46 protein-coding genes and 2 tRNA genes (1 of these 48 running past the window's edge) are annotated in these 57,671 nt (G+C 43.3%); 24 read left to right on the top strand and 24 right to left on the bottom strand.

Annotation, left to right across the window (positions count from 1 at the left end; genetic code table 11):
* The 6 genes from ABD772_RS16835 to ABD772_RS16810 form a co-directional block, all read right to left on the bottom strand.
* A protein-coding gene (locus ABD772_RS16835) for an ice-binding family protein (protein WP_345107150.1) crosses the window boundary here: on the bottom strand, positions 1 to 1,449 show its 5' portion. It extends 588 nt beyond the left edge of the window; only the first 1,449 of its 2,037 coding nucleotides appear in the window; its start codon is at positions 1,447 to 1,449; its stop codon lies off the left edge, out of view.
* A gap of 114 nt (positions 1,450 to 1,563) precedes the next feature.
* Positions 1,564 to 2,088: a helix-turn-helix domain-containing protein gene (locus ABD772_RS16830; RefSeq protein WP_345107148.1), complete on the bottom strand. Its 525-nt coding sequence runs from the start codon at positions 2,086 to 2,088 to the stop codon at positions 1,564 to 1,566.
* Between the two features lie 847 nt (positions 2,089 to 2,935).
* Positions 2,936 to 3,811 carry a DUF5712 family protein gene (locus tag ABD772_RS16825; RefSeq protein ID WP_345107145.1) on the bottom strand — a complete coding sequence of 292 codons (876 nt, stop codon included), beginning with the start codon at positions 3,809 to 3,811 and terminating at the stop codon, positions 2,936 to 2,938.
* 9 nt (positions 3,812 to 3,820) lie between these two features.
* Positions 3,821 to 4,381: a BfmA/BtgA family mobilization protein gene (locus tag ABD772_RS16820; protein ID WP_345107143.1), complete on the bottom strand. Its 561-nt coding sequence runs from the start codon at positions 4,379 to 4,381 to the stop codon at positions 3,821 to 3,823.
* 371 nt (positions 4,382 to 4,752) lie between these two features.
* Positions 4,753 to 5,064 carry a hypothetical protein gene (locus ABD772_RS16815; protein WP_345107141.1) on the bottom strand — a complete coding sequence of 104 codons (312 nt, stop codon included), beginning with the start codon at positions 5,062 to 5,064 and terminating at the stop codon, positions 4,753 to 4,755.
* A complete protein-coding gene (locus ABD772_RS16810) occupies positions 5,064 to 5,327 on the bottom strand; it encodes a helix-turn-helix domain-containing protein (RefSeq protein WP_345107138.1) in 264 nt (87 codons plus the stop codon). The genes ABD772_RS16815 and ABD772_RS16810 overlap by 1 nt, the downstream gene beginning before the upstream one ends.
* Before the next feature lie 291 nt (positions 5,328 to 5,618).
* Here ABD772_RS16810 and ABD772_RS16805 point away from each other — a divergent pair, with 291 nt between their 5' ends.
* Entirely contained in the window at positions 5,619 to 6,317 is a 699-nt protein-coding gene (locus ABD772_RS16805) for a hypothetical protein (protein ID WP_345107136.1), read from the top strand.
* 23 nt (positions 6,318 to 6,340) lie between these two features.
* On the opposite strand, the gene ABD772_RS16800 is transcribed toward ABD772_RS16805, so the two are convergent.
* The 4 genes from ABD772_RS16800 to ABD772_RS16785 form a co-directional block, all read right to left on the bottom strand.
* Entirely contained in the window at positions 6,341 to 6,862 is a 522-nt protein-coding gene (locus tag ABD772_RS16800; RefSeq protein ID WP_345107133.1) for a hypothetical protein, read from the bottom strand.
* Positions 6,859 to 7,326 (bottom strand): hypothetical protein, encoded by a 468-nt coding sequence (locus ABD772_RS16795; RefSeq protein ID WP_345107130.1) that lies wholly within the window; start codon positions 7,324 to 7,326, stop codon positions 6,859 to 6,861. Before ABD772_RS16795 ends, ABD772_RS16800 begins: the two co-directional genes overlap by 4 nt.
* Before the next feature lie 110 nt (positions 7,327 to 7,436).
* The gene (locus ABD772_RS16790; protein WP_345107127.1) at positions 7,437 to 8,657 is read right to left on the bottom strand and encodes a site-specific integrase; all 1,221 of its coding nucleotides are present in this window, start codon (positions 8,655 to 8,657) and stop codon (positions 7,437 to 7,439) included.
* Positions 8,658 to 8,906: 249 nt separating this feature from the next.
* Positions 8,907 to 8,978: transfer RNA gene (locus ABD772_RS16785), tRNA-Glu, on the bottom strand.
* Positions 8,979 to 9,161: 183 nt separating this feature from the next.
* Between ABD772_RS16785 and ABD772_RS16780 the strand changes: the two genes are divergently transcribed.
* The 5 genes from ABD772_RS16780 to ABD772_RS16760 are packed head-to-tail and all read left to right on the top strand — an operon-like array spanning position 9,162 to position 15,243.
* Entirely contained in the window at positions 9,162 to 10,556 is a 1,395-nt protein-coding gene (locus ABD772_RS16780) for a mercuric reductase (protein ID WP_345107124.1), read from the top strand.
* Positions 10,553 to 11,521 (top strand): ABC transporter ATP-binding protein, encoded by a 969-nt coding sequence (locus ABD772_RS16775; protein ID WP_345107123.1) that lies wholly within the window; start codon positions 10,553 to 10,555, stop codon positions 11,519 to 11,521. The genes ABD772_RS16780 and ABD772_RS16775 overlap by 4 nt, the downstream gene beginning before the upstream one ends.
* Positions 11,514 to 13,085, top strand: coding sequence for an ABC transporter permease/substrate-binding protein (locus ABD772_RS16770; RefSeq protein WP_345107120.1), 1,572 nt, complete (start codon positions 11,514 to 11,516; stop codon positions 13,083 to 13,085). The genes ABD772_RS16775 and ABD772_RS16770 overlap by 8 nt, the downstream gene beginning before the upstream one ends.
* Before the next feature lie 3 nt (positions 13,086 to 13,088).
* A complete protein-coding gene (gene egtB / locus ABD772_RS16765; RefSeq protein WP_345107117.1) occupies positions 13,089 to 14,237 on the top strand; it encodes an ergothioneine biosynthesis protein EgtB in 1,149 nt (382 codons plus the stop codon).
* 19 nt (positions 14,238 to 14,256) lie between these two features.
* Positions 14,257 to 15,243, top strand: a complete 987-nt coding sequence (locus tag ABD772_RS16760; RefSeq protein WP_345107114.1) for an L-histidine N(alpha)-methyltransferase — start codon at positions 14,257 to 14,259, stop codon at positions 15,241 to 15,243.
* A gap of 320 nt (positions 15,244 to 15,563) precedes the next feature.
* On the opposite strand, the gene gcvH is transcribed toward ABD772_RS16760, so the two are convergent.
* The gene (gcvH, locus tag ABD772_RS16755) at positions 15,564 to 15,944 is read right to left on the bottom strand and encodes a glycine cleavage system protein GcvH (RefSeq protein ID WP_345107112.1); all 381 of its coding nucleotides are present in this window, start codon (positions 15,942 to 15,944) and stop codon (positions 15,564 to 15,566) included.
* 131 nt (positions 15,945 to 16,075) lie between these two features.
* On the opposite strand from gcvH, the gene ABD772_RS16750 reads away from it, so the two are divergent.
* The 3 genes from ABD772_RS16750 to ABD772_RS16740 all read left to right on the top strand — a co-directional run bounded on the left by ABD772_RS16750 (position 16,076) and on the right by ABD772_RS16740 (position 18,244).
* Positions 16,076 to 16,639 carry a DUF4142 domain-containing protein gene (locus ABD772_RS16750; protein ID WP_345107110.1) on the top strand — a complete coding sequence of 188 codons (564 nt, stop codon included), beginning with the start codon at positions 16,076 to 16,078 and terminating at the stop codon, positions 16,637 to 16,639.
* Between the two features lie 73 nt (positions 16,640 to 16,712).
* Complete coding sequence (locus ABD772_RS16745; protein WP_345107108.1) at positions 16,713 to 17,729, top strand: Gfo/Idh/MocA family oxidoreductase; 1,017 nt, start codon at positions 16,713 to 16,715, stop codon at positions 17,727 to 17,729.
* Positions 17,730 to 17,743: 14 nt separating this feature from the next.
* The gene (locus ABD772_RS16740; RefSeq protein WP_345107105.1) at positions 17,744 to 18,244 is read left to right on the top strand and encodes a TlpA family protein disulfide reductase; all 501 of its coding nucleotides are present in this window, start codon (positions 17,744 to 17,746) and stop codon (positions 18,242 to 18,244) included.
* A 5-nt stretch (positions 18,245 to 18,249) separates the two neighbouring features.
* On the opposite strand, the gene ABD772_RS16735 is transcribed toward ABD772_RS16740, so the two are convergent.
* Positions 18,250 to 19,764 carry a twin-arginine translocation signal domain-containing protein gene (locus ABD772_RS16735; protein WP_345107102.1) on the bottom strand — a complete coding sequence of 505 codons (1,515 nt, stop codon included), beginning with the start codon at positions 19,762 to 19,764 and terminating at the stop codon, positions 18,250 to 18,252.
* A 31-nt stretch (positions 19,765 to 19,795) separates the two neighbouring features.
* Complete coding sequence (locus ABD772_RS16730; RefSeq protein ID WP_345107099.1) at positions 19,796 to 21,541, bottom strand: PQQ-dependent sugar dehydrogenase; 1,746 nt, start codon at positions 21,539 to 21,541, stop codon at positions 19,796 to 19,798.
* A gap of 347 nt (positions 21,542 to 21,888) precedes the next feature.
* Here ABD772_RS16730 and ABD772_RS16725 point away from each other — a divergent pair, with 347 nt between their 5' ends.
* The 4 genes from ABD772_RS16725 (at position 21,889) to ABD772_RS16710 (ending at position 28,744) form a co-directional block, all read left to right on the top strand.
* On the top strand, positions 21,889 to 24,825 hold the full coding sequence (locus ABD772_RS16725) for a CheR family methyltransferase (protein ID WP_345107096.1): 2,937 nt from the start codon (positions 21,889 to 21,891) through the stop codon (positions 24,823 to 24,825).
* 128 nt (positions 24,826 to 24,953) lie between these two features.
* A complete protein-coding gene (locus tag ABD772_RS16720) occupies positions 24,954 to 25,616 on the top strand; it encodes a response regulator (protein WP_345107093.1) in 663 nt (220 codons plus the stop codon).
* 530 nt (positions 25,617 to 26,146) lie between these two features.
* A complete protein-coding gene (locus ABD772_RS16715; RefSeq protein ID WP_345107091.1) occupies positions 26,147 to 27,715 on the top strand; it encodes a PAS domain-containing sensor histidine kinase in 1,569 nt (522 codons plus the stop codon).
* Positions 27,716 to 27,730: 15 nt separating this feature from the next.
* The gene (locus tag ABD772_RS16710; RefSeq protein ID WP_345107089.1) at positions 27,731 to 28,744 is read left to right on the top strand and encodes a chemotaxis protein CheB; all 1,014 of its coding nucleotides are present in this window, start codon (positions 27,731 to 27,733) and stop codon (positions 28,742 to 28,744) included.
* 137 nt (positions 28,745 to 28,881) lie between these two features.
* Here the strand turns inward: ABD772_RS16710 and ABD772_RS16705 are convergent.
* Positions 28,882 to 28,955 (bottom strand) — tRNA-Asp (locus ABD772_RS16705).
* A gap of 826 nt (positions 28,956 to 29,781) precedes the next feature.
* On the opposite strand from ABD772_RS16705, the gene ABD772_RS16700 reads away from it, so the two are divergent.
* The 3 genes from ABD772_RS16700 to ABD772_RS16690 all read left to right on the top strand — a co-directional run bounded on the left by ABD772_RS16700 (position 29,782) and on the right by ABD772_RS16690 (position 33,304).
* Positions 29,782 to 30,921, top strand: coding sequence for an acyl-CoA dehydrogenase (locus ABD772_RS16700; protein WP_345107086.1), 1,140 nt, complete (start codon positions 29,782 to 29,784; stop codon positions 30,919 to 30,921).
* A gap of 44 nt (positions 30,922 to 30,965) precedes the next feature.
* Complete coding sequence (locus tag ABD772_RS16695) at positions 30,966 to 32,195, top strand: peroxiredoxin family protein (protein ID WP_345107083.1); 1,230 nt, start codon at positions 30,966 to 30,968, stop codon at positions 32,193 to 32,195.
* Between the two features lie 272 nt (positions 32,196 to 32,467).
* On the top strand, positions 32,468 to 33,304 hold the full coding sequence (locus tag ABD772_RS16690) for a hypothetical protein (protein ID WP_345107080.1): 837 nt from the start codon (positions 32,468 to 32,470) through the stop codon (positions 33,302 to 33,304).
* An 11-nt stretch (positions 33,305 to 33,315) separates the two neighbouring features.
* On the opposite strand, the gene ABD772_RS16685 is transcribed toward ABD772_RS16690, so the two are convergent.
* Positions 33,316 to 33,639 (bottom strand): ArsR/SmtB family transcription factor, encoded by a 324-nt coding sequence (locus ABD772_RS16685; protein ID WP_345107077.1) that lies wholly within the window; start codon positions 33,637 to 33,639, stop codon positions 33,316 to 33,318.
* Positions 33,640 to 33,821: 182 nt separating this feature from the next.
* On the opposite strand from ABD772_RS16685, the gene ABD772_RS16680 reads away from it, so the two are divergent.
* The 3 genes from ABD772_RS16680 (at position 33,822) to ABD772_RS16670 (ending at position 38,957) form a co-directional block, all read left to right on the top strand.
* The gene (locus ABD772_RS16680) at positions 33,822 to 36,602 is read left to right on the top strand and encodes a TonB-dependent receptor (protein WP_345107074.1); all 2,781 of its coding nucleotides are present in this window, start codon (positions 33,822 to 33,824) and stop codon (positions 36,600 to 36,602) included.
* Positions 36,603 to 36,653: 51 nt separating this feature from the next.
* The gene (locus tag ABD772_RS16675; RefSeq protein WP_345107072.1) at positions 36,654 to 38,003 is read left to right on the top strand and encodes a hypothetical protein; all 1,350 of its coding nucleotides are present in this window, start codon (positions 36,654 to 36,656) and stop codon (positions 38,001 to 38,003) included.
* A gap of 321 nt (positions 38,004 to 38,324) precedes the next feature.
* On the top strand, positions 38,325 to 38,957 hold the full coding sequence (locus ABD772_RS16670; RefSeq protein WP_345107070.1) for a helix-turn-helix domain-containing protein: 633 nt from the start codon (positions 38,325 to 38,327) through the stop codon (positions 38,955 to 38,957).
* Here ABD772_RS16670 and ABD772_RS16665 read toward each other — a convergent pair whose 3' ends face one another.
* From ABD772_RS16665 to ABD772_RS16650, 4 genes are all read right to left on the bottom strand, one after another.
* Positions 38,958 to 40,007: a glycoside hydrolase family 43 protein gene (locus ABD772_RS16665; RefSeq protein WP_345107068.1), complete on the bottom strand. Its 1,050-nt coding sequence runs from the start codon at positions 40,005 to 40,007 to the stop codon at positions 38,958 to 38,960.
* Between the two features lie 116 nt (positions 40,008 to 40,123).
* Positions 40,124 to 41,134, bottom strand: coding sequence for a glycoside hydrolase family 43 protein (locus ABD772_RS16660; RefSeq protein WP_345107066.1), 1,011 nt, complete (start codon positions 41,132 to 41,134; stop codon positions 40,124 to 40,126).
* 87 nt (positions 41,135 to 41,221) lie between these two features.
* On the bottom strand, positions 41,222 to 41,416 hold the full coding sequence (locus ABD772_RS16655) for a hypothetical protein (RefSeq protein ID WP_345107064.1): 195 nt from the start codon (positions 41,414 to 41,416) through the stop codon (positions 41,222 to 41,224).
* Between the two features lie 119 nt (positions 41,417 to 41,535).
* On the bottom strand, positions 41,536 to 43,047 hold the full coding sequence (locus ABD772_RS16650; protein ID WP_345107062.1) for an alpha-L-fucosidase: 1,512 nt from the start codon (positions 43,045 to 43,047) through the stop codon (positions 41,536 to 41,538).
* A 96-nt stretch (positions 43,048 to 43,143) separates the two neighbouring features.
* Here ABD772_RS16650 and rlmF point away from each other — a divergent pair, with 96 nt between their 5' ends.
* On the top strand, positions 43,144 to 44,109 hold the full coding sequence (gene rlmF / locus ABD772_RS16645; protein WP_345107059.1) for a 23S rRNA (adenine(1618)-N(6))-methyltransferase RlmF: 966 nt from the start codon (positions 43,144 to 43,146) through the stop codon (positions 44,107 to 44,109).
* 286 nt (positions 44,110 to 44,395) lie between these two features.
* Here rlmF and ABD772_RS16640 read toward each other — a convergent pair whose 3' ends face one another.
* From ABD772_RS16640 to ABD772_RS16630, 3 genes are all read right to left on the bottom strand, one after another.
* Entirely contained in the window at positions 44,396 to 45,817 is a 1,422-nt protein-coding gene (locus tag ABD772_RS16640) for a rubredoxin (RefSeq protein WP_345107056.1), read from the bottom strand.
* Positions 45,814 to 49,335 carry a molybdopterin-dependent oxidoreductase gene (locus ABD772_RS16635; RefSeq protein ID WP_345107054.1) on the bottom strand — a complete coding sequence of 1,174 codons (3,522 nt, stop codon included), beginning with the start codon at positions 49,333 to 49,335 and terminating at the stop codon, positions 45,814 to 45,816. Before ABD772_RS16635 ends, ABD772_RS16640 begins: the two co-directional genes overlap by 4 nt.
* Before the next feature lie 128 nt (positions 49,336 to 49,463).
* Positions 49,464 to 50,756, bottom strand: coding sequence for an MFS transporter (locus ABD772_RS16630; protein ID WP_345107052.1), 1,293 nt, complete (start codon positions 50,754 to 50,756; stop codon positions 49,464 to 49,466).
* 635 nt (positions 50,757 to 51,391) lie between these two features.
* Here ABD772_RS16630 and ABD772_RS16625 point away from each other — a divergent pair.
* Positions 51,392 to 52,084, top strand: a complete 693-nt coding sequence (locus ABD772_RS16625) for a Crp/Fnr family transcriptional regulator (protein ID WP_345107049.1) — start codon at positions 51,392 to 51,394, stop codon at positions 52,082 to 52,084.
* Here ABD772_RS16625 and nirD read toward each other — a convergent pair.
* Together nirD and nirB are read right to left on the bottom strand one after the other, a co-directional pair.
* The gene (nirD, locus tag ABD772_RS16620; RefSeq protein WP_345107046.1) at positions 52,081 to 52,425 is read right to left on the bottom strand and encodes a nitrite reductase small subunit NirD; all 345 of its coding nucleotides are present in this window, start codon (positions 52,423 to 52,425) and stop codon (positions 52,081 to 52,083) included. The two genes, ABD772_RS16625 and nirD, sit on opposite strands and share 4 nt — an antisense overlap.
* A 20-nt stretch (positions 52,426 to 52,445) precedes the next feature.
* Complete coding sequence (nirB, locus tag ABD772_RS16615) at positions 52,446 to 54,938, bottom strand: nitrite reductase large subunit NirB (RefSeq protein WP_345107043.1); 2,493 nt, start codon at positions 54,936 to 54,938, stop codon at positions 52,446 to 52,448.
* 280 nt (positions 54,939 to 55,218) lie between these two features.
* Here nirB and cobA point away from each other — a divergent pair, with 280 nt between their 5' ends.
* The 3 genes from cobA to ABD772_RS16600 are packed head-to-tail and all read left to right on the top strand — an operon-like array spanning position 55,219 to position 57,473.
* The gene (gene cobA, locus ABD772_RS16610; protein ID WP_345107041.1) at positions 55,219 to 55,947 is read left to right on the top strand and encodes a uroporphyrinogen-III C-methyltransferase; all 729 of its coding nucleotides are present in this window, start codon (positions 55,219 to 55,221) and stop codon (positions 55,945 to 55,947) included.
* A gap of 10 nt (positions 55,948 to 55,957) precedes the next feature.
* On the top strand, positions 55,958 to 56,308 hold the full coding sequence (locus ABD772_RS16605; RefSeq protein ID WP_345107038.1) for a DUF7009 family protein: 351 nt from the start codon (positions 55,958 to 55,960) through the stop codon (positions 56,306 to 56,308).
* 19 nt (positions 56,309 to 56,327) lie between these two features.
* Positions 56,328 to 57,473 (top strand): sialidase family protein, encoded by a 1,146-nt coding sequence (locus tag ABD772_RS16600; protein WP_345107036.1) that lies wholly within the window; start codon positions 56,328 to 56,330, stop codon positions 57,471 to 57,473.
* The last annotated feature ends 198 nt before the right edge of the window (positions 57,474 to 57,671 follow it).

Raw genomic sequence — 57,671 nt, 5'->3', positions numbered from 1 at the left:
TATTGAAGTAATACCGGTAGTTGATATTCCGGATTCGGTTAATATGCTAAAGTTAGCAGCAGCACCAAGTCCTGGTAATACCGGGCCAAGCGCTACCACCGCTGTAAAGTTTGCGGTAATGTTTTTATTGCTGTTCATGTTCACCGTTAACGGGTTTACAGATCCGGTTGCATCGCCGCTCCATGACGAGAATCTAAATCCGGGATTTGCTGTAGCTGTAAGCTGCACGTTAGCTCCGCTATTATAAACAGCCAGGTTTGGATTTTTTGCAACCGAACCCATCAGCGCATTTGCATTTACCGTTAACGTGTAAGTGTTCAATAAGAAATTGGCAACCAATGTCCGGTTAGCGCTTAACGGGAAAGTATAAGCCGGGCTGGTCGATGCTACTGTCGCGCCATCTGTCCAGTTAACAAAGGTATAGCCTGCATTAGCTGTTGCAGTTACAGTTACCGAAGTTCCTGCCGCAAATGATCCTGCGCCGGTTGTTGAACCACCAGCTACCGGGTTTGATGATAATACAACTGCAAATTGAGATGCCGGTATTGCGCTAAAATTAGCCGTTAATGTTTTGTTGACAGCTAGCACAAATTGATAACTTGAGCTGGTGGAAACCACGATGCCATTATCAGTCCAGTTAACAAATGTATAACCTGCTCTTGGTGTCGCCGATGCGGTAACCGTTGAGCCAATACTAAATTGTCCTTGCCCGGCAACTGTGCCACCAGCTATAGGGTTTGCCGCTAAGTTTAAAGCCACTTTGCCAACTGCTATAGCAGCAAAATTGGCTATTAACGCCCTGTTGCCTGCCACAGTAAACTGGTAACTTGAACTTGTTGAGGCAACGGTCGCACCGTCTGTCCAATTAACAAATACAAATCCGGTTACAGCTGTCGCTGTTACCGATGCAGTAGACCCTTGTGCAAACGTACCAGTGCCCGTAGTTGTGCCGCTGGCAGCCGGCAATACGGATAACGATACTTGTGGGATAGTAGTAAATGTCCAAACATTATCATTTACCAGTGCGGTATGGAATTTATCCGCGGCGCCGGTAGTAATGGTACCTGTATAGACCGCAAATGGCAGCAGTGGTACATCTGGTGTAAAAGTGTAAACACGGGCACTTGCTGTAGGCGCAACGGTTCCGCTAACCGCGTTAGCGCCCTGTTTAATTATAAAAGTTGTTTTGGTAATGGTTGCCGGATCCATATCAGTATTAAAAGTCGCGGTAATAACTTTAGGTAATACGACATCAACCGCTTTATCCATCGGGTCGGTTGTTACTAAAGGGCATACGCCTTGTGCGGCTACAAATTCATCCTTTTTACAGCCAGCGGTAAATACAATGAGCAGTAAAACCAGCGACCAAATGGCTGAGAAGATTTTTGAGTAGCATTTGCTTTTATACGCAGGTATTCTATCAATAGTCGGGGTAGTTCTTTTTTTCATAAAAGTTATTTAAATATTAAATGTTAGCGTCGCCAACCTAAACGGCAGAATTGGGGACACTACAAACCTACCCGGATAATGGCCGGAAATGTTATACAATTATTTGAATAAGTTCTATAATTCACACATTGCAGGAAGCAATGTACCGGCACATTCAATGTACTTAAAGTGGGAAGGGGTCACGCCGGTAACTTTTTTAAACTGGGTTGACAGATGGGCAACACTACTGTAATTAAGTTTCCAGGAAATTTCGGTAAGATTCAGTTCCTTAGCACAGATCAATTCTTTTACCCGGCGTATTTTATTGGCTATAATAAAATGTTCAACGGTAATACCTTGCATTGCTGAAAAAACGTTGGCCAGGTAGGTGTAATCCAGGTTCAGCATTTCACTTAAATAAAGCGAAAAGTTGGTCTTTAAGGGATAATCGGAGTTGTCTATCATATCAAGGACAATAGCTTTGATCCTTTCAATTAATATCTTTTTTCGATCTTCAATCAATTCCAATCCGGCATTTAATAAAGCGGCTTTAAAATAGCGCAACTGATGGTCAGAAAGATTGCCTAATACTTCTACCTGCCCGGTTTCCACAGTAATACAATACATGCCGAGTTTTTCTAACTCACTCTTCACAACCATGCGGCATCGAAGACAAGTCATATTTTTAATAAAAAGTACCATAGTTATAAACTCATCTGCAAAGCAAGTGCCCCGTATTGGTTACCGCTAACTAGCTTGTCGGCGATTTTTAGTAACTTATTGATAATAATGCCCTGGGCCTGCTGAATGGCACATTTACGCGAATCGATGCTGTTTGATGATAAAAAAATTAATTATTTTAATTTGACGCGATACGCCGTCAAACAATCTTAATGAGCAATTATATATTGACAGTAATAATATTAATGCCTTAAACGAAATAATTATGTAGATAAGCCTAAAGATTGACCTTTATTTACTGAAAGTTAAATAAAAAATAAGAAGGCGCCAAACTGGCCGATAGTTTTTCTTTTTACTTTAAAACTGTAGCGTTACAACTAAGTTTTGTATGGCATACAACACACAGCTCTAACTTATGTACAGGAAATAATTAATCCTAAAGCTAACGACTCATATAGGATACTATATTTATTTCGCCTGATTGCTTAATAATAGCTTTGTCAATATCAAAATAATTCGGTGTACCTTCTTTAATAAATTAGCGAGTTCAATCATTATAGAAAGTTGTTAATAAATTATTTAGATTTTACTTTATAATCCAATGAACAGCTACCCCTTATTCAGACGTTAAGCAACCAAAAGCGCGTAACCGGGTAAAATGTCAAGGGCGGGCAAGCAAAAAAACCAACACACCCTGCCCGTTTATGTACCCTTGACGTTTTATCCCGGTGTGGGCTATCTTCGCTGTAGCGGTGAATAAGGAGTGTATCTTTTGAATAAACCCCATACGCCGCAGGGTTATGGGTAAAAGCACATATATTCCGCGCTACCTCATACTCCAACCGCCGCCAATCCCTAAGCTCCGGTCTTGCTTCCTGCTTAATTCCATTTCCTGCTGTTGCTTTATCTGCCGTTCCAATTCCATTTTCTGCTGTTGCTTAACTTGCTGCTCCTTGCGCTCTTCCTCCTTTAATTCCAATCTTTGTTCATAATCGCCATGTTTTAAGGTATTGGCGTATTTAAAAGTTTCTTTGAGTTCCCGGTCATAATCAAAGGTCTGGTCGAAAGTTCTTTCCGCGGCGTGCTTGAATGCTACCCGATCAAATTGCCCGACTTTAAGGCTATGCGCCGCATTCCTACCTCGCGAATTGTTTAAAGGGCTTAAACGGATACTGTCGGTAATATCCTTACGGCTGACAATGATTTGTACGTGCATTTGTTCTCCCGCCTTTGGCTCGCCCCGTTTGGCCAAGCCATTTTTCACTTCCTCATCCTTATGGGTGTAATAGCGGTGGTTCTCTACTTTACCAAAATATAGAATATCTTTATTACCGATTACTTTTTCTTTTTTAAAGTTCTTGGCATATTCATCCATAACCTGATTGGCGTATTGTTTCAACTGTTGTTTAACACCATCTTCGCCAAATTCTTCTTTAAGAAATAATAATTCATTTTCGCTGGGACTGATATTAACCAAAAAGAATTTGGCCTCGTCTTTAGATAGCCTGTCGGTGTTGTGGTCAATCTCATATCTTACCTCATACGGCTGTATCGTCTGCTGTTCCTGATTAAACCAATATTCCGGTTCCAATTGCGGGTTTGGTTCATAAAGCAGTCGGTTCTCTTTTTCCAGATAGTTGACTAATTGGCCGCTGCTGCCTTTATTGTTGCCGGTTTCGCTTTTACTGATATTGATGTGCATATCCTTTGCCTATAGGTTCTTCATCTGTTGTCTGACATTTTGGATCAGGCTGTCTTTATCTGTTTGCTTCGTCATCATATTCATATTTTCCCGGTGCTGTATATAATAGTCCAGTATTTCTAAGCATTTCCGCTTAGTCAGGTCTTTGGTGTATTGTGCTGTTTCGATACTTTTGATTGAACCCTGTACGCTATTAAGCGCGGATTGTTGCTTGGCATAAGCTTCCTTTTGTTCCTTATTATGGGCAATGATATGTTTGTTAAAATAGTTAACGATCTGCTCCTGTGAGTTGCTAATCCTTCCGGTAGAAGTAATCAACGGCATTAATAAATCATCTTCCATCACCTTAATAAATGCAATGACCCTATCTGTTCTTTTGACAAGTTCTTTCTTCAAGAGTTCATCGTTCAAGTCGCGCGGGTCTTTCTTGCTTTTATAGAAATAATCCACCATCGCGATAAAAAATTCGATCTTAGTTAAGCCGGTTTTTTCGGCCAGCTTTTGCAGCTTGCTATCGGCTGTGATCGGAAACCTGATGGTTTTTATATTGGGATCTGTCTGTTTGTACATGAGATTCTAAAATTTCTTAATTGTCTATTAAACAATAGCTTGTAAATACGGTATACTACTAAGTATACTGAAAACAGCCTTTAAAGCTATTTGCAGGGGTAAAGTATACTAACGGTATACTGGAAACAGCCCTGGCCCCGCAGGGCGAGCGGAAGAGTCAGGTGTAACCTGACTCCCGCTCGCTCCAAACGCTTTCGCGTTCGGACGGTGGCTGTTTTCATAAATGAGCCCTTGAGTGCCTTTAAGGATATTTTCAGTGGTTTTCGCATGGTATTTGGGTTACAAAAACATCGTTTTGCACATGCGTTTAAATATTTTTTATACTCGGAAATCATTTTATAGATATACTGATAGGTAGATATTCAGATAGATTATATCAGGGCATCCGGCCAATACACCTGGCTGCCTAATTTGGGATGATAACTCGGCTGATAATGTATATAGCCAAACTCATCCAGTTCCTTTATGCACTTATGATAAGTCGCTACCGATGCGATCTTGCTAAAGCCCATAAGCTCACTCCGATTCACTGCAAAGGGCTGGGCGAAGCCTTGCCGTTGCCAGCAAACGAACAATGCGGTATATAGACTTATATGGGTGGCCAACAGGCGCTGGTCTTTCGACATGCGCCTGAGCCATTTGGTATAGTCCGCTGTCGCGGTTTGATTGGCTGCTATTTTCATTACAAACCTCCTTCCAGTAATTTATGGATGTCTTTCAGTTTGTAATATAGCATTCCACCGATCTTAGTAAACCGCAGTGTTCCGTTAATACGCAGATTTTGCAGGGTGCCGGGCGAAATGTTTAATAGCTTCCGCACTTCAACACTCTTGAGCCATTGTTTGGACTGGCCCTGCCCTGGTTTTATGATCTGCCTGATCTCGTTAAGCAATTCGCTTTTGAATTGCTTTAAATCTTCCCTCGTAATCATTTCAATTGTAGTCATAGATTATAGTATTAAATGTTAATTATCCGTTGATCTTTTGCCTTGTGCAAAAGATCCTTACCCTAAAAATTAAATTGGATTTGAATAGGTTTAATCAAAAAGTTAAACAAAATTAAATAATTGTTTTGATATTTTAAAATACATCAAAACAATTTATATATTTGTATAGTTAATACATCATACAGATTGATCGCATTTGATAGGTTTTGAGGTATTTCGCTTTGAAGGATTAAATAGTTTTCATTAAAATGCGTTTAAAAAGCACCAAATAAAATTTTAAAGTTTTTTTCAATGAATAAAATAAGTTACAAGACCTATTATAATGACCGGTTGAAAGAAGTTGACTTTCATGGACAGCAAACCCATCCTTTATATGTGCAGGTAACTTATGAAAGAAAAACCATTTTTTTCAAAAGCTATTATTTCGAGTTGTTTTCTAAACCGCGTTTCTTCCTGGATGTGCCGGGTGCCGGTGCCAAAGGCCCGGAATTGGAACTGGCTATCCGCAAGGAGCATGAAGTGATTGATTTTATTATCGAAAAGCACCGTGATGATTTCTCACTGGAAATTTTCAAAGATGCTTATGCCTACTACAGTAAAGATGTTTGTGACCTTGCGGAAGCAGGGTATCGTGATTACCTGTTCACTTTCTTTTGGGATGAGGGGTCGCCCTATTTGGGCGACTTGGTAAAACACGGCGGCAAGCATGTGGTGGCTTATGACTTAACACGGGACTTTAAAAGGAATTTTCAGAAAGAGCGATACGATAAACTCGTAAAGAACAGTTTTGAGCATTCACCACCTTATTTGCCCTTATACGGTTTTATGTCGGAACGGAAACGCTGGCCGGAGCTTTGCCTGACAATGATGGAATGGAGGAGTATAGAAGTTACTGTTGCGTTTAAGGCTTATCTTGACCGGGTGTATCCGGATATAAATGGATTGGAACTGGTTAAAGAAGTAAACAAGCTGCCCTACACAAGTAAGTAAACTAAAAGGATAGCTATGCCCATTTAAGCAGTCATTTGCAGAATATGGGTAACATAAGGCCTTTCTTTATCCCTTAAAGAATTGTCCGTCCTGATCTGATGTTCTTTTGCCTTCTCCGCAAGTTTATACCAATAAATAGCAGGTATGATCTTATTAGAGTGTATTTCCAAACGAATGATAATGCTGTCGTTTGGCTCCCGGCGGTTATTTACCAGGTGACTAAGTAGCGTTTCATGGATTTGGATTTCCTGTGCGAACTCCTTTTTCTTTTTATGGATTATTGTTAAGTAGCGTTCCAAAAAATGTCCGAAGTTTAAAGCCGGATTGTAGCTATCCTTTAGATAATCCTCTAACTGGAAACGTAATTGTAACACGTCTAATTCAATCTTTTGCTCTTCGGTCAATGCTGCCTGACTTTTTTTTCTGGCGGTAGCTAAATCCCTGTTAGCTTGTTCTTGTTGCTTAACAGTAAGCTTTGCGGGTATCATTAACGATTCCGCAATTTCTTCCAAAGTATATTCCTTCAATAATTTTTTTAAGCTCATATATCGTATGTTTTAATCAATTCCCTTAAAACTTCATATTCAGCATAAACCTGTTGTCCTGCTGTTGTCATTCCATACTTTTTAATATAATGTGACCGCAATTCTGTCTTTGGTGTCAGCGATACGCAAGCCAAACCGTAATATTTTCTTAACGCTATCTTGGCGGCGTGAGCAATAAGGCACCCTGCTATACCTTCATGCTTTTTTAACCTTCCGCTGTTTTCCTTTGATACCGATATTAATTTAATTTCGATACGGTATTCGGCAGGAACATCAACTAATGCGATCAGTCCCAAAATTACCGGCCTGTCTTCAAGGGTCAATTTATAAATGTCTGCATCTGCTTTAAGCTGATCCCACCTAAAAAAGAATTGCTTTTTAGTAATGCTTTTAAAGTCAGTTGGCTCAACTCGCTGAACAATTACCGGGATGGCTTTTTGGCCTGATACCTCCGTTATATTCATTATTCAAATATAATAAAATTTACAATTTTTGTCAACTTTAATTAAAGATATTATCTTACGATATTAGAGTTGAGGCTACAAGTCGCGCCGCAATTCTATTGATTTCTCTATTAAACCGTAGCATATTTCAGTTTAAGCAAGGCCATATCATGACTTACTTTCATGTCCAGTATCTTAGCGTAATGCTGTGTGGTTTTAATATTGGTATGGCCTAACATTTTACTGACTGTTTCAATTGGTACATTATTGGATAATGTTACTGTGGTTGCGAAAGTGTGTCTTGCCAAATGAAATGTTAAATGCTTCACTACATCGGATAAGTCCGCTATTTCTTTTAAGTAGGCATTCATTTTTTGATTGCTTAAGACTGGCAGTAATAGACCCTTATTTTCACATTGCGGGTGCTCCCGATAACGGTTCAATATTTCTAAGGCTACTGGTAAAAGCGGTATTCTTGATGATGTGTCCGTTTTCTGCCTGCTGGTAAATATCCATTGTTCCCCATCCATACCTATACCAATCTCGCTTCGCTTCAGTTTTTTAACATCTGCATAGGACAGCCCGGTGTAACAGCAAAAAACAAAAACATCTCTTACCTGCTGTAAACGTTCAACACTTAATTTTTTATTGTTTGTTATCGCATCTAACTCCTGTTGTGTCAAATAAGTGCGCTCTTTAGCTTTTGCACTTGACTTGTAATTGAGAAAAGGATTTTGCTTTAGCCATCCATTAGCAAGGCAATGGTTGACAATTTTTTTCAGGTGCTTGATATATTTGGCTGCCGATACCCCGCTGATCTTACATTCAGCTTTCAAGTAAAACTCAAAGCCTGTAATAAAGGCATGGTTTAACTGGCTGATTTCAATATCGGTTTTGCCAAACTGATTTAATAAGTAACCTGTAAGATGTTTTTCAGAGGTATTATATCCTTTCAGGGTATTTGCCTCAAAACCGTTCCCGATCAATGCCTTTATTTTGGCATTATGCTCGGTAAACAATTGCATCAGGTAGTGGCTCTTTAGAGTTTTACCTGTAAATTGGTTCAGCAAGCTTTCGGTTGTTATGGTTTGGTTTGCATCAATCAACGCCTGGTGCGCATCTCTTACTTTGCTTTGCAGGCTGTCCAGGTAATTGTTAAGGGACTTGATTTCTTCTTTTGTACCGATGGCGCGCCCTGCATGGCTGTTCCATTTGGTTGGTTCGCATTCACGTCCGGCAGATATATCTGCACGTTTACCGTTAACCGTAATACGCATGTAGATAGGCATGGCACCACCTTTGTAGTTTTTTTGCTTTCTGATGTAAAAAAGCAGATGGAAATTAGTTTTCATAATACAAGCTTAAAAGTGAAACAAAAGTAAGTTTGTAGTCTGCCTTTATCAAGATGTTTATTAATTGAACAGGTTGATATTCAATTAATTATAAGCAATTCGGTGCGTAGTGTCTGACCATTGGGTTACGCACCGAATTACGCTCATTTTTGTTGCGATTTGGTGCATATTATGGTATTTTGATGCCAACAAAAAACCCTGCAAACTTTTGATTTGCAGGGTTTTAGCATCTTTTGGTATTGTTTTTTGTAGCCCGTAGGGGAATCGAACCCCTGTTTGAAGAATGAAAATCTCCTGTCCTAACCCCTAGACGAACGGGCCATTTTTAATGGTTTCCCTTATTTTGGGACTGCAAAGATATGCGTTTAGAAATAAAATTAAAAGAATCTTTTAAAAAAATATTTCTACCGGTTTTTTACAGCCCGGCCCGCCTACAAAAAGCAAACAAATGGCGTTTCTGATAGTATAAACTCATATCTTTATATAAACAGCTAAGCCGCTACCATGAAGCCAAAACAATACGATGCAATAATTATAGGTGCCGGGCAGGCGGGTTTACCCTTAGCTAAGAAGTTGGCAAACGCCGGTAAAAAGACTGCCCTAATAGAGCGTCGGTGGGTTGGAGGCACCTGCGTTAACGATGGCTGTACACCCACTAAAACCTGGGTGGCATCGGCCAAAGCAGCGTATATAGCAGCCAATAGTGGTCCGCTGGGCGTTCATATCAAAAGCTATAAGGTAGATATGACTGTTATCAAAAAGCGTAAAGACCATATAGTCATCCACGCTCGCAATGGCAGCACGGAGAATGCCGAAAAAACACCTAATCTGGATCTGATATTTGGAGAAGCGGCTTTTACCGGCGTTAAAACTGTAGCTGTAAAGCTTAAAGACGGAAGCGCTAAATTATTAAAGGCCGATTGGGTCTTTCTTAACGTGGGCGCCCGCACTTTCATTCCTGATATCCAGGGGCTGGATGAAATAGATTACCTGACGTCGACCACTATTTTAGAGCTGGACAAAGTGCCGGACAACTTGTTAGTTATCGGCGGTAATTATATAGGATTAGAGTTTGGACAGATGTTTAGGCGGTTTGGCAGTAAAGTGACGATCTTAGAAAGGTCGGCGCGGCTAATGCCACGCGAGGACGAGGATATATCAAACGAGGTGCGCAAAATTCTGGAACTTGAGAATATAGACGTGCAAACTGGCTCGCAAGCTGTTAAATTTAAGCAGGGCAAAAAAGGCAAAATCGCGGCGACCATCCAAAATGCGGGGCATAAAAAGAAAGTGAAATATACTCACGTGCTATTGGCCGTTGGCCGCGTGCCCAATACAGATAATCTTGGTCTGGACAAAACCGGTGTTAAGATTGACGATAAAGGCTACATCAAAGTAAATAATAAACTCGAAACCAACGTTAAAGGCATTTATGCTTTAGGCGATGTTAAAGGCGGGCCAGCGTTTACCCATATCTCTTATAATGATTACACCATCGTCTATCGCAATCTTATTGAAAAACAGAATCTCAATACTAATGACCGCCCAGTACCTTACTGTATGTTTACCGACCCGCAATTGGGCCGCATAGGTATCAGCGAGCAGGAAGCTGAAGAACAAAAACTCGACTATATTGTAGCTAAACTGCCAATGGCGCACGTAGCCCGAGCGGTTGAGACCGGCGATACCCGGGGGGTCATGAAGGCCATCATCGACAGAAAAACTAAAAAGATACTGGGCGCGGCCATATTAGGGCAGGAAGGCGGCGAGATCATGTCGGTGCTGCAGATGGCTGTTGAAGGCGGTATTACTTACGACAGGATACGCTATTGCGTTTTCGCTCATCCGCTGTATTCAGAGTCGCTCAATAACTTATTTATGCGCATCGAGGATCAATGATCAAGGTTGAACATTTAAGCAAGTCGTTTAATAAGACAAAGGCTGTCGACAACATTTCGTTCGAGGTAGCTGAGGGAGAGAATCTGGTCCTGCTGGGCACCAGCGGCTGCGGCAAGACGACGACACTTAAAATGATCAACCGTCTTATCGAGCCTGATCAGGGCAAAGTATTCATCCATGGACAAAATATTATGGATCAGCAGCCTGAAACCCTGCGGCGTGGTATTGGATATGTACTGCAAAACAACGGACTCTTTCCCCATTATACCGTAGCCGAGAATATTGCAGTAGTGCCCCAACTATTAAAATGGAACAAAAAGCAAACTCAACATCGCGTTAGCGAACTACTGGAAAAACTGCACTTGGATAAAAAGTACCTAAGTGTTTATCCTAATGAGCTAAGCGGCGGGCAGCAGCAGCGCGTAGGCCTGGCAAGGGCATTGGTAACCGACCCTGCGGTGTTATTGATGGATGAACCCTTCGGGGCACTTGATACCGTTACGCGTTCAAAAATTCAGGCAGAGTTTAAGGCGTTGGATGAGCTCAAACGCAAAACCATTATTATGGTGACGCACGATGTACAGGAGGCCTTTGAGCTGGGCGATCGCATTTGTTTAATGGACAAAGGAAAGATTGTTCAGAACGGTCTGCCCGGTGATCTGCTTTTTAAACCGGTTAATGCTTTTGTGCGCGACTTTTTGAAGGATCAGCGCCTGCAATTAGAGTTTAAGGCAATTAAACTGCGCGATATAATTGATTTGCGACCTAAAGGAGGCGTTTTTGAATTGCATGGGGAGGTGTTGTCCCAGAATATTTCTTTGTGGCATGTGTTAGAGGGGTTTAAATTTTCGAAGGCCGAGAATCTGCATATTATTGATCATTATAGTAAGAAAAAAACAGTACTTGGCTTTGAGGGCTTGATGACAGCATTTTATCAGTACAAAAAACGGCAGGCGCATGAATGAACAGCAACAAACACTATGGCAGTTCATGGCCCAGCAAAGCGATAAGCTGCTCATGCAAACGCTGCAGCACATTAGCTTGACGTTTATTTCGCTCATTATAGCGGTGCTGATTGGTTTACCCCTTGGTATATTCATTGCCCGCCGCAAAGCTTTTTCAGGCCCTGTGTTGGGCATTGCGGGCATTTTACAGACCATTCCAAGTATAGCGTTATTGGGCTTTATGATTCCGTTGTTAGGCATAGGCCCTAAGCCAGCTATCGTGGCCTTGCTGCTGTATGCTTTGCTACCTATTATTCGCAATACCTATACAGGCATAAGCTGTGTAGACGGCAGTGTTAAAGAGGCTGCTATAGCCATGGGAATGAGCGGGTGGCAATTGCTGTTTAAAGTAGAGCTGCCTTTGGCTATGCCGGTGATCTTGGCGGGTATCCGCACCGCTACGGTTATTAATGTGGGTGTGGCTACACTGGCTTCTTATATAGCCGCAGGTGGTTTGGGCGAGTTTATTTTTGGTGGAATATCGCTTAACAATACTAACATGATCCTGGCGGGGGCAATCCCGGCAGCTTTGCTAGCCATATTGTTTGATTTCCTGCTTTCGCTGCTTCAAAAGCTCAACCGAAAAAAATTAAAAATGGCGACCAGGGTATTACCGGCGGTGTTGGTGGTAATGGCTTGTTTTTATTTTGTCCCGTCGGCCTATGGCAGCAAACTGACCGCGGGTTTTACCCCTGAGTTTATGGGCCGCCAGGATGGCAATCTGGGCCTGCAAAGTAAATACGGATTGAAGATACACACGATTGTGATCAGCGATGCAGTAATGTATAAAGCCGCATTTGAGAAAGAGCTGGATGTCATCAGCGGCTACTCGACAGACGGACGGTTGAAAGCATACGACCTGGTGGTTTTGGACGATGATAAAAAGATCTTCCCTCCCTACTATGCCGCACCTATCGTGCGTGATGACGCCTTGAAGAAGTTTCCGGAACTGGAGCCTACACTTAATTTATTAGCCGGCAAAATAAATGATAGTATAATGACCGACTTAAACTATCGCACCGATTATCTTCACCAAAGCCCTGATCGGGTAGCCAAAGATTTTTTAGTGGCGCATCATTTATTAAAACCGGCAGGACGCGGCAGTGCGGGCATAGTACGCATTGGCTCTAAAATATTTGGAGAGCAGTATATCCTGGCTAGTATGTATAGTATGCTTATTAAGGGCTATACCAATTATGATGTGGCTACCAAAACCGGGCTGGGAGGCACTAAGATATGTTTTGATGCGCTTACTAATAACCAGATCGACCTGTATCCTGAATATACAGGTACCGGCTTGCTGGCAATTTTAAAGCCATCGCCACAGCAAATCAATGCAGTTACCGGTAACAAGGAAAAGACTTATAATTACGTAAAGTCGCAATTTGAAAAGCGTTACCAGATAAAATGGCTATACCCCATAGGTTTTAACAACGCTTATGCCTTGATGATGCGCAGAAAACAAGCGACTCAACTTGGTGTTAAAAGTATATCAGACTTGAAACAATACCTGGAAACCAAATAACTAATGGATTTATTAGATCGTTATTTTAGGGTCAGAAAGCATACGGAGGCTATTTGCAGTCGCCTGCAAACCGAGGACTATGTGGTGCAGCCTATAGTTGACGTCAGTCCGCCGAAATGGCATATTGGGCATACCACCTGGTTTTTCGAGACTTTTATTCTGAAGCCATACTTTATGGGCTACGAGGAATACGACCCTAATTTTAACTATGTATTTAACAGCTATTATGAAGCCGTAGGCAACCGGGTGATCCGCACCGACCGTGGCAACCTGAGCCGGCCGACAGTGATCGAAATCTACCGTTATCGTGAATACGTAGATGACGCCATGGCCGGTTTTTTATGCAAGGAGCCATCGGCCGATATACGCGAATTAATCGTCCTGGGGCTTAATCACGAAGAGCAGCACCAGGAGCTGTTATATACCGACATCAAATACATACTGGGGCATAATCCTTTATTTCCGGCTTATGATAGAAACTATGTATCGCCCAAAGTAAACCGAAGCGATGCCAGTTTTATAAAAATGGACGAGGGCGTTTATGAGATCGGTTTTAGCGGCGATGGCTTTTGTTTTGATAATGAGTTAAATCGTCATAAGGTATATTTAAGCAGCTATAAGATCAGCCCGAATCTGGTTACTAATGTCGAATATCTTGAGTTTATCAATGCCGACGGTTACCGCGATTTCCGCCACTGGCACGCCGACGGCTGGGATTGGGTAAGGAATAATAAAGTGGGGTCGCCGATGTACTGGCACATGATTGATGGCCAATGGCATGCCTATACTTTTCACGGCCTTGAGCCGCTTAAACTAAACGATCCGGTTTGCCATATCAGCTATTTTGAAGCCTATGCTTACGCCACCTGGAGAGGCCTGCGTCTGCCAACCGAGTTTGAATGGGAAGCTGCTGCAGCAAAATTTGAATGGGGCAAAGCCTGGGAGTGGACTGAAAGTGCCTATTTGCCATATCCGGGGTTTGTCAAGGCGCCGGGCGCCATAGGCGAATATAATGGTAAGTTTATGGTAAACCAGAAGGTTTTAAGGGGCGCTTCCGAGGTAACATCGTCAGGGCATAGTCGCAATACTTACCGTAATTTTTTCCAAACCAACTTACGCTGGCAGTTTACTGGCATAAGGCTTGCTAAATAGATACAAACCATTTACCTATATGAATCAACCTGCCGTGCAAACCAAAATAAGGCAAGCATCAAAAAAAACCGATACGTTTTATGCCGATGTAGTGAAGGGATTAAACGCTACGCCAAAACGTTTACAGTCTAAATATTTTTATGATGCCGCAGGCGACAAGATATTTCAGGAACTTATGGAGTGCCCTGAATATTATCCAACTAAATGCGAGCTGGATATATTCGCTAACAAAACGCCCGAACTGGCTAAAACCATTATTGGCGATGGCGGTGCCTTTGATTTGATTGAATTGGGCGCGGGCGATGCCACCAAGTCATCATACCTGTTAAGATATCTGCAAAAGGAAGAAGTTAATTTTACCTATCTGCCTATCGATATATCTGCCAACACCATCAACTACCTCACAGTGAAACTCCCGCTGGCTATTCCCGGCCTTAAAATGCAAGGACTGAATGGTGAGTATTTTGAGATGTTGAATAAGGCAGCATCGATATCTAAACGCCGTAAGGTGGTTTTATTTATGGGTTCAAACATTGGCAATATGCCGGTTAATGAAGCTACCGCATTTTGTGCCGAATTACGTAAACATTTATCGCCGGGCGATATGGCACTGATTGGGTTTGATCTTAAAAAATCGCCAAAAACCATACTCAATGCTTATAACGATTCAAAGGGTATTACCAAAAGGTTTAATTTGAACTTGCTGGAACGGATCAATAGCGAATTGGGAGCTGACTTTAACACCAACCAGTTTGATCATTATGCTACCTATGATCCCGAAACGGGTGCCTGCAAAAGTTACCTCATAAGCTTACAAGATCAATTGGTGCATATTGGTAAAGAAACCATCCGTTTTATAAGGGATGAATATATTTACATGGAGATATCGCAAAAGTTCACTGTAATGCAAACCGACCAAATGGCGGCTAATGCCGGATTTAAACCGCTCAGCAGATTATTTGACAACAAGAAATGGTTTTTAGATGCAATATGGGTAGCTGAATAAATTATTGAGCCGCATAAACCACAGGAGCTCCAACATGTTTAGGCTGCGCTTTTATTTTGCCGAAATGCGGACAACCGCAATCTTTTTTAAAGATACCGCATGATGTAGCGCTTAACAGCGCGGCAAGGCCTAACAGAATAAATCGACTTTTGAACATATTTACAAATCCAATATACTAAGATACAATAATCGCGATAGTTTGCGGGGAGTTTCGCATTCAAACGCAGGTTTGTTAGTTAACGTATCTGCTTTACAAAATGTTACAAACAAATAAGGCTCACCATTTGGCAAGCCTTTATGTTTTAGAATTAATACTAGAGTTATGCACCAACCAAGGCCTTATAATCATCTGCAGATAACAGGCCATCTACATCGGCAGGATTGGCTACAATAACTTTTACCATCCAGCCTTCGCCAAATGGGTCTGAGTTTACCAGCTCAGGCTGGTTATCTAAAGCTTGGTTAATTTCGGTAACGGTACCGGTAACAGGCATAAACAAATCGGACACAGTTTTAACTGCTTCAACCGTACCAAAAACCGCTTCTTTGCCCACTTCTTTACCTACCGAGTTAATATCCACATAAACAATATCACCTAATTCGCCCTGGGCAAATTCGGTGATGCCAATGGTAGCAACGTTACCATCTAATTTAACCCATTCGTGGTCTTTCGTATATTTCAGTTCAGCAGGAAAATTCATGTTGTTAATTTTTATATCCAAAAATAATAAAAGTTTACGCACCGCGGCATATTTCGTCCAAGAATTGTATTTTTAGTAAAATTCCATTTCAGCATTCGGAATGAGATTGCTGCCAATTAGTAAATCTGGTTATGAATAAAAAACTATTGCTTGCTCTATTTACAGCCTGGGCGCTACAGGCTTGCCATGGCAAGGATGAGCAGGCCGACAATGACGCCATAGTGGCTAACGCCGATACTTCTAAAAATTCAAGCATCGTCGTTGGTAAAGGCGACAACCAGTTTGTAACCGATATGGCCGAGGCCTGTCTGATTGGGATCAAAATAGGCAATATGGCCAGGCAAAAAGGGTCGGACAAGCGGGTAAGAAATTTTGGGGCGATGATGGTGAAGGACCTGACTAAAGGCCACCGCCGTTTAGATTCGCTTGCAAGGATAAAAAAAATCCGGCTTCCTGATTCTGTTAGTTGGAATAATGAAGTGTCAATCGCGCAATTAGCAAAAAAAACAGGTAGGGATTTTGACCGCGCTTATCTTGAAAAAATGAGCCATGACTATAAAAATGCGCTTTTGCAATTTCAGCAAACCGCTAAATCTGCTTATGATCCACAGATTAAGGAATTCGCAAATCATAACCTGATGACCGTTCAGCGACATCTGGATTTGATTGATGCGATAAACTCTACACTGAAATAATCAGCTATTTCAACGTATTTTTTGCATAAGCTTGGTTAAAACCATAATTTGGCACAGCATTACAGCAAGCTACATGGCATCACCTATAGTTACCGGTTTATTGGCTTACGGCATGTCGGGCCGGATATTTCACGCGCCGTTCCTGAGCACCAATCCGCAGTTTAAATTAAAAGCGGTGGTTGAGCGGCATCAGAAAAAAATGACCGCGCATTACCCGGATATTGTGAGTTATAATTCGGTTGAAGAGATTTTAAAAGATGACGAGATCGAGCTGATCATTGTCAATACACCAAACTTCACTCATTTCGATTTTGCAAAACAGGCGCTGCATTCAGGTAAGCACGTACTGATTGAAAAACCGGCAGCAGGTAACGTCGCCGAGCTACAGGGGTTATTTGATGTGGCGCGCAGCGTTGGTAAACAGGTGTTTTGCTATCAAAACCGCCGTTGGGACAGCGATTTTATGTCGCTTAAAGAGGTGATCGATAGTGGTCGTCTGGGTAAGCTTACCGAGGTAACTTTACGGTATGATCGTTACAAACCTGCATTAAACCCCAAACCTTTTAAAGAAACCAAAGAAACACCAATAAACGGCATAGTATACGAACTTGGCCCCCACTTGATAGACCAGGCTATATACTTGTTTGGTAAACCGCTTAAGTTTGAAAAACTAATTACCATACAACGTGAGCTTTCTGTTGTGCCCGATTATCTGAACTTCCGCCTTACTTACCCCGGCGGGTTGGTGGTATATTTAACCTCGGGACTTTTAATAGCCGATCCGCTGCCGGCGTTTGTAGCGCATGGTAGTATTGGTAGTTATAGCAAATATCGCTGCGATGTACAAGAAACCCAATTAGATAAAGGTATATTACCCACAGATGAAGCTTATGGTGTTGAACCAGCCGGTATGGAGGGTAAGCTGGTAACTGTTGGCCCTGATGGCGAGAAGAATATCGAGTTTATGCAATCATTAAAAGGGGATTATTCAAAATTATTTTACGCGGTATATCATTCTATCCGTGAAAACGCGTTATATCCGATAACAGAAGAACATATGGCCTGGCAAATGGAAATGCTGGAAGCCTGATAGATTATAGACACATGAAAAAACTGATCTTATTTTTTAGCCTGATTATAGCTGTATTAAGCTGCAATGCACAGAACGAAAGTCCCGGCTCGGCCTTACCGCCATACCGGATCTTAAAAACCGACAGCACCTGGGCTACTCCGGCAAATTTGAAACACCGCCGCACAGTCTTGATCTATTTCTCGCCCGATTGCCCGCATTGCCAGCACCTGACTATGGAAATGCGCGAAAAAATGAAACAATTCGGTGATACCCAGATTGTCATGATCACCTGGTCTAACAACTACGACATCAGGGCGATTAAAAGCTTTGTGAAAGAATTTAATTTGACAAAATATCGCAATATCATTGTAGGCACGGAAGGGTATACCTATCTGGTTCAAAGATATTATAAGATAGAAACTACGCCTTATATCGCCGTTTTCAATGCCAATGGTAAACTGTCAAAGGCTTTCCGTAAAGCGCCCGAGAAAGTCGACACACTAATTAGAGCTGTAAAAGCTGCGAAGAGTTAGGGCACTCATCCTTTACCTTCATAAAAATCTTTAACCGCACGGGCTCCGCCGGCAATGTTTGGGAGTTTCATCTCTGAATATTTACGGGCGAAGATAATGCCCTGCGCACCTGATTTTAAGGCTGTCATAGTGGATCGGTAGGCATCTTCGGGCGTGGTTTGTTTATTTTTGGCGGTATTAGGGATATCGATATCCAAACCCGCGTAGATCTTACACTTACCTTGTACGCTGTCCAGTGCGCGTTTGGTTTCTTTAGCTATATAGTCCTGTGGCATGCCGTCGCGGCCCAGGGTGGCCAGATCCATATCCTCATAGTTCATGAAGCGGTTATTCAGTTTCAAATACTCCTCTTTTGAAAGATCGCCAAAAACCGTTGAAGCATTTGAGTTGATATAACCGGCATAGCGCGAGCCGCCTACGATGTTATAAATAACCGGTTTGATAAAATCGGCATAAGCCAAACGCTCATAAGGCATCTCGGCCTTGGTAAATGGGCTTAAACTATTAGAGTGCCAGATATGGAAGCCCGCCTGAATATTCGGCTTAACAGCTTTGGCCGAATCATATACATTACGATAAGTAGCATGATTAGCAGCCGTCCACAATCTCTCATAAGCCAGTATTTCGGGGTAATCGGTCATAATGCGCCAAAATGCTGCAAAGTAACCATCGACAGGGCGCTCACGCATGGTAGACTTCTTTGTAAAATCCACAAGTTTATGATAGCCCTCTAAAGCACGTTCAACATCTATCCCCTGCTCTTTCGCAGCTTTGCGGTGATATTTGCAAAAGCAGGTAATCCTTGCCGAGGGCCGCTCGCCTCTAAATGGCGCTATAGCGTTATTGAACGGCCCTTGCCGCTCCGAGCTCCACATCACCCCATCTATATCATAGCTTGAGCAAATGTCCATGGTCATACCGCTGACAAAATTGATATAATCGGGATTAAGGTCGCAGCAGCTTTCTACATGCTGGCCGTATATGCCTGTCTCCTGTACTTCTGCAATATGGGGCGTGCTTTTATGCCAGGTGAAACTATCCTGGTTAAAAACGTAGGTTTTTAGTCCGCGCTTTTTAGCTTCAGGTAATACGGCAGCCAGCATATCCCAGTCGCCATGATCGGGTGCTTTGGTGTCTTTGAGAATAGTGTTTTTATAAAACTGCGGGTGCGGTGTCGCAAAGTTGCCACCTATAAGGTTCAGGTATTCCTGCTTACCGTGATCAGGAAATGGATAGCCTGCTATTTGTCTGCCGGCGATGCCACTGTCATAAGTAAAGGTCGCCAAAAATAAGGTATTGATTGGGCCGGCGGCCTGTATATTATCAAGCACCTGGTTGACGCCTTCGTCAATAAACGATATGGCCCCTACCTGTATGCCGATAACGTTGTCTATTTTAGCTTCCGGCGCCGCGTAGGCCGGTTTAGCCAGTACAGAGGGTATCATTGCAGCCGCGCCCAGCGCCAGTCCTCCCTGTACAAAATCGCGGCGCGACATTTCGCCTTTAATCTCTTTTTCCATAATCGATCTTATGTTTGATGGTTTTAAAAAATCAATTGGCGACACAGTCTTGCACCTGCCAGATCTTACCGTCGGTCTTAGCCCAGATGTACAGCACATTGTCCTCACCCTGCCCAAACCGGATATCGGCTTTCTTATTTTTCACCATATCTATAAAGGTCGACTTCTGATCGCCGAACTGCAGATCAAATTCTCTGATCACTGATTGTTTGCCCAATTTCAGGTCGGCATAATCCACATAAAAAATGCGGACCTTAACAATATCGCCGAAAATATATTTACCCTTTAACAGTGGTATATTGCCTGTATAAACAAACCCGCCCGATATGGAGTTCCCCTCATCATGATCATACTCTGCCACCGGGTAAGTATACTTGGGGTCATCGTGTGCAGGCAGATTGTACACACCACTTTTCTTGCCGCTAAATACCATTCTGAAAGTACCCTCTCGATATGGCCACCCATAATCAAATCCCGGCTTCAGGATATTGATCTCTTCCTGGTTATTAAACCCAATCTCTGATACTAAGATCTTGCCATCTGGTGCCCAGCTTATGCGGTTAGGATTGCGGAAACCGCGGGCATAAACTTCGCCCAATGTATTGGGGTCGCTGTCATGTGCCCATGGATTAGTTGGTACAATACCGTATTTTCCATTCTTGCTATTATGGCCCATCGGGTTTATTCGTAATACAGAGGCACGTATTTGCGTTGTGTTATCGCATAATTGCGGAAAGCGATATTCTGCCGAGCCGCCATCGCCAATATCAATATACAACAAGCCATAGTCGGGCGAGCCGGGCTTAGCTTGCGGATTAAAGATAATCTGTTGCATACCATGCATAGGCGAGGGCATGTTTACCCTGAAAAGCTCCCGTGGCGTAGCTTCAAACGTGGAGGCGGTTGGGTCCTTTACCTTCCACTCGGTTACTATCCATTGCAACGCGACAGGTATCGAGTCGGCATACGCAAAGTCAGCAGGAGCCGAATTTTTCTTTTCGGTATGTGTAGTGTATAGCAAGCCATTCTTATAAAATTCCGGATGGAAGGCATAACTACCCCAGCCGCTACCCAGGCCAGGTTCACTGATAAAGTTTGGCTTTTCTTTGGCCATATCCATTACGGTTATAAATTGACGATTCATAATCTCATATAACTTTCCGCGTAAGTCGAGCATGAATAAGCGGTTGCCTTTAGGGCCTTTTAATACCAGTGTTTGGTTAATGCGAGTAACCGGGTTTTTGGCCGACGTTGCCGGCGCGGTGGTAAACTCTTGCAGTTTTAAAGTCATGCCGGCTTTGGCAATCTTTTGAGGCTGAGGGTTAGTTACAGGCGTACCCAGATCGCCGAGATCTTTTTCAATTTCAATTACCTTTTTATGGGTATTAATAAACGACAGAATTGCATTCAGATCAGCGGCTTTGAGCTCGGGATGCGCGGGCATAGGCACTTTATTAAATTCATTGAAACGAGCCACTGCGCGTTTGTTGCCGCTTTTAACCAAAGCCTGTGAGTTAACTATAAACTTGCCCAGATAAGCATATGAAGCCTCGGCAGTAACCCCACTCAGATCGGGGCCGATACCCCGTTGACGAAAATTATGGCACTCTGAACAATTTTTCTGGAACAGTTCATCTCCTTTTTCAACAACTTGTTTATTGGTTGAATATGTTGTTGATCTGTTTTGTGCTTGGAGGTTACTGCTTGCCAGTAAAGCTATGCCGGCGAGCGCATAACCTACTACCGGCCGCAATAAGCCGTTTATCTTGTAAATCATAAAAAGGTTGTTGTTAATTGGAGTTGATCTTTACAACTAATATAGATAACTGTATGCAGTTTCGGGAAATAAGTATCAAATTAGATACAAAAACAATCTTCAGAACATGTGGCTCAGGTTAAGTACAACATATTCGGTCAGCGGTTACTATGCTTGACGGGCTCTTATTTAAACGTTATCAATAACTCGCATTTCCAGCAACTTGATCAGATTTTTTTGGTTAATTTACAAATATTAACGTACTCCGATTTCTATTTGCCTTAAGTTACAACTTAACAATACTGATATTTTAGTTTAAAAAGACGAATTGCAGTTGTTTAACTTTGCAATATATCCTCGATATACATATGGCAACACCACGGCAACAAACATCAAAAACCAAAATCCGTAACGGCGGCAAGGCCAGGGCCATAAAACCAAAACCGTTTCCGATAGTAGCAATAGGTGGCTCTGCGGGCTCTTTTCAGTCGCTTGAAAAGTTTTTTACCCACATGCCTTCCGATAGCGGAATGGCCTTTATTGTTGTCATGCATCTGGACAACAACCATCAGGGAATTGCTGAGCTTATTCAAAATTATACACCAATGGAGGTGATTCAGGCAGAAGACGGCATGCCGGTAGAGCCCAATACCGTGTATACAATACCCCCTAATAAGGATATGGGCGTTCATAATCGCAAGTTGCTTTTGCTGCCGCCTGCGCATCCTAAGGGGTATCGTTTACCTATTGATTATTTTTTGCAAAGTCTCGCGGAAGATCAATGGAATAAGGCCGTTGCTGTTATCTTTTCAGGCATGGGTTCTGATGGTGAGACCGGCATTCGGATGATCAAAGAAAAGCTTGGTATGGCTATGGTGCAAGACCCGGAAACCGCTCTATACGATAGTATGCCAAGGGCAAGCATAGAAACAAATCTTGTAGATTATGTGCTGTCGCCAGAGGAAATGCCGATCAAGCTAATCCAATATTTAAATCATCCGGCTATATCTGAGGTGACTAACGAACAACTAAAGTCGGATACAAAGGAAGCTAATGCTATTCAAAAAATCCTGATGCTTTTGCGATCTCATACAGGCCATGATTTTGCTCATTATAAAAAGAATACGATCACCAGAAGAATTGATCGCCGTTTAGCTTTTCATCAGCTGCCTGATTATGGTCATTACATCAATTTTTTACGAGAGAACCCTCAGGAAATTGATGTACTGTTTAACGAACTGCTTATCGGAGTAACTAAATTTTTCAGGGATGCACACGCCTTCGACTCGTTAAAAGAAAAATTATTTAAGCTGTTGAGCCACAAAACAGACGGCGATCCGATACGAGTTTGGGTAGCAGGATGCTCTACCGGCGAAGAAGCATACTCAGTAGCAATCCTGATCATGGAATATTTTGAGCATACCAGGCTAAAAAAGCTGCCAAAGGTGCAAATATTTTCAACAGACCTGGATATGGAAGCCATTGAACACGCGCGGGTGGGCATCTATTATGAAAATATTATTGCGGATGTTTCGCCCGAAAGACTTAATTCTTTTTTTATTAAAAAAGATGATACCTATTCGGTTAGGAAAGAACTGCGCGAAATGATTGTATTTGCACAACATAATCTAATCAAAGACGCTCCGTTTACCCGTCTTGACCTGCTTTGTTGTCGTAACGTTATGATTTACCTGACAGCGGAGTTGCAGAAAAAGATCATTCCGATTTTTCATTACTCATTAAACAACCGTGGCATCTTATTCATGGGGCCGGCAGAAACTATCGGCGGGTTTAGCGAGATGTTTAATCCAATTGATCCTAAATGGAAATTATTTGAGCGTAAGGAAGGTTCGGCGGCTATCAATAAAATGATCGATTTTCCTTTTAACGTAACCAAGCAGTCGTTAACTATAAGTAAAGTAGAGGAGGGCGCAAAGAATATTAAAAAGAAAACCCTGGCCGAAAGCTTTAACAAAATCTTACTGGAAACCTATACGCCAGCTTCTATATTGATTAATGACAAAGGTGACATCCTTTACATTAACGGCCGAACCGGAAAGTTCCTTGAACTCAATTCGGGCGAGGCTGTTATGAACATTTACCAAATGGCAAAGGAAGAATTGAGATATGCTATGAGTAATGCCATTCATCAGGCACGTACACAGAAAGCAATTATTCAAATCAATGATATCAAAGTTAAAGAAGAAGATCATGTAAGATTAGTTGATATTAAGGTAAACCCTTTGCAGGAGACAGCCCTTCAGGGCTTGATTCTGATTATTTTTGAGGATAAAGGCATTCTGAAAAAGCAAAAACGTAATATTAAAAAGCTGAAAGACCCCGAGCAAAAAGCAGCTATGGAGGAACTTGAAAAAGAGTTACTATATACCAAGCAACAATTGCATACGACGATCGAGCAAATGGAAACTTCGTTAGAAGAACTTAAATCAACTAACGAAGAACTGCAAAGCACTAACGAAGAGTTACAAAGCACCAACGAAGAATCGCTGACGACAAAAGAAGAAATGCAGTCGTTAAACGAAGAATTGATGACCATCAACGTACAGTTTCAGGCAAAGGCAGATGAATTGACTCAGCTAAATAATGACATGAAGAATTTGCTTGATAATACGGAAATAGGGACTATATTCTTAGATAATGAACTTGTTATATTGCGTTTTACACCACAGGTAAAAAAGCTATTCAACGTTATCGCTACAGATGTCGGGCGTTCAATTACTGACATCGCATTTAATTTTGATTATCCGAATCTCGAAGAAACCATCAGACAGGTAACTGAGACATTAGTTGCAAAAGAAGCCGAAATTAAAACCAAGAAAAATGAATGGTATAATTTGCGCATAATGCCTTACCGCACACTTGATAATTTCATTAACGGTGCTGTGCTGACGTTTACCAAGATCACTCTGCTTAAATCAATGGAACATAAACTCAACACCTTAAACGAATATGCCGAAAGCATTGTAAATGCTTTTCCGCAGCCTGCACTGATGTTGGATAAAAACTTAAATGTATCAACGGTAAACAAAATGTTTTATGATTACTTTAAAATCAAACAAAACCAATTTACCGGTATGGCCTTTTCTGCCATATTGCACGAAATCTGGAAAACTGCGGAATTAGATAAAATGATCAAGAAGTTGGATCAGGACATCAGCATGACCATTGAGCAAGAGTTTCCGCGCATTGGGCGAAAAAAGCTTGAAGTAACTGCACGACCCTCCATTGATAAGGAGACAAATAAACCTTTACAAGTATTGATTATTCTTACGGAGCTAAAATAGAACTGTTTTGTTATTTATAGCTGTATTTATCATATTTATAAGTATTTACCGCAAATAAGTTAAGTATTAGTTCAGTAAACCAAGTTCATAATTGTTGGTTTTAAATTAAAGTTAATTACATACCGACAATGACAAATGTTCTTATTGCCGAAGATCACGGCGTCGTTCGCGCCGGATTATTTCAAGTATTGACAGCAGATTGCGATATCTGTGTTATCGGAATGGCAGAAAATGGTCAGCGTGCACTGGAGTTACTGGCATCGGGCATTCAGACAGATATTTTATTAACAGATTTGCATCTTGGCGATATGAGCGGCATTGAACTTGCTCAGAAGGTTCACCTAACTAATCCGGAGATAAAGAGCATGATACTGACGATGGAAACTGACGAGCGATATCTTTCAGAAGCCTTTCGTGCCGGAATAAAAGGTTTCTTACTTAAAGGAACCAGTGTGGATGAATTACTTTATGGAATAAAAAAGGTCAATCAAAACCGTTTTTTTATCTGTACAGAACTTACCGAACGGCTGAGTAAACGATTAACACGCGATAACACCCGCCGGCAGCAGGCTTATACTGCCATTGAGCTTTCGGGCCGAGAGACAGAAATTTTAGAATTGTTGTCCGATGGCTATACCAACGCCGAGATAGCGGATAAACTGTTTACCAGCCGACGAACCGTTGAAGGTCATCGCCAATCTTTACTTAATAAAACGGGTGTTCGTAATACTCCTGAATTAATTAAGTTTGCCATGATGCAGGGATTGCTTGAAATGCCCGCTGCCAATTAAATTATTACCATCTATTAATGCCCATCTACTTCACATTGAAACGGATTGATTGCAATTGTTCTGAGTTGGGGCCAATCATCAGGTTAAAGTCACCCGGCTCATAGGCGTATTTGTTTTGCAGGGTATAAAACTTCAGACCATTAGTGTAATCGTAAACGAAACCGTTTGCGAAGCGCCCGCTTTGAGGGGTATCTGGCAGAAGTTTTTTTAACTCTTTTAACGGACGGATTACTGAGGCTACCGGGTCTCTGATATAAAGTTGTACCGTTTCGATACTATCAGTAGATTACATGGCATATTGCCTAATATACTGCGATTAAAAACGAAGTAGTGGTTCTTCATAATCAGGTAGTTATCGCAAATAGCTTTCTGTCATGGAGAAGCTCAACAGCATTGAAGGGATATTATAAGCAATTGGTTAACTTTAGATTATTGCTTCATGATGAAGCAACTGCAAATGTATTGAAGTAAACAAATTAGTTTTCTGAACTGTTAGTCACTATTGGTGATTGTAGCTATAATATAAGCAAATGAGAAATAACACGCTTACACTTTTACGGCAAAAGGCTGAAAACATTTTGGCTGAACACAAGCCGGCCGATACGCGGGCTACGCAGCTGGAAGTTAATAAGTTATTTCACGAGTTGCAGGTTTATCAGCTTGAGTTGGAAATGCAAGTAGAGGAATTAAGAAATATCACCATTGAGCTTGAAACCCAAAAAAAGAAATTTCAACACCTTTTTAATGCGGCGCCTGTTGGTTATCTGATTGTCAATAAACATGGTATCATCAGAGATACCAATAAAATGGTTGTTAAATTGTTAAAACAGGATAAGCAAATGCTGCTATCCAAACCTTTAAGCACGTTTATTCATTTTGACGACATCGAATTGTTTTACATGTTTTTGCGTCATCTGATGAAAGTACGGATACCGCAACAATGTACTGTGAGGATCAGGGTCGACAATGCTAATTGCCTGACAGTAAGGCTTTCGGCAATTTCTTTAGATCTGGATGAATCTGATTCGTATTGTTATATCACGTTAACTGATATTACTGAAAGTGAACAAGCGCAGGAAAAATTACAGGAGGCAAACCGCCGGCTGGAATTGGCGCTTGATGCCTCGGGAACAGGTATTTGGGAGGTCGATATTCGTACCGGGGGCATTGTTCTTGATCAAGATTCACAGCGTTTACTGGATGTGCGCCCGTTTGGTTTTAAAGGTAACCTTGACGGTTTACTGGAACTAATTCATCCTGCGGATCGCGACAAATTTCAGGAAGAACTGCGCTACTCAATTACGGCGGGATGTAATTTTAACCAGGTTTTCCGCAATTTTTCGACCGCCGAAAATTTATGCTATTTCCAGGCACGTGCAAAACGAATAGATACTGACTACCATAAGTTTATAGGCACGATTACTAATGTCACAGAAAAAATGAAATTAGAAGAAGAAGCGCGTGCCCTTAAAGAAAAGCAACAACAGGCAGTTATTGCAGCTACAATTGATGCTGAGGAAAAAGAAAGAAAGCGGGTAAGTGAAGCGTTGCATAACGGTATCGGTCAGTTACTTTACGGGCTGAAGTTAAGCCTTGGCCCCATACAAAACACCCAACCTGAAATATTCAAACAAATTAATCAATTATTAACGCAGGCTATTCACGATACACGAAATATCTCACATGAACTGGCCCCCGGCACATTGGTAGATTTTGGGTTGAAAGCTGCCCTTGAAGAAATGGCAGGGCGGTTTGCTGGACAGGTGCACTTTAATTTACAAGTACTTGGTATCTCTGCAAAAAGCGACCGGAATTTGCTGTTGAGTATTTATAGAATAGTACAAGAATTAGTTAACAATAGCCTTCGGCATGGCAAAGCAGATGCCCTGAAAATAGGTATTGAAAGAACAAAAAAAGCCATTACCATTGAGGTAACCGACAACGGGTGCGGATTTGGAGCAAATGCAGGAGAACGATTCGGAAATGGACTGGCAGGTATAAAAAACCGGCTTTTGGTTTACAACGGCAGCTTGGATATAAAGTCAACAGCCGGAGCAGGAGCCTCTGTTAAAATTGTACTCAAACAGTTTCCTGTATAGTTTGGTTATAAACTAATGAAAGAACCAGCGCATATCATCGTAGTCGGTGCTTCTGCCGGCGGATTAAAAGCTATTGCAGCGCTGCTAACCGCTATTCAGGATGTAGAAGATGCGGCAATTTTTATTGTTTTACACGTAGCCAAAAGTTCGTCAGGGAGCATTCTTACAAATTTGCTACAAAAAAAGACTAAGCTCAACTGTAATTTGGCGATGGACGGACAAAGGATAGAACCAGGGTCTGTCTACGTAGCACGACCCGATTATCATTTAATTATTAAGCCGGGCTATATACAACTGATTAATGGACCCCGGGAAAATAGATGGAGGCCGTCTATTGACGTTCTTTTTCGCTCTGCAGCGGTTGCCTATAATTCGAGAGTAACCGGAATAATTTTGACTGGTTTGCTGGATGATGGCACTGCCGGCATGGTAGCAATTAAACGATGTGGCGGGACCTGCATTGTACAAGAGCCAGACGAGGCAGAGTTTCAAGATATGCCGTCAAACGTATTGCAGCGGGTGGATGTCGATTATCGCGTTCCGATAACAGACATTGGTTATATCTTGAATGATATGTTTTCTAAGTCTGAAAAGCCTTCGGTAAAAGTGCCCCAGGATCTTTTGTTAGAAGCAGGAATGACTGAAAACATGAAAAGCCAAATAAACGACCTTGAAAAAATAGGGACGCATAGCAATTACACTTGTCCTGAATGCGGAGGCGGTTTATGGTCAATAGATAATGACCCGATAAAGCGCTATCGCTGTTTTACCGGGCACGTATTTACCCAGGGGTTACTTCTAGAACAGCAATCAGAACATGTAGAAGAGTCGTTATGGGCCTCGATTCGTATGATGGAAGAAAAGCGGGACCTTTTACTTACAACCGCGCACAATTACCAGCTAATAGGGAATGAGGCAATGTCGAACAATAAGCGAACAGAGGCCGACATTATAGAAAGTCATATAAGTCAAATAAAGGGATTAATTCAATCTTTAAAGGAGAACTATAATGAAAAGGAGCTGAACTGAAAGCGCAACCAAAATTGAATGCCCTGCTTATTTAAAGTACTATGGCAAAGCGCTAACAGCAAGATAATCTTAAGATGTTACTAAAAAAATAAGCCCTGTAAATATTTCGTTTACAGGGCTTTTAACTTTTGATTTAGCGGAATGGACGGGACTCGAACCCGCGACCCCATGCGTGACAGGCATGTATTCTAACCAGCTGAACTACCACTCCGTTTGGGAATGCAAATATACGCTTCGTTTTTTATTGCACAAGCTATTTTTTTAAAAAGTTTTTAAATCGCAAATAATCACCGCCTTACGTTTTTAATTAAACTTTATACAGTTTGCGGCTGTGAACCGGTTTTTTTGGAATGTTGTATGCCTAACCGCACACCTTGTGTATGTAAAAGCAGAATAGTGTACTGTTTTTACATCAAACATTAGGCAGATTGTTAGTAAATCCCCCGAAAAAAGCCAGATAAGGAGACATCAAAGTAGTAGCAAACCTTGCGCAAAGTTTCGATCCGAATATCAATTTTGCCCGACTCAAGACGAGCAATATTAATATTGGTGTCAGAATAAAATTTTTCCTGTGTAACCTGATTTTGCCTGCGAAGACGCTTAATTTGAAGCGAAATTTTACGTTTAAAGGCGTTGTCAGAGTTGTCAAGGTATTCAAAATCAGTTAACAGCATAGCATTTTGGCAATTGTAAGGTTACTAATAAAATTATGCTTTTAGTTTCTATAACGCTAAAATAAAAGTAAATTAAATAATTTTTATTTTCAAATTCTGACGAATAAGTCATTGCCAGTTCGGTTCAATGGCAATACATTTGTTCAGTACTAATCGCCCTGCATAATTACCTATGAAAAACAGGCGTGTATATTAAAGTGAATTCTCAGACACCCAAGCTGAGGTTTTTTGTTCTTTGTTTTGGGTTTAATCAATAGTTTAAATTAATTAGGGGAAAGGGAGCTTCAAAAGGGCTCTCTTTTTTTGCTCCAATTTTTTGCTATGCATGCATAATAAATTATATTTATATTTTAATCTTAAGTTATGTACTTCCAACCATCCGAAGAACATTTAATGGTACGTCGGGCAGCCCGCGACTTTGCGCTGAATGAACTGAAGCCCGGCGTAATTGAGCGCGATGAGCTTCAAATGTTTCCGATTGAACAAATTAAAATGATGGGTGAGCTGGGTTTTATGGGGATGATGGTTTCACCGCAATATGGGGGCAGCGGTATGGATGCTATTTCGTATATATTGGTCATAGAAGAGCTTTCAAAAATTGATGCCTCTGCAGCTGTGGTAATGTCTGTGAACAATTCTTTGGTATGTTATGGATTGGAAAAATATGCGGCTGAATCTCAAAAGCAAAAGTATTTGCGCCGATTAGCTAAGGGGGAAGTAATAGGTGCGTTTTGCCTGTCTGAACCAGAGGCAGGATCGGATGCCACAGCACTATCGACTATGGCTATCGACATGGGAGATCATTACCTTTTAAATGGCACTAAAAATTGGATAACCAATGGCAATTCGGCATCAATTTATTTGGTCATTGCACAAAGCAATCCCAATAAACGGCATAAAGGTATCAATGCGTTTATAGTTGAAAAAGGCATGCCGGGCTTTGTTGTTGGCTCAAAAGAAAATAAGATGGGTATCCGTGGCTCAGATACACATTCACTTCATTTCAACGATGTGAAAGTTCCGAAAGAAAACCGGATAGGCGAGGATGGCTCTGGCTTCAGATTTGCGATGCGTGTTTTAGAAGCAGGTCGCATCGGTATAGCAGCACAGGCTTTAGGTATTGCGTCGGGGGCGTATGAGCTGGCTTTAAATTATACCAAAGAACGTAAGGCTTTCGGCAAATCTTTGGCCGATGTGCAGGCCATTCAATTTAAACTGGCCGATATGGCAACCAATATAGAAGCTGCGCGATTACTGTGTTTAAAAGCGGCGTGGCTGAAAGATAACAGCCTGCCTTATGCACAGGCCAGTTCAATAGCTAAGCTTTTCGCATCGGAAACAGCGATGAAAACTACAACCGAAGCCGTACAGATACATGGCGGTTATGGGTATGTGAAAGAATACCATGTTGAGCGGCTAATGCGCGATGCAAAAGTAACCCAGATTTATGAAGGCACATCAGAAATTCAACGCATTGTCATATCACGCTCCGTGCTCAGGTAAGCTGCCTGTTTTTATTTAATTTTGATCAGCATCAAATTATCACCATGAAAATCAGATTATTCTTAGGCCTTGCAATATGGGCTTTGACATATTTTGTATCCAGCGCTCAGTCGTTATTAAAAACCGGCGTTTGGCGCGGCGTCACTAAAACGGCAACCGGCGTAGAAATTCCGTTTAATTTTGAAGTAGCAAATAGCGGCAGGCAAACGCAGCTGGCTATAATTAATGGTTCTGAACGGTTCAGGATAACCGATGTAAAATATCAAGCCGACTCTATATTTATACACATGCCCCTTTTTGACTCACAGTTCAGGTTAAAACACACACATGGTAAACTGACCGGCCGTTGGATAAAGAATCTGGGTGCCAAACTGGTAGCCATGGGTTTTGAGGCTACACCAAATACCAGCTGGAGATTTAAAACTCCCGAAAAACCTGCCGTAAATATTACCGGACGCTGGTCGGTCCCTTTTGTGAGCGATGGAAAGACCGATTTAACTGTGGGTGAATTTAAACAGGTCGGCGCCAAAGTTACCGGAACGTTTCTGTCAACCACCGGCGACTATCGTTTTTTGGAGGGCGTGGTTACCGGGAATAATTTATACTTATCGGCTTTTGATGGTGGGCATGATTACTTGTTTACTGCTAAAGTAAACGGCAGTAAAATAACCGGCGGCAAGTTTTACGCCGGCCTTACCAGCGTGGATCACTGGAGCGGCGTAAAAAATGCAAACGCCAAACTCCCGGACGCTTACACGCTTACCGCCCTTAAACCCGGTTATAAAAAACTGGCTTTTACTTTTAAAGACCTGAACGGCCAAAAGGTATCGTTAACCGATAGCCGCTTTAGAAATAAAGTAGTCATTGTGCAGATATTAGGATCGTGGTGCCCTAATTGTATGGATGAAACAGCGTACCTGGTTGATTATTATAAAAGATTTCATGCTAAAGGTGTTGAAGTAGTGGGCCTGGCTTATGAACGCACTGCTGATTTTGCTAACTCTCAGCGTACAGTTAAACAGCTAAAAGGGCGGTTCAATATTCAGTATCCGTTACTGATCACCGGCTATACGCCGTCAGCGGGCGACCCGGCTAAGAGCCTGCCAATGCTGGCTAAAGTGGTAGGCTTTCCTACAACCATTATTATCGACAAAAAAGGCGACGTACGCAAAATACACACTGGCTTTAGTGGCCCGGGCACCGGCGAGCACTACAAAGAATTCATTGCTGAATTTGAGCAGTTGACAAATGATCTGCTGGCAGAACGGCGATAAACCGAGTATAAATGAAGGCCCGGAATTTTCTGGGCTTCTTTATAAATTAATTATGGATGTGACTTTCGAAAGTCTCAGCACGATATCTTCAATTTGATCTTACCATAATACAGTTGTTATGGATCGTTTTTTCTTTGTATCGATACTGATACATCCGGTTAAAACAGATTTAACATTGACTTGGTAGCTTTATGCTGAGTGATATTGGTTATTTGTTTATTATCTTTAAAGAGGAATACGATCAACCAATGTTGCATTACCATATTTAAGTCATGAAGAAAAACCTTTTTATTGTGCTGATTACTTTGATGACCGGCACATCAACCTTTGCACAAACCCAAACAATTAATAAATTAATGGCGCCTATAGGTTCAGCCACGCAGCCTTTCCTGTTTTCCGTAAATACTTTCACTGCCGAAGCGCCTTTCTTAAGTGTCAGCTCATCAGGTAACCTGGCCGAACGTACCAGTGGTGCTTTTGGTTATGACGGTGTCGACCAGCAATTGGCATTAAAAGGTTATTTGGGTAATCGTTTTACACTATACGCCAATGCCGACTTAGGTTTTTCACGCACAGGCAGTGTAAACAGCGCCCAACAGGCCGAAGTAATTCGCGATGTAGTGGGTGGAAAAAATTTTTATGGCGCCCGCTTTGGTGTCGGCCTCGGTGCTAACCGCGATTTTTCAAATACAGCCGCCATGTTTAGCCGTGTTACTGCCGCCTTCGAAGCCCCGAAGTGGCGCATCGGAGGTAACTTGAAATTTGAAAAAGCTTTTGGCAAGTACCGCGATGGTATTGACCTGATCACAAGCGCTGGCTATCAGCATAAAATAGCCGGAGCGTTCTTTGCTGGTATTGAAGCAGTAGGCGAAGACCTTGAAGGTTTCTGGGAAGCTGATGAGGCAGAAGGCGGTGCCAAACTTTTGGTTGGCCCATCATTAAACTATGCCCCTTTATATTCCAAATTTTCATTCTCGCTATGCGGTGGGCCGGTATTTTATGCTACCCATAGCACAGCCTTCAGCTCAGAAGCTATAAGAGATGTTGGTACAACCGGAACTCAAAATGGTTATTCCATAAGAGCTATGGTTGCTTTTAATCTGCATTAATAGATAGTTTCTTATTTGTCGCCTGTATTTAAAAGGCTTAGCATAAAACTAAACTCGCTGGTGAATGACTCCCAAGTTTGCCAGTTAAGCTCATATAAGGATTTTTTGCCTTCATGGATAAGGCTGATCAGCGATACCGCTACCAGATCTTTTAAATGATGTGATACGGTTGCCTGAGCTAAAGGTAATAGGTCCACTATTTCGCCGCAGGTTAGGCGCTCATGTTGAGCCAGGATACGTAATATAGCAATACGGGCAGGATGCGACATAGCCTTAGCCAAGGCTGACATTTGCTGGTCTTTAAGGTCGAATTGAGCTGTTTTGTGTACTGCCATCTTGTTTTACGCCGCTAATATAGAGCTTGTTATTTATGGTCAGATTAGAATTTTCTAATCTTTGATAAGATACTTTATTATCCAGCCATGTAATTAATATCTAATATATTCGATTTGATAATATCTGCTTAACACATCCTTAATGCAGCGGGGGTACTTTTGGCGACAGGTAAAATAGCCATATGATTAAAAGATTTCCGCTCCTCTTCTTTCTTATTGTCTTAAATATTTCAGTATCGTTTGCCCAAAGCCAAAGCGTTGTTACAGGAACGGTAACAGACCAAAGCTCAAACAGTTTTTTGCCGTTAGTGAGCGTAACAATAAAAGGTACAGCAGTCGCGACTGCTTCAGACGAAAAAGGGAAATATGCCATCAGTGTAGAACCGGGAACTTATACTATTTTGTTTAGCCTGGTAGGATATGAGGCGATTGAGGAGAAAGTTGTTATAAAAGCTGGTGAAACGCTTGCCATTGATAAAGCATTACATTCAGGAAGCAAGCAGTTGAACGAAGTGGTGATAGTGCAACAAAAGACTAGTCGTGAAAAAGAAACTGCATTACTTGCAGAGCAGAAAAAGTCTGTAGAAATGAAACAGGCCATAGGTTCGCAGGAAATGGCTAAAAAAGGTGCTTCTAACGCCGCCACAGCAGTTACCAAAACTGCCGGGATTGTTAAATTGGAAAGCGCCAAAAACGTGTTCGTCCGTGGTCTTGGCGACAGGTACAATTCTACTTCTCTCAACGGATTGCCGCTTCCTTCAGAGGATCCTTTGTATAAAAACATTTCGTTGGATTTTTTCCAATCCAATATTATCAAAAACATCAACGTCAACAAAACGTTCAGCGCGACCATATACGGCGATAATGCCGGAGCGAATATTGATATTTCTTCAAAAGAACTGGATGATCGCAGTTTCTTAAGTATTTATGTTGAGGGTGGCGCTAATACCAATGCCGTTTCGGTAAGCAGGTTTGCAGTTGCAGAGGGCGCTTTCAGTTATTTCGGTTTTCTGAAAAATGGCAGAAATTCGCCGATTACAGATTTGAACCGGTATACCTTTAAATCGAGCTTTCAAACCGAGAAGGCTTTAACCCCGATAAATACAAACTTCAATATCACCGGTGGCCGCAAATTTAATGTAGGGAAAGGTAGAAACACGCTTTCATTGTTTGGTGTCGCCAGTAACATGAGCGATTATTCCTACAGAACTGGCTTTATAGGACAGGCGACAAACACGGGCGATTACCAGCAGGCTATGGACGTGAAGCGCTACGATTACAGAACTACCCAGTCTTTGCTCGGAAATGTAAAATTCAGGCACACTAAAGGCAGTGTTTCGTTGAACTCACTTTTTATTCATAGCGATGCCCAGTTTGTAGGAAATTATTTGGGATATAATAAAGATATTAATGACAACCTGGGTTCAGCTGATGCACAAAATTCGCTCATCGTTCGTCAGCAAAATAATAGTAACAATTTGTTCTCCAACCAGTTACTGGCAAATTATAAATTCAGCCGCAAAATCAACGCAAACATTGGTGCAGTATACAGCACTTTGCGCGGAACGGAGCCGGACAGAAAAACCAATGCTTATGCCATGACGACTTCCGGAAGCTACATTTTAAGCGCTAATTCTCCCGGAGACAACAATCGCTTTTTTTCTGTACTCAACGAAAATGATTTGGGCGCCAAAGCAGAAGTAAATTATAAGTTTAATCCGGAAGCAAATTTGCCGGTGGTTTTGACTTTGGGGGGTAACTACAGAAAAACAGACAGGACTTTCAATTTCACGGAGTTTGATTATCAGCAAAGCGGATTAAGCGTCGACCCGAACCACCCCGACGCTTCACTAAATCAGCAAAACCTTAATGTAGGGGCGTTCAAACTGATCACTTTGTGGAACAATACCAACTTAGACCCTATGTTTTATATCGGACATCGCAAAATTGGGGCTGGCTACGCACAGTTATTTTATCCTGTAAACGAAAACCTGATGGTACAAGTTGGTTTGCGAAACGAAAATGTAGAACAAACTATTACCTGGAATACCAACATTACAAGTACAGTTACAGATCTTACTACACCGCCATCGCTTATTGACAAAAATTATTTGTTGCCAAGCTTAAATATTAAATACAGCATCAACGACAAAAACGCGTTGCGTTTTGCCGCAAGCGAAACCTACACCATGCCACAGTTTAAGGAAATGGCAAACTTTCTGTACAACGACATTAACTTCAATGAACGCGGGAACCCGTATCTGGTACCTTCAATAGATTATAATGCCGATTTAAAATATGATTATTATTTATCAAGAAAAGAGATTATTTCGGTAGGTGCTTTTTACAAAAAAATCCAAAACCCTGTTGTGCGAATGATCATGAATACGCCTGGGCTTGATTACTCTTATGTCAATACCAAAAACGCTAATGTTGCAGGTGCTGAAGTGGAAGTAAGAAAAACCTTGTACACTTTTAAAGGCGAAAGAAATAACAGTGACCTTTCTTTCGGATTCAACGCTTCTTATCTGTATAGCCAGGAAGACCAAACAGATGTAACAACGGGTCTTGTATCGGCGACATTTACTCATCAAAAAGGGAAAATGCAAGGCGCTTCTCCCTTGCTTATCAACTCTGATTTGAGCTATAGTATGGACAACGATAAGGCTTCGTTTTTATCGACCCTGGTATTTAACTATGCTTATGACAAAGTATTTTCTGTAGGAACAACAGGACGTGAAAACGTACTGGAAAAAGCAGTTCCTACACTTGATTTTATTAACAGCTTTGGATTGAAAAAGTCCAGGTTAACCATAAGCCTTGGCGGAAGAAACATCCTGGATCCCAAGTTTGAACTAACGCAAAAATCAACATCGAACGTTACCGGCAAAACAACAGACGTACTGATAAGTAGCTATAAAAGAGGTATAACCTTGTTTTTAGGGCTTGGCTGGCATCTATAATTATTAAAATATACTAAGGTATTCAACATCAATTTAAAACAAAAAAAAATCATGAAAAAAGTGTTCATATTAGCTGCATTTGCAGTAGCACTCGCGTCTTGTAGTAAAAAAGATAACAACAACAACGGTGGTACTACTCCTACTGGTACAAAAGACGGGTACATCTCATCACTGACAGACCCTGACTACGATGCAAATAACCTGAAAGGAAAAGTAAACGGAAACGTTACTTTGCCTGCCGGTAACTATACGCTCACCGGTCGTTTAATTGTAGTTGACGGTGCTACATTAAAGCTAAGCCCGGGTACTACCATTACTGCGAATGCTACGGGCGGCACTGCTGCTACCAGCGTATCTGTAGAAGTAATGCAAGGTGGTAAACTGAATGCCGTAGGTACTGCTACCGCACCAATCCGCTTCACTTCCGCTAACAAAAAACCTGGAGATTGGATGGGTGTTTTCTTGTGTGGTAAAGCTACGCTTGTCAACGCGGCTACCGGGACTAGAGATGGCTCTTACACCCAAACTACCGAGCTTGGTGATGCACTTTATGGTGGTAGCAGCGATGCGGACGGTTCGGGAGATCTGGAATATGTAGAAATTGCTTATGCAGGTGCGCGTGTTAACGCTACCAAAGAAGGTAACAACCTTTCTTTATATGCACAAGGTACAGGTACAACGCTTAAAAACCTTTGGTTGCACGATGGCTCTGATGACAACATCGAATTCTTTGGCGGAACCGTAAATGTTACTAACGTTTTAGTAGTAAACTCTGCTGACGATACTTTTGACTGGTGTTTAGGTTGGAATGGTACCGCTACCAATGTTATCGAAGTTCGTGAAGCCGGATTTATAGACATTACCAACGGTTCTGGTATGATGGAAGGCGATGGCGGTTTCTCTGACCTTGCATCTACTCCTGCAATTACAACTAATTTGTCAAATCCTACTTTCACCAACCTTTCGGTAGGCGTTTATAATGCAAGCGGTAATGATTCTGGCACAGCTGGCAATCCGGCTTATTCACTTCGTGCAGGTTTTACTTACCGTACAGGTTGTAAATTGACCATTAACAACGCAAAAGTTCTTTGGGCTACTACCGCTGCCAATCCAACAAACGGTTTGATCAAATTCAACGACGGTACAGGCCCTGCTCTTGCTGCCGACGTTAAAATCGACATGAACTACACAGGTCCGAGCTTTATTGGTGCAACCGGCGTAACGACATCTGCCAGCAGCCCTATTCCTGGTGCAAACTTCGGTGCTACAGGTTCTTACCCTGCGTATGTATATACCGACTTCGCCAAACTGGTGTTCAACAATACAGCTAACACCGGTGCTGACAAATCAGCTTTCGCCTGGACAAGTTACGACTTTGCTACTAAAGCTCCTGGCTTGTAATACTCCTGGTGCTGTAAATAGTACGTTGTTTATAATACGAATTGGGTCGTCACAATCATAGCTGTGACGGCCCTTTCTTTTTTACCATTTTGAAATCCGGATTCGGCATTTCCGCAGGGTAAATAGAGGGTGTAGCGGCACTGTTGTTTAACAATTAATTAACTGGTTTGCAATACCTTCATAACATTGTCGACCTATTTTTGAGAGAGCGAAATCACACATAGCCTCATTTATGGCCACCGCAAATCTATATACGGTAAGTTGTTTAAACAGCGCTCTAGCTCCTATATATTACGCGATAGTTAATGTGCTTTAAATCTGATGAATATAAGTAACTCCTATATGTCGCCTGCAGATGTGGCGCTCTCTAATTTTGTAAAAGCGCTGGCACTGCCGGTACGTATTTGTATTGTACGGTTTATCCTTGAAAACGGTAACGCTGTTAAACGCGGAATGCTGTCAGAAATACCGTATAACCGACAGACCGTTAATCAGCATATTAATGAGCTGAAACATCTTGATATCATTAAAAGCCAAATAAAAGATAAAGAGACAATTTATTCGGTTAACGAGTCGGTCTTTGTTAAAATGTCTAATCAGTTTCTGGAGATGTTTGAGCCCGTTAGAAAATTAAATGAGGAGGCAGAAACCGTATTTTCAAAGCCGAAGATTAAAAGCAAGCCGGGTAAAAAGGAAACTGCTCCAACTCAAACCATTGGCGGATACATCCGTGAAAAGCGTAAAGCGGCAGGTTTGTCACAAGCCTGCCTGGCCCGGCTGATGACCGTAGACAGGGCCTGGGTAAGTAAAATAGAGACTGATAAACAGCAGATGCGGCCCGGGAAGCTCCGCACCCTGGCAAATGCACTAAGCGTTTCAGCCGACGAATTACGCGAGGTTTACTACCAAAACAAAATAAATGACCTGGCCAAAGAAGGCTCAACCGGGGCCTGATTATTTACTGTTCGGAAAAGCTGCCAATAGAGCCTTTGCTTCCTCTTTTGTAAGTTTCGATAAACTACCGTGACGGGCATCGGGCGGCAGGGTCACGTCCTTCTCAATGGTCCAATGATACAGATCGGGCGACGAAGATATGCCGTAATCGTCGGCCATGGGGAAATCATAGTACAGCAGCCAGCCTTTCGGATGCATTGGGTCGGCCATAACACTTGGGCCCTCTGTAATAGTTGGCGCTATCTGCCCCTTGTTTAATGGCCCTTGATAAACCGTATAAGGCCCTTCAATATTTTTTGAAGTAGCCAGGCGTATAGCGCGGCGTTCGCCGGTGCGCGGGCTAAATTCTTCTTCTTTGTGGATCAAATAATAAGTGTCTTCATGCTTGATCATCGTACCGTCGATAACTGAATAACCCGGTGCATACAGTACTTTAGCCGGGGTGAAAGTTTTCCAGTCTTTGGTGCGGCAATACCACAGCCGGCTTTCCTGCCAGCCCTCGGGTTTAAAGGTTGACGACCAGAACAGTACATAATCTTTTTGAGCCTCGTCATAATAAAACTCAGGCGCCCAGATGTTTTTTACAAATTGGCCATTTTCGTCTTTAACATCTTTCATCAGTGGTAAGGCGCCTTCAACCTGCCAGTGTATCAGGTCTTTTGAGCTGGCATATAAACAACTCGGCCCAACTTGCCGGCGGTCGCCGGCACCGCGGCCACCACCGGTGGCAACCAATCGCCATAAACCATCAGGGCAGCGGTGCACAAACTGGTCGCGCATATGTTGGTCCCAGATGGGCTTATTATCATTTATAGGTGTCCAGTGCCGGCCGTCGTTTGATAGGGCAACGTGCATCTGTGCAACCAGCATAGGGTTAGGCAGTGGTACCTCAACCGTCTGGCCTTGATCGTTGATCTCAATTTTAGTAGGGTACCGCTGGCGGAAATAGGTCAGCATCCATACACCCTTATCTGCATTTACCTGCGCTTGTACATCGGCCAACATAAAAATGCCGAAAGCGATTAGCAGTGCCACTTTCTTTAATTTCATAAGGTTATTATTTTTTGTCATTCTGAGCGTACCGAAGAATCTGTCGAGCGCGGATTGCAACGTTTATAGATTTTTCGCTATGCCAGGATGACAAAGTGTTATTTTAATAGATCATATCATTTAGTCCCCGATGGTTTCTGCATCTCAACGCCGTCTTTTAAAGGCACGCCGAAATTGGGCGTCCCATCCTTCTTCCAGGTGAATTTCTGTATGCGTGGTGCACGCTTGCCCCCACAACCGTCGCCTGGGTTGGCGTTGGCATGGTACAGGATCCAATCTTCTTTGCCATCGGGCGACTTGAAGAACGAATTATGGCCTGGCGCATAGATCTTATTCTCCGGATTTTGCGAAAACACAGGTGTCGGTGATTTTTTCCATGACAGCGAATCCATCAAATTGGCATTAGCAGAAGTACTAAGCATCCCCAAAGCATAAAAATCTGTCCAGCAACCACTGGCCGAATAGATCAGAAAGATCTTGCCTTTGTGTGTTAAAATCTCTGGCCCCTCGTTTACCAAAACACCAATGCCGCTGTTGTTCTCCCAGGCATACTGCGGGCTTGACAGGCGCACACGCTTACTGCTTACAGTCCAGGGGTTACTCATTTTAGCTATGTAAATACTTTGCATACCATTCTTGTCGCCTTCCCAGCCCGACCAAAGCATGTATAGTTGGCCCTTGTTTTCGAATACTGTACCGTCAATAGCCCATTTGTTGGTTTCGTCGCCTATCTGGCCTTTAAAGGTCCATTCACCCTCCGTTGGGTCGGCCGATGCATTTTCAACCACATACATGCGGTGATGGTTGTTTTTGCCGTCATCGGCAGCAAAATACATGTACCATTTGCCCTGTAAAAAATGCAGTTCAGGCGCCCATATTTCTTTAGAGTGCATGGTGCCCGGCGGCGGCGTCCAAACTACCTTCCGCTCGGCCGAGCGCAGTTCGGTCAGATCTTTAGTTTTCCAGATTACCAGGTTGCGGCCGCTTGAATTGGTATAGTAGTAATAGCCGTCTTTATAAATATTCCAGGGGTCGGCACCGCTTGGTAGTATGGGGTTGGTAAACGTTTGTGCAAATGCGCTGCCTAAAATCAGGCTAAAGGCTGCAAGTAGGATTGCTTTTTTCATGACCGGTAATTAGTTGCCCAAATAAACGCAAAAAATGCAGTTAGCCTTAAAGGCTTAGGTATTATTATCGATACAAAATTGGTTGGCTTACTGAAATAACGAAGTGTCGTGAGGGTTATTAATCTCTTCCAGTTTGCCGTCTTCGTTAATAACAAAATTGGATAAATCGGGAGGGGCAGGTCGCTGCGATTTAATCTTAGCATTACTTTTGGATTTGCGCGGAACAAGCGGCACAACCACAGCGCCAAAAAGCAGTAATATTTCTAAAGCGGTGACTAACATTTCTAAATATTTATCAGTGCAGGGCAGATTATATTTATCTGCCCTGCACTAAAGGTTTAACCAATAAATGTTTAATTAGTTGTTATCCGGGACGCATTTTTTAAAAATTATTTGCCGTCTTAATCCAGTTCTATTTCGAAACCCTGTACGGCCCAATCAGGCAAGGTGGCGGGTTTTGTAATTACCAATGCATCATCTTGTTGGCTCCATTTTAATTTTTGGTTGCTGCCCAACAGCGATACTTTGGCAATCTTTTTATCATTCAGTTTTGAGTTTTTACCTAATGACGCGATGCGGACATCGCCATCGGGTTTTTCCATGCAAAACGCATAAAGCTTGTTGCCTTTAGTCGTAAACCGGATGTCTGATGACTGATATGGACGGGTATCGCTCAACCCGCTAAACTGCCCCTTTTTCATATTCGATTTAATGGTGGACGGCCCCTCGCCGTAAACTTTCCATGGGCGGGTGCCATAAATGCCCGCGCCGTTTTGGGGCATCCAGTTGGCAATATCGTTAACAATTTTAAGCACATCGGGTTCCAGGTCGCCCTCTGGTGTCTGGACAATGTTGATGAGCAGGTTGCCGTTTTTGCTTACAATGTCTACGAGCATCTGGATAACCTCTGTGCCTGTTTTGTATTGCTGGCCGGTTTGGTAAAACCAGTCGCCTATAGAGGTGTCGGTTTGCCATGGGTATGGGTTGATGGCATCCTGTACGCCTCGTTCCAGGTCCTGAACCCAGGTTCCGTTTGAGGTTTGCTTGCAATTATATATGGCAGTCATGTTTCCGTTGTTGTAAGCAATGTTGCCATTATAAAAATTAGCCACCATACTGCGGCCCACATCGCCAAACGGGAAACCGCTGTCTGAATAAAGCAGGTCGGGGTGATAATTATCTACCAGCTCTTTGATATAGCCATACCATTCTTTGGCCCACTCGGGGTTTTTGCTTAACCAATCATGGTCATCTGCTGCGGCTTTTGGATGATACAGGTCGGCATATTGCGGGTCATTCCCATCATAAGGAACATCTTTATACTCGCCGGTTTTGTCGGCACGATGTGCCGTTTGGAACCAGGTGTAGCTGGCACCTAAATGCTCTGAAACGCCAAACTTAAGGCCCTGTTTTTTTGCAGCTTTTTGCCAAAGGCCCACCACATCTTTATGTGGCCCCATGTTGTAAGCGTTCCATTTATGCAGGGCCGATTTCCACAGGAAGAAATTGTCGTGATGCGTACCCATGCTTACAAAGTACCGGGCTCCGGCTTTTTTGTAAAGCGCCATTAGCTTATCCGGATCCCATTTTTCGGCCTTCCAAAGTGGAATGATATCCTTATACCCAAATTTTGATGGCGGGCCGTAATGAGCTACGTGCCATTTGTTTTGACGACTGCCCTGCTCATACATATTACGGGCATACCAGTCGCCCTGACGCGGTACGGCCTGTGGCCCCCAATGCGCCCAGATACCAAACTTGGCATCCCTGAACCATTCGGGGTATTGGTATTGCTTCATGGACTCCTCGGTAGGTTTGTACGGACCGGGGTTAATTGGCAGGTCTTGAGCGTGGGCGACATGCACGCCAACCGCCAGTATGCCCGACAGCAGGTATTTAAAGTTGGGTTTCATAAGATGGTTAATTGGTATTTAAAGGTATATACAAATCCATTTAAAAACCAGGGCTGCTGCGGATAAATTCTTATTATTAATCCCGACCTTAGCGCGATGAAAGCAGACCAGCCGCAAAAACCAGCCGAAAAAGAAAATATGCATCCGCGGAATATTCATCGCGCAGGGTATGATTTTAAACAGCTATGCCGTATTAACGGCGAACTGAAAGCTTTTGTGGGGCTGAATAAATTCGGCAGTGAATCTGTTGATTTTAGTGATCCGCTGGCGGTAAAGGCGCTTAATAAAGCTTTGCTCAGGCAATACTACGGCGTTAAAGACTGGGATATCCCGGAGGGGTACCTGTGTCCGCCTATCCCCGGCAGGGCAGATTATGTGCATTATGTTGCCGATTTGCTGCGCGATACCAACCACGGCGTGATCCCGCAAGGAAATAGCATCCATGTGCTGGATATTGGCGTTGGTGCTAACTGTGTATACCCGCTTATAGGAAACAGTGTTTATAATTGGAAATTTACCGGTACGGATATCGACCCGGCTGCTTTACGCAGTGCCGGTGAGATATTGTCAGCCAATAAAGAATTTCAGAGCCGGATTGACTTAAGGCTGCAAACCGATAAAGAAAAAATATTTGCCGGTATGATTAAACCCGGCGAGCGTTATGAATTGACCATGTGTAACCCGCCGTTCCATGCCTCATTTAAAGATGCGCAGGACGCCACCACCACCAAATGGAAAAAGCTGGGCGTAATGAAAAAGCCGACGCTGCTCAATTTCGGAGGCCAGAAGAATGAGCTTTGGACAAAAGGCGGCGAAGCCGGTTTTCTTCGTCGCACGATTGAAGAAAGCGCCGAATTTGGCAAACAGGTGTTGTGGTTTACATCGCTGGTATCTAAGAAGGATACGCTGCCTACCGCTTACAGTACCCTGCGTTTTGTAAAAGCTGCCGATGTGCGCACCATCAACATGGCGCATGGGCAAAAGAACTCGCGCATTATTGCCTGGACATTTTTGTCGCCACAGGAGCAGGCAGATTGGATGGATCAGCATACTGTGGTCTGAAAGTTTCGGATAGCAGTTGTTCTATAATGCCTTGTCATTGATCCACGCGAGTGTGTATCACTTTGGATCATTTGGATCAGCAAATATCTACAATCACCAGATAGTCAGATAGATGAAAAAATGAGTCTGCTCAAGTTGGATCACTTTGGATCGCCTTTAATGACTTATAAGTCATTTTTTGATCGGGCATAATTTGCTTCGATTGTCATTATTCTGCATCCTGGTATCCGATATTGTCCTTAACTTAAGAGAGTGCCCCCGGCGAGCCAGCTGATCGTGGGGATAATCACGCGGATACCAGACTAAAATCAGACATCGGGGCCTCGCAAACCGGACAGGCATAATGGAGTAGTGATGTAAATTCTGTGCCTTTTTCGATGTTATTGGCCGGGTCGCCATAAGCTTTGTCGTAACGTGTCAGGCAGCAGTTGCACTGGTATAGCATGGGGCGTTCGTGTTCGGCAGGCGCTTCGGGCACGGCAATTGCCGGCAGCGTGTTGCTTTGCGCATCATAAAACGAATGGCATAAGGCAATCAGATGCTTACTCAAGTCGCGGGGATTTACCTGACCGCGATAAATAAGTTCATCTTTCAGGTTAGGATTAAAATCGCGGGTGTGTAAGATGTCGTATGTTCCCGCAGCGTGTTTACGCAGGACGATAGAACCTTGCAGCCCTGTTTTGGGCTGCGTTTTTATTGCGAAGCAAAGCTGATAGGTACGCAGGTCGGCCTCTTCAAACTCGCGTACCAGTTGCTGCTTGAGCGCCAGGCCTTCGGGGCAGATATCTTCGATCTGCCAGTTCAGCTCGTTTGCCGCATGGCGGATGTTTAGATGATACTTGCTCAAGATCAATCCCCATTGCCCACGGTCGGCTTGCTCAATACCTTTGATTATGATGGATTTCCAGGGCGTGGTATAGATTTGGCCGATACGCGATTTCAGGCACAGCAAGCAGGTATCTTTTAAAAAATCCAACGGAAACAACTCATTACGCCGGTAAATACCCAGCCAGTATTTATTGCCGTACTTGTTAAACCCTTCATAAAAAGGCAGGTAAAAGTCAGGCAATTTGAGCGGCTCTGTAACTGGTCTGAAAGCGAGATTGAGGGTGGATTTAAGGATGTCATGAAACAGCTTTTCATCAATTTGGGCACAGCCGTAAAACAATTCTTTTTGCTTTAAAATGGTCTTTTCTATCGCCCGCGCCAACACGGGGATATCCTCAGAATAAACCAGTGATGGCAGGCAATATAATTGATCTGTTTTAGGGAAACGGATGTAGGCGAACCAATAATTATTGGTGCCCGACGCTATAAAATTGATGTTGCCGCTAAAAAAAGATACAAAGGTTTGATTGTTGTCCACCAGGTTGACTTTAAGCATTGGTTGGTAGTCAAAAGCATCGAAAATGTCTTTATAAACCCCTTCGCGCAGCCAGCCCTCCTGGTGATTAAAAATACTGTCCGTAACATACGAGCTGATAACGTTGGGATGCTGATCTGTATTCACTTCATAGGCTATCTCAGATTTTAGCATATCCAGCTCCAGATCTTCCAGGCTATCCAAGTCAATCTCAAAATACAACTGCTGCCGGTTGCCAAAGCGTATGGTCGAAGCTCCTGCGCTCCCGGCTATGAGTAGTATCTCGTAAAGATCGCCCGCAGATATGAAACCACCGGGCAGGTTAATCTTGATCAGGTGTTTCATGCGCTTTTTACCTCCGGTAAATTGGCTAGTGTTTCTTCTAAAATACGTTTCACCTCTGGGCGGCACGATCCGCAGCCCATGCCCGCGCCGCTGGCTGCGCATAGGTCTTGCAGGTTGTCGCAGCGCTCTGTAATTTTTTGGCGGATGTTTTCGCTGCCTACGTTATTGCAGCTGCACACCAGTTTGCCCAGAACCGGGTCGGCCTTGTTGCCGCTGCGCAGTAGCTGCAGGCGCTTCTCGCTCAACTCGGTCTGGTTGGCTATCAGGTCGCGAAATTCCAGGAATTCGCTCTTGTCACCGATCAATATGGCGCCCACCAGTCTGTCCTGGGTGATGATGCATTTCTTATAATAGCGCTTGGCTTTGTCTGTAAAAACAACCTCCTCGTAATTGTCATCGTCCGGGCATTCAGAGAGGCCGATACTGCATAAGTCAAACCCATGAATCTTGATGATATTCATAAACAGGCTGCCCTTATAGTAGCTGGCAATGTCGCCGTTCATATAGGTGGCTACCACATGAGCCTGCTGCTCGGCAGCGGCGGTGATGCCGTAAAGGGTGCCGTTAAATTCGGCTATCTCGCCAATGGCGTAAATGCCAGGGTCGCTGGTTTGCAGGCGCTCGTTAACAATAACGCCGCGACGGCATTCCAGCCCGCAATCTTTGGCCAGCTCATAATTTGGCGTGGTGCCAATAGCCAGGATCATGGCATCGCAATTAATTTTTCGCCCGCTTTTAAGGCCGATACCGGATAGTTTTGATCTGCCATAAAACAGCTGGATCTCGTCATCATAATAAATATCGCAACCCTGATCAACCATTTCCTCATGCAGCAGCTGGCTGCCTAAGGCGTCTAATTGCCGGTTTAAAAACCTTGAGGTTCGTTGGATAATGGTAATCCGCTTGCCAATCTCGCGAAGCGAGGCTGCCATTTCCAGGCCCAACAAACCACCGCCTACTATCACTACATGGCCGTCTGCCGGTATGTGTTTTTTAAAACTGTCGGCATCATTGCGGTTGCGCATGGTAAAAATGCCCGGAAGCGCGGGTACGTTTTTGGGAACCGCCGCCCTGCTGCCCGTAGCAATTAACAAAACATCGTAAGGCGTTTTAATGCCACGCGAATCTGTTACCGTTTTGTTAGCCCGATCAATCTTTTCAACACTTACGCCGCGCAGCATTTTAATCTTGTATCGGGGTTCTTCCTCGTCTTTCATTTTCACCAGCTGCTCCCATTGCTGCTCGCCGCTGATGTAGTCGGGCAGCATAACACGGTTATAAAAAGGATAGTTTTCTTTGCTGAAAATGGTGATCTCGTCGTCCCGGTTCAACTCGCGATACGACTTGACAAAACCATAAGCCCCGGCCCCCGCGCCAATCACTACAATGCGCTGAAACGGCTTTTTAAATTTGGCGACGTTTACGGCACAGTATTTAAAATCAGGTTCTTTAGAGATTGGATCGACGAGGTCGCTGGTTACATTGTTGGCGCGGTTCAAATCACTACCCAAAATCTTACCCCAATGCATCGGCAAAAAGATCATGCCCCTTTTTATTTGTGTCGATATTTTGGCCTTTACCTGTACTGAACCCCGACGCGAAGTAATAACGGTAACATCGCCCTCGTTAATTTTTAGTTGTTCCGCATCTGCGGGATGTATTTCGACAAATGCCTGCGCATAATGCTGATTAAGCTTATTCACTTTGCCGGTTTTGCTCATGGTATGCCATTGGTCGCGGATGCGGCCGGTAGTGAGGATGAACGGAAAGTCGATGTCTGGCTGCTCGCTGGCCAACGTATCAGGTACCGGGTGAATGATGGCTTTTTGAGATGGTGTATAAAATTTCCGGTCGGTGAACAAACGCGGCGTACCCTGTGGGGGGCTTTTCTTTTTGTATGGCCATTGCACCGTTTTGCGCTCTTTCAAAATGTCATAACTCAGTCCGCTGATATCAATATTAGTTTTGGCGGTAAGTTTGGCGTGTTCAGCATAAATGGCGGCGTTATCTTTAAAATCAAAGCCCATATAACCCATTTTACGCGCAAAGCGGCAAATGATCTCTGCATCAGGTAAGGCTTCGCCGGGTGCATCCAACACTTTATTCAGGTAGCTGATGCGACGCTCAGAATTGGTCATGGTACCTTCCTTCTCGGCCCAGGCTGCGGCGGGTAAGATCACATCAGCATATTCTAAACATTGCGATTTATTAGTAATTTCCTGCACCACCACAAATTTAGCTTTCTTCAAAGCCTCCTCCACCAAACGCACATTGGGCATGCTGGTAAGCGGATTGGTGCACATGATCCAGATGGCTTTCAAGCCGCCATCATCTAATGCCTTAAACATTTCGGTAGCCGACAATCCCGGCCTGGGGTTGATGCTTGTGCCGCCCCAGAACTTTTGCACTTCTTCACGATGTGCAGGGTTGCTCAAATCACGATGAGCAGGCAGCAGGTTAGCCAATCCGCCCACCTCGCGTCCGCCCATGGCATTTGGCTGGCCAGTAAGCGACAGCGGCCCTGAACCGGGCTTGCCGATATGCCCGGTTATTAAATTCAGATTAATGAGGCTCAGATTTTTATTCACACCTACGGCGCTTTGGTTAAGGCCCATGGTCCACATGGTAATAAAGCCTTCGGCCTCACCGATATATTGTGCCGCCAGGCGGATATCAGTTTCGCTGACGCCGCAAATACGGGCGGCTTCAGCGGCTGTTTTTTCAAAAACCAGTTTGCTATAAGCCTCAAAGCCCTCGGCATAATTGGTCACAAAATCCAGGTCAATATCGCCGTTTTCAATCAGTACACGCCCGATAGCATGATTCAAAGTGATATCGGTGCCGGGGTTTATTTGCAGATGCAAGTCGGCTACGCTCACCGTGTCGGTCGCACGCGGGTCCACCACAATAATTTTAACATTGGGGTTGGCGGCTTTGTGCGCTTCTACACGTCGCCATAAAATGGGGTGACACCAGGCCGGGTTGGCTCCGGTTACATAAAACAGATCTGCCAGCTCTATATCGTCATAGCATAGCGGAACAGCATCTTCGCCCAAAGCCAACTTATAGGCCGCTACCGCGCTGCTCATACACAGGCGTGAGTTGGTATCGATATTATTGCTGCCAATAAAACCTTTGATGAGCTTATTGACTACATAGTACTCCTCGGTAAGGCATTGCCCCGAAGCATAAAAGGCTACCGAATCGGGGCCATATTTACTAATGAAGGTTTTAAAAACCGCGGCAGTTCTATCTAATGCCTCATCCCAGCTCGCGCGCTGCATTGGCATGTTTTTATTGTACCGCATTTGCGGATAGAGCAGGCGGTCGGTCTTGTCGTTTACGGTATGATGCAGGTTAAGGCCTTTGCTGCATAATGCGCCTTTATTTACCGGATGACCTTTATTTCCCTCCAGGCTGACCGTGCCATTCTTTTCTTTATTTAAAAGCACACCACACCCAACCCCGCAATAACAGCAGGTGGTGCTTAGTTGGGTGTCAGTGTGCTTTTTTGCCATTGTTGTTTTTTGTTGGATGATTATTTAAAAGAGTTTGTCATTTCGAGCGTAGCGAGAAATCTATACACTGCTTAGAATTGCGCGTGTATAGATTTCTCCCGTTGGTCGAAATGACGGGGCGGGATTGTTTATACCGCCCCTGCCAATTTGCTATCCACAGCAACATCCCCCGCGGGTTGTTTCTGAAAACGGGTTATCAGTACAATTACTGAAACAGCTATCACCGTATAGCCGATATAAGTAAATGCCTCTACATAAGTGATGGTAGATGACTTGAACAAGAAGCCAAACAGCATGCCGCCCAGATTGCCGCCTGCGCCGACAATACCGCTTACCAAGCCTACATTTTTGGTGTTGACAAATGGCACAATACCGTAAGTTGCGCCGTTAGACATTTTCAGGAACAGGGCAAAAGTCAGCATACAAATAATGGCCATCATCAAAGAACCGGCCTGCGCAAATAAGATCAATCCGGCGCCCTCTAACAGCAGTACGCCTGCTAATAGTAAACCTTTGCCACGCATGCCAAATTTCCTGCCCGCTTTATCAGAAGCAATACCACCCAAAGCGCGGGCAAACAGGTTCATAAAACCAAATATCCCTGCCCAAAAACCGGCAGCACTTTGGTTCAGATGAAACGTATCTACAAAGTGCAGTGACGCCACATTATCAAATGTTAGCTCTATGCCAAAGCAGGCGGCGTAGGCCATTGCTAAAGCCCAGATGCGCCAGTCGGACAGTGCAGACCAATCTGTTTTACCGTTTTTGGCTTTGGTGTAACCTATCTCTCCGTAATTGCCTTCGGGAGTATCCTTAGTAAACTTGTAGTATACAAAGGCAATAATCAGCATCATTACACCCGGAATCACCATGGCGTAGCGCCAGGCTTCCGCATTGGTATAACCAAACCCGACAATGGCGGCAAATATTAATGGCATCACCATGTTGGTTACGCCGCCGCCCAAGTTACCCCAACCGCCGGTTATCGCATTTGCAGTGCCTTTGATATTCGGTGCAAACATCATTGATGTATGGAACTGCGTGATAACGAATGATGCACCAATTACGCCTATTGCCAAACGAAACAACACGAAGCTGGTATAATCATGTGCCAGGCCTACCAGGAAAACCGGTATCGAACCAATTAATAATAAGCGTACCGCCGTTTTACGCGGCCCCCATACATCGCAAAGTTTTCCTATCAAAAGGCGGGCAATGATAGTTGCCGCTACTGACGCGATAATAGTGTTACCTACCTGAGTTTTGGTTAAATGTAGCTCGGCGCGGATGGTAGGCATCAACGGCGCCAGGCCAAACCAGCCAAAGAAGCAAACAAAGAACATTAACCAGGTGATATGAAAAGTGCGCATCTGCACACCTTTTAATGAAAATATATTGAGTTTGGTAAGTTGATTTTTCATCAATACAGGAGTTTATTGTTATTGACCGGAATTGATGTAACAGATAAGCTTACACAGCGCAAGTATATATTAGCGGAGAGCCAACATTGATGAAAAAAAGGCTGTGTTTTTGTGTTTTTTGCCAAAAAGCATGACGTACACCATAGAATTAACGCAATTATGCGTTGGTTTAATTCATTTTTGTACATTTGAGTTGGTTTTTTTTGTTAAAGCGATTAAAACTGTCTGCCTTGCCTGGGAATGCGACCTCCCGGCAAGGTTTTTTATTTTATTATTCCTGGTTTTCCTTCATTTTTTGTCTTTTTAAAATATTGCGGCCTTTTATAGGTGTAAATATATCTGATTTAATGGTATATTTTAAATTTAATTAACTTTTGCGGCGATTTTTATGATTTATTTAATCAATTACTTGATTTATTAATAAACATTTAAGGATATAATTATAAAAATTGCTGTAAATGCGATTTTTATAAAATTTTATGTTTTATTTTTCGATAAATTCGTTGGTAATTATGTTTTATATCGCCAATTTTCATTAAAAAGATGACTTGAAATCTATAATTACCGAAAATTTATGTAATTAATTGTTAATAAATTGACTATAATTGTGTTTTCAACTGATCTTGTCGTATAAAATGAAAAAAATAACCCTAATTGAAGATATAGAAACCTGTTTTTTGTGTAAAAATTGTTTAAAGGAGTGGCTTCCGGCAATTTTGGCGCATAAAAAGAATTATAAAGTAAAACGAAGTGAAGTTATTTTTAACGAAGGCGACCCGGTTAAAGGTGTTTTCTTTGTGAATAGCGGCGTTGTGAAGGTCCACAAACGTTGGGGCGCCGAAAAAGAGTTGATTTTAAGGTTTGCGAGTTCCGGTATGATCTTTGGCCACCGGGCCTTAGGTGGCGATGGTATTTATTCCATATCGGCAACCGCAATACAAGAAGGGATTGTTAGTTATGTGGATATGGATTTCTTTGAAACAACTTTGAGAGTAAATGCTGACTTTGCTTACAAGCTGTTAATGTTCCTGGCGTATGATCTGCGGGTATCCGAGCGGAAAACCCGTAATCTGGCGCACATGCCGGTAAAGGGCCGGGTTGCAGAAGCGCTGATTAATCTGAAGGATCAATTTGGACTGACTGCGGAGGGCTTTATTAATATTGAACTGAGCCGCCAGGATTTAGCGTCGTTCGCTGGCGCTACTTATGAAACCGTTTTCCGGGTGATCAGCGAACTGACGCAGGACGACCTGCTGGAGCTTTCAGGCAAGAGCATCAAAATTGCCAATTATGACAAGCTCCTTAAACTTACCGAAGAAGCTGCTTAAAGATTGATATATACCTTTCCATCTTCCACGCGTACACTGTACGTCTTTATAGATAATTCTTCGTTTGTTAAGCATTCGCCGGTTAATAGCGAAAAGGTGTTTTTATGAAAAGGGCACGCTACTTTGGGTTCGCAGCTTGCGCCGGTGCTGCCTATCATCCCCCTCGATAGCACCATTTGTTGTTTGTGCGGACAAAGGTTTTGCGTAGCAAACCATTCGCCGCGACGAGTAAAGTTAAATATTGCAATTTGCTCATCGCCTAATTTTACACAGGCACCGCCGTTTTCGGGGATATCGCTGGTGCGGCAAGCCAACACCCAGTTGTCTATTAATGTTTCCATGTCAAAATCTTAATTGTTGATTACCATGTCGCTTTAACCTGATCGCGCATCGGTTCAAATTGTACGCTCGGGTCTTTTTCTTCGGGTGCGTTTACAAAGTGGCTGAAACGTTTGCGTAGGTCAGGGTCTTCAATAACCTCTTTCCACTCGCAATGATAAGTGTTTACCAAAGCCTGCATTTCTTCGTCAAGCTGTTTGCAGATATCCAGGCTGTCATTGATCACCACGTTTTTCAGGTAGGCCAGGCCGCCGTCCATTTTATTTAGCCAGGTTGCTGTGCGCGACAATGGTTCGGCGGTCTTGATGTAAAACATCAGGAACCGGTCCAGGTATTTTACCAGTGTTTCTTTGTCAATATCGCCGGCGAACAGTTCGGCATGTTGTGGTTTAGAGCCGCCGTTGCCGCATACATACAGGTTCCAGCCTTTTTCTGTAGCGATGATACCAAAGTCCTTGGATTTTGCCTCGGCGCATTCGCGGATACAGCCACTCACGCCGCCCTTTAATTTATGCGGTGCGCGAATGCCTTTGTAGCGATCTTCAATCTCAATAGCAAATGACACACTATCGTGCAAACCAAACCTGCACCACGTGCTGCCTACACAGCTTTTTACCGTACGCAGCGCTTTGCCATAGGCATGGCCGCTTTCAAATCCGGCTTCAATAAGTTCTTCCCAGATAGCAGGCAGGTCGTTCAAATGCGCACCAAACATATCAATACGCTGCCCCCCGGTGATCTTGGTGTATAAATTATAGCGCTTAGCAACCTGGCCGATAACGATTAATTTATCCGGAGTGATCTCGCCGCCCGGTATGCGCGGAACCACAGAGTAAGTCCCGCCTTTTTGTATGTTAGCCAAAAAGCGGTCATTGCTGTCCTGTATTGTGTCCTGCTTAACAATTACATCATTCCAAAGGCTTGACAGGATGCTCGCCACCGCAGGTTTGCATACCTCGCAGCCATCGCCATGGCCAAAATGGTCGAGCGCAAGGTCATAGTTTTTGACATTGTTGATCTTGATCAGATCAAAAAGCTCCTGGCGCGAATAATCGAAATGCTCACAAATAACATTTTTAATGTATTGACCATTGGCTTTCATGGTGCCTGCGATCAAATCCTTAACTAATGGAACGCAGCCGCCGCAGCCCGTGCCCGCTTTGGTGCATTTTTTTATGCCTTCGATGCCGGTAATGCCCAGATCGGTGACTGACGAACAAATAGCAGCTTTGTTAACTGCCTCGCACGAGCAGATCAGTGCGTCATCGGGTAAATTCATCACGCCTGCGCCTTCACTCTCGGCGCCCCCTCTTGAACCCAGGATCAAATCCTCCGGATTTGGCGGCAATACCAATTTATTATTGACCGTTTGCAGCAGCATATTATAAGCGTCGGCATCGCCAATTAAAACGCCGCCTAGCAGGTACTGGCCGTCGGTGGTGATGTTAATGCGTTTATAAATGCCTTTATGGGTGTCTTCGAAAACAATGGTGCGGCAGTCGGGCTCGGTGATAAAGGCGTCGCCAAAGCTGGCTACGTCAACGCCGATCAGCTTGAGCCTGGTGCTCATGTCGAAACTGTAAAACAGCTTGCTGCCCCCGGTAAGCTGCGAAACCACCACGTCGGCCATTTCATAGCCGGGCGCGACCAGCCCATAGATCATACCCTCATATAAAGCACATTCGCCGATAGCGAAAATGCTTTCGTCGCTGGTTTGCATTTTGTCATTTACTACAATGCCGCCGCGAGTGCCTGTTTCCAGCCCGGACAGTTTAGCCAGCTCGTCGCGCGGGCGGATGCCTGCTGATATAACCAGCATATCTACCTGCAAGGTGGTATCATCATTAAAATGCAATGCTTCTATGTTGTTGGTGCCACCTATGTGCGAGGTGCTTTTATTGAGGTGGATGTTTAATCCAAGCGCTTTTAGTTTAGAGCTCAGCATCTCGCTGCCGGCCGAGTCGATCTGTCGTGGCATTAATCGTGGGGCAAACTCGATAACATGGGTGTCTTTAATGCCCAAGTCGATGAGTGCTTTTGCCGCCTCAAGCCCTAAAAGGCCACCGCCCATTACTGCCCCGGTGCGTGCTGTTGCAGCATAAGCCTTGATTAGGTCCAGATCTTCAATAGTGCGGTATACAAAGACGCCCTCTTTTTCAACGCCCGGAATGTCAGGCACAAAAGCTGACGATCCGGTGGCTAAAATCAGGTAATCATATTGTATACTTACACCTAATAAAGAATGGACGGTTTTATTACGTCGGTCAATCTCCTGGATTGGGTCGCCCAGGCGCAGCATAATGCCCTGTTCTTCGTACCATGAGCGGGCAGACATGGAAAGATCGTCGCCGGTTTTGCCGTTGAAATATTCGCTAAGGTGAACTCTGTCGTACGCATGGCGTGGTTCTTCGCCAAATACGATAATGTTGTAGTCTGGCGTTTTGGCCACAAGCTTCTCGCAAAACTTGTAGCCCACCATGCCATTGCCAACTACTATGACGGTGGGTTTTGTCATAACGGTTTTTTTATTTGTTAAAGCCTCTTTATTAAATAAATACAAGTAAGTGCGACCAGAATTGTATTTACAATAGCAAGTTTAGATAAAAGAAATAAGAAAATCAAAAAATATTGCTATATTAGTCATAATAATAGGGTTAAAATTGAGTAATCAGCGATAATTAATGTGATTTTAATCGTATGAAAATTAAAAAATCCACATTTAATCAGACATTTATTAAGAATATAGTCGATTTGCCATTTTAAAATCAGCTATTTTTAAGAATACACTAAAAATAATGCCTAATACGTTAAAAAAACCTGTATTATATGTTGTAGGTGCTGGTCCTGGCGACCCGGAATTGATAACTATAAAAGGTTATCGCCTTTTGCAAGAGGCAAAAGTGGTACTTTATGATAATTTGGCGAATAAAGAGTTGCTTAATTTGACCCCGAAAGATTGCGAACACATTTATGTAGGTAAACAACCTTATGGCGCTTATACCACCCAGGAGGAAATTCATAACCTTATTAAACACTTCGCCTTTGAAAAAGGCAGTGTGATCAGGTTAAAGGGCGGCGATCCTTTTATTTTCGGCCGGGGGTTTGAGGAAATGCTGTTTGCGCGCGAACAGGGCATCGATACCTATTATATACCGGGCATTACCAGTATGCAGGCATCCGGACTGGAAGATATCCCACTTACGCATCGTGCCATTAGCGAGGGTATCTGGGTGGTTACGGGCACAAAAAAAGACGGGACACTATCAGGCGATTTAAAACTGGCTATGCAAAGCAATGCCACCGTAGTAATATATATGGGAATGAAACAACTGGGGTCTATTTCGGCAACATATGCAGATGCGGGGCATGGCGATACGCCTGCGGCGATTATTCAACACGCATCATTGCCACAACAAAAGTCTGTTAAAGGCTTGGTAAAAGATCTGGTAGCAATGGCCGAAAGCAAACAATTAAAGCATCCTGCTATTATTATTATTGGCGGAGTAACCAACCTGGCCGTTTAAGAGGGTTTTTATGAAGATAAGAATTAAAGGTAATTCGGTACGCTACCGGTTAACCAGAACCGATGTGGATCAGTTTAACAAAGCATATTATTTAGCAGAGAGCACAAACTTTGGCAATAAGCAATTGATCTGCGCGCTGGAAGCCAAAGAACAGGATGCAGTTACCGCGTCCTTTATCGACAACAAAGTAACCGTGACGGTGCCGGTTGCTAAAGCGGAGGAGTTGGCTAAAACCGATACCGTTGGATTTGACGGAAAGGACGGCGAACTATACCTGCTGATAGAAAAGGATTTTCAATGTCTGGACGATGTTGCAGAAGACCAGAGCGATAATTACCCAAACCCGCTGGCAGCAAAATAAGTATATTGCATTTATGAAAATGCAATGGTTTAAATACCTATCGATATTGCTGTTGATTGCACACGCTGCTTTTGGCACGGCCGGGCATCCCACAAAAAAAATTCCTGGCGATATCCCGCTCAATTATATCTATAAACCGGGCGATGCTGGTTATAGCTGCTTTCGTATTCCGGCGATGATCGTCACCAAAAAAGGGACGCTGCTGGCTTTTGCCGAAGGACGCAAGAATGATTGTGGCGATTCAGGCGATATTGACCTTGTCCTCCGACGATCTGACAATGGCGGCAAAACCTGGAGCCCCATACAGGTAGTTTGGAGCGACTCGACCAATACTTGCGGTAACCCGGTGCCGGTACAGGATATAAACATGGACAAAATTTTACTCATCAGCACCTGGAACAACGGCCAGGATCATGAAAAACAAATCCGCACGCAGACAGGCAAAGACGGGCGGCGCGTTTTTGTTCTATCATCTGTTAATGACGGGAAATCATGGTCGGCACCAAAAGAGATCACCCGGGATGTAAAGCGCCCCGATTGGACCTGGTATGCCACCGGCCCGTGCCACGGCCTGCAAATAGCGAACGGTAAATTTAAGGGCCGGTTGGTGGTTCCGGTAAATCATGTAGAGTTATCAACCAATAAAAACTTTGTACATATTATTTATTCGGATGACCATGGCTCGACATGGAAGCTGGGGAATAATACACCTCAGGATAAAGCCAATGAGGTTACTGTAGCTGAACTTAACGGCGGTAACCTCATGCTCAATATCCGAAATGCCGATCGTAAAAAGCATACCCGCCTGTACACCACCAGCGCCGACGGCGGCCAAACCTGGGCCGATCTGCAAACGGATACAGCCCTGATTGAGCCGGTGTGTCAGGGCAGCTTGTTAAACTTTTCGCTTTCAAAAAATAAAACAATCTTACTGTTTAGTAACCCGGCTAATATGAAAAAGCGGGCTAACTTAACGCTTCGCGCGAGTTTGGATGACGGCAAGACATGGCCATATGAACAAGCGATCTTTACCGGGCCGGCAGCTTATAGCGATATTGCGATTTATAAAAAGCAGGTGGCTTGTTTGTATGAGGCTGGCAACGATAAGGCTTATGATGGAATTGCGTTTAAACTGGTGGGGTTGAAAGATTTGTTGGGTAAATAAAAATGGTGATTGCGAGGCGGAACGACGAAGCAACCGCGCGCTTACTGTCCTTCTTGCGATTGCCGCGCTAGGCTCGCAATGAACTGTGTTTAAAAGCAAATATAATTTGAATAATTTTCGTTGTATTTTGTTTTTTGTGTAGCGATAGCAAAAGCCTGTTTAATTAACTTGTTTGCTACTGCGATTAAAGCCAGTTTT

The sequence above is a fragment of the Mucilaginibacter panaciglaebae genome (assembly GCF_039539265.1).
Taxonomy (GTDB): Bacteria; Bacteroidota; Bacteroidia; order Sphingobacteriales; family Sphingobacteriaceae; genus Mucilaginibacter; species Mucilaginibacter panaciglaebae.
Note: the sequence above shows the minus strand (reverse complement) of the source record. Positions and strands in the feature narration are given on the sequence as shown.

Excerpts from the sequence above, each read along its gene's own strand:
- ABD772_RS16750 (WP_345107110.1), top strand. The coding sequence starts at position 16,076 with ATGAATAAAAAACTATTGCTTGCTCTATTTACAGCCTGGGCGCTACAG.
- ABD772_RS16630 (WP_345107052.1), bottom strand. The coding sequence starts at position 50,756 with ATGAAAAATCAACTTACCAAACTCAATATATTTTCATTAAAAGGTGTG.
- ABD772_RS16640 (WP_345107056.1), bottom strand. The coding sequence starts at position 45,817 with ATGAAACACCTGATCAAGATTAACCTGCCCGGTGGTTTCATATCTGCG.
- gcvH (WP_345107112.1), bottom strand. The coding sequence starts at position 15,944 with ATGAATTTTCCTGCTGAACTGAAATATACGAAAGACCACGAATGGGTT.
- ABD772_RS16810 (WP_345107138.1), bottom strand. The coding sequence starts at position 5,327 with ATGACTACAATTGAAATGATTACGAGGGAAGATTTAAAGCAATTCAAA.
- ABD772_RS16720 (WP_345107093.1), top strand. The coding sequence starts at position 24,954 with ATGACAAATGTTCTTATTGCCGAAGATCACGGCGTCGTTCGCGCCGGA.
- ABD772_RS16660 (WP_345107066.1), bottom strand. The coding sequence starts at position 41,134 with ATGAAAAAAGCAATCCTACTTGCAGCCTTTAGCCTGATTTTAGGCAGC.
- ABD772_RS16815 (WP_345107141.1), bottom strand. The coding sequence starts at position 5,064 with ATGAAAATAGCAGCCAATCAAACCGCGACAGCGGACTATACCAAATGG.
- ABD772_RS16600 (WP_345107036.1), top strand. The coding sequence starts at position 56,328 with ATGCAATGGTTTAAATACCTATCGATATTGCTGTTGATTGCACACGCT.
- ABD772_RS16685 (WP_345107077.1), bottom strand. The coding sequence starts at position 33,639 with ATGGCAGTACACAAAACAGCTCAATTCGACCTTAAAGACCAGCAAATG.
- ABD772_RS16760 (WP_345107114.1), top strand. The coding sequence starts at position 14,257 with ATGAATCAACCTGCCGTGCAAACCAAAATAAGGCAAGCATCAAAAAAA.
- ABD772_RS16795 (WP_345107130.1), bottom strand. The coding sequence starts at position 7,326 with ATGAATATAACGGAGGTATCAGGCCAAAAAGCCATCCCGGTAATTGTT.
- ABD772_RS16605 (WP_345107038.1), top strand. The coding sequence starts at position 55,958 with ATGAAGATAAGAATTAAAGGTAATTCGGTACGCTACCGGTTAACCAGA.
- ABD772_RS16695 (WP_345107083.1), top strand. The coding sequence starts at position 30,966 with ATGAAAATCAGATTATTCTTAGGCCTTGCAATATGGGCTTTGACATAT.
- ABD772_RS16735 (WP_345107102.1), bottom strand. The coding sequence starts at position 19,764 with ATGGAAAAAGAGATTAAAGGCGAAATGTCGCGCCGCGATTTTGTACAG.
- ABD772_RS16730 (WP_345107099.1), bottom strand. The coding sequence starts at position 21,541 with ATGATTTACAAGATAAACGGCTTATTGCGGCCGGTAGTAGGTTATGCG.
- ABD772_RS16690 (WP_345107080.1), top strand. The coding sequence starts at position 32,468 with ATGAAGAAAAACCTTTTTATTGTGCTGATTACTTTGATGACCGGCACA.
- ABD772_RS16820 (WP_345107143.1), bottom strand. The coding sequence starts at position 4,381 with ATGTACAAACAGACAGATCCCAATATAAAAACCATCAGGTTTCCGATC.
- ABD772_RS16790 (WP_345107127.1), bottom strand. The coding sequence starts at position 8,657 with ATGAAAACTAATTTCCATCTGCTTTTTTACATCAGAAAGCAAAAAAAC.
- rlmF (WP_345107059.1), top strand. The coding sequence starts at position 43,144 with ATGAAAGCAGACCAGCCGCAAAAACCAGCCGAAAAAGAAAATATGCAT.
- ABD772_RS16800 (WP_345107133.1), bottom strand. The coding sequence starts at position 6,862 with ATGAGCTTAAAAAAATTATTGAAGGAATATACTTTGGAAGAAATTGCG.
- ABD772_RS16725 (WP_345107096.1), top strand. The coding sequence starts at position 21,889 with ATGGCAACACCACGGCAACAAACATCAAAAACCAAAATCCGTAACGGC.
- ABD772_RS16780 (WP_345107124.1), top strand. The coding sequence starts at position 9,162 with ATGAAGCCAAAACAATACGATGCAATAATTATAGGTGCCGGGCAGGCG.
- ABD772_RS16680 (WP_345107074.1), top strand. The coding sequence starts at position 33,822 with ATGATTAAAAGATTTCCGCTCCTCTTCTTTCTTATTGTCTTAAATATT.
- ABD772_RS16775 (WP_345107123.1), top strand. The coding sequence starts at position 10,553 with ATGATCAAGGTTGAACATTTAAGCAAGTCGTTTAATAAGACAAAGGCT.
- egtB (WP_345107117.1), top strand. The coding sequence starts at position 13,089 with ATGGATTTATTAGATCGTTATTTTAGGGTCAGAAAGCATACGGAGGCT.
- ABD772_RS16830 (WP_345107148.1), bottom strand. The coding sequence starts at position 2,088 with ATGGTTGTGAAGAGTGAGTTAGAAAAACTCGGCATGTATTGTATTACT.
- ABD772_RS16770 (WP_345107120.1), top strand. The coding sequence starts at position 11,514 with ATGAATGAACAGCAACAAACACTATGGCAGTTCATGGCCCAGCAAAGC.
- ABD772_RS16675 (WP_345107072.1), top strand. The coding sequence starts at position 36,654 with ATGAAAAAAGTGTTCATATTAGCTGCATTTGCAGTAGCACTCGCGTCT.
- ABD772_RS16745 (WP_345107108.1), top strand. The coding sequence starts at position 16,713 with ATGGCATCACCTATAGTTACCGGTTTATTGGCTTACGGCATGTCGGGC.
- ABD772_RS16650 (WP_345107062.1), bottom strand. The coding sequence starts at position 43,047 with ATGAAACCCAACTTTAAATACCTGCTGTCGGGCATACTGGCGGTTGGC.
- ABD772_RS16655 (WP_345107064.1), bottom strand. The coding sequence starts at position 41,416 with ATGTTAGTCACCGCTTTAGAAATATTACTGCTTTTTGGCGCTGTGGTT.
- ABD772_RS16635 (WP_345107054.1), bottom strand. The coding sequence starts at position 49,335 with ATGGCAAAAAAGCACACTGACACCCAACTAAGCACCACCTGCTGTTAT.
- ABD772_RS16715 (WP_345107091.1), top strand. The coding sequence starts at position 26,147 with ATGAGAAATAACACGCTTACACTTTTACGGCAAAAGGCTGAAAACATT.
- cobA (WP_345107041.1), top strand. The coding sequence starts at position 55,219 with ATGCCTAATACGTTAAAAAAACCTGTATTATATGTTGTAGGTGCTGGT.
- ABD772_RS16670 (WP_345107070.1), top strand. The coding sequence starts at position 38,325 with ATGAATATAAGTAACTCCTATATGTCGCCTGCAGATGTGGCGCTCTCT.
- ABD772_RS16740 (WP_345107105.1), top strand. The coding sequence starts at position 17,744 with ATGAAAAAACTGATCTTATTTTTTAGCCTGATTATAGCTGTATTAAGC.
- ABD772_RS16805 (WP_345107136.1), top strand. The coding sequence starts at position 5,619 with ATGAATAAAATAAGTTACAAGACCTATTATAATGACCGGTTGAAAGAA.
- ABD772_RS16665 (WP_345107068.1), bottom strand. The coding sequence starts at position 40,007 with ATGAAATTAAAGAAAGTGGCACTGCTAATCGCTTTCGGCATTTTTATG.
- ABD772_RS16700 (WP_345107086.1), top strand. The coding sequence starts at position 29,782 with ATGTACTTCCAACCATCCGAAGAACATTTAATGGTACGTCGGGCAGCC.
- ABD772_RS16710 (WP_345107089.1), top strand. The coding sequence starts at position 27,731 with ATGAAAGAACCAGCGCATATCATCGTAGTCGGTGCTTCTGCCGGCGGA.
- nirD (WP_345107046.1), bottom strand. The coding sequence starts at position 52,425 with ATGGAAACATTAATAGACAACTGGGTGTTGGCTTGCCGCACCAGCGAT.
- ABD772_RS16625 (WP_345107049.1), top strand. The coding sequence starts at position 51,392 with ATGAAAAAAATAACCCTAATTGAAGATATAGAAACCTGTTTTTTGTGT.
- ABD772_RS16825 (WP_345107145.1), bottom strand. The coding sequence starts at position 3,811 with ATGCACATCAATATCAGTAAAAGCGAAACCGGCAACAATAAAGGCAGC.
- nirB (WP_345107043.1), bottom strand. The coding sequence starts at position 54,938 with ATGACAAAACCCACCGTCATAGTAGTTGGCAATGGCATGGTGGGCTAC.